The sequence below is a fragment of the Alterinioella sp. B-7 genome (assembly GCF_056857775.1).
Map to the genome: position 1 here is coordinate 1 of NZ_JBSXNT010000031.1, position 54592 is coordinate 54592.

Annotated in this window: 60 protein-coding genes and 2 tRNA genes; 28 read left to right on the top strand and 34 right to left on the bottom strand. The window is 63.3% G+C overall.

Annotation, left to right across the window (positions count from 1 at the left end):
• The 3 genes from AC13C7_RS08310 to AC13C7_RS08320 form a co-directional block, all read left to right on the top strand.
• Window positions 1–1136 (top strand): AAA family ATPase (locus AC13C7_RS08310; RefSeq protein WP_482867180.1); only part of this gene is annotated, 1136 nt, incomplete at its 5' end.
• A gap of 2 nt (window positions 1137–1138) precedes the next feature.
• Window positions 1139–1999, top strand: a complete 861-nt coding sequence (locus AC13C7_RS08315) for an HNH endonuclease (RefSeq protein WP_482867181.1) — start codon at window positions 1139–1141, stop codon at window positions 1997–1999.
• 161 nt (window positions 2000–2160) lie between these two features.
• Window positions 2161–2337, top strand: coding sequence for a hypothetical protein (locus AC13C7_RS08320; protein ID WP_482867182.1), 177 nt, complete (start codon window positions 2161–2163; stop codon window positions 2335–2337).
• A gap of 645 nt (window positions 2338–2982) precedes the next feature.
• Here the strand turns inward: AC13C7_RS08320 and AC13C7_RS08325 are convergent.
• From AC13C7_RS08325 to AC13C7_RS08365, 9 genes are all read right to left on the bottom strand, one after another.
• The gene (locus AC13C7_RS08325) at window positions 2983–3648 is read right to left on the bottom strand and encodes a recombinase family protein (protein ID WP_482867183.1); all 666 of its coding nucleotides are present in this window, start codon (window positions 3646–3648) and stop codon (window positions 2983–2985) included.
• Between the two features lie 222 nt (window positions 3649–3870).
• Window positions 3871–5493 carry a hypothetical protein gene (locus AC13C7_RS08330; RefSeq protein WP_482867184.1) on the bottom strand — a complete coding sequence of 541 codons (1623 nt, stop codon included), beginning with the start codon at window positions 5491–5493 and terminating at the stop codon, window positions 3871–3873.
• A 637-nt stretch (window positions 5494–6130) separates the two neighbouring features.
• Window positions 6131–9127 (bottom strand): primase-helicase family protein, encoded by a 2997-nt coding sequence (locus tag AC13C7_RS08335; protein ID WP_482867185.1) that lies wholly within the window; start codon window positions 9125–9127, stop codon window positions 6131–6133.
• 27 nt (window positions 9128–9154) lie between these two features.
• On the bottom strand, window positions 9155–9307 hold the full coding sequence (locus tag AC13C7_RS08340; protein WP_482867186.1) for a hypothetical protein: 153 nt from the start codon (window positions 9305–9307) through the stop codon (window positions 9155–9157).
• A gap of 289 nt (window positions 9308–9596) precedes the next feature.
• Window positions 9597–9953 (bottom strand): hypothetical protein, encoded by a 357-nt coding sequence (locus AC13C7_RS08345; RefSeq protein WP_482867187.1) that lies wholly within the window; start codon window positions 9951–9953, stop codon window positions 9597–9599.
• Window positions 9954–10014: 61 nt separating this feature from the next.
• Entirely contained in the window at window positions 10015–10179 is a 165-nt protein-coding gene (locus AC13C7_RS08350) for a hypothetical protein (RefSeq protein ID WP_482867188.1), read from the bottom strand.
• Window positions 10179–10406, bottom strand: a complete 228-nt coding sequence (locus AC13C7_RS08355) for a hypothetical protein (protein WP_482867189.1) — start codon at window positions 10404–10406, stop codon at window positions 10179–10181. Before AC13C7_RS08355 ends, AC13C7_RS08350 begins: the two co-directional genes overlap by 1 nt.
• 391 nt (window positions 10407–10797) lie before the next feature.
• Window positions 10798–11286 (bottom strand): hypothetical protein, encoded by a 489-nt coding sequence (locus tag AC13C7_RS08360; protein ID WP_482867190.1) that lies wholly within the window; start codon window positions 11284–11286, stop codon window positions 10798–10800.
• The gene (locus AC13C7_RS08365; RefSeq protein ID WP_482867191.1) at window positions 11286–11813 is read right to left on the bottom strand and encodes a helix-turn-helix domain-containing protein; all 528 of its coding nucleotides are present in this window, start codon (window positions 11811–11813) and stop codon (window positions 11286–11288) included. The genes AC13C7_RS08360 and AC13C7_RS08365 overlap by 1 nt, the downstream gene beginning before the upstream one ends.
• 260 nt (window positions 11814–12073) lie before the next feature.
• Here AC13C7_RS08365 and AC13C7_RS08370 point away from each other — a divergent pair, with 260 nt between their 5' ends.
• Window positions 12074–12232, top strand: coding sequence for a hypothetical protein (locus AC13C7_RS08370; protein ID WP_482867192.1), 159 nt, complete (start codon window positions 12074–12076; stop codon window positions 12230–12232).
• A gap of 223 nt (window positions 12233–12455) precedes the next feature.
• Here the strand turns inward: AC13C7_RS08370 and AC13C7_RS08375 are convergent.
• Window positions 12456–12539, bottom strand: a tRNA-Leu gene (locus AC13C7_RS08375).
• A gap of 164 nt (window positions 12540–12703) precedes the next feature.
• Between AC13C7_RS08375 and AC13C7_RS08380 the strand changes: the two genes are divergently transcribed.
• Window positions 12704–13186 (top strand): Hint domain-containing protein, encoded by a 483-nt coding sequence (locus AC13C7_RS08380; protein ID WP_482867193.1) that lies wholly within the window; start codon window positions 12704–12706, stop codon window positions 13184–13186.
• On the opposite strand, the gene AC13C7_RS08385 is transcribed toward AC13C7_RS08380, so the two are convergent.
• Entirely contained in the window at window positions 13155–14747 is a 1593-nt protein-coding gene (locus AC13C7_RS08385; RefSeq protein WP_482867194.1) for an NAD(P)H-hydrate dehydratase, read from the bottom strand. The genes AC13C7_RS08380 and AC13C7_RS08385 overlap by 32 nt on opposite strands.
• Window positions 14748–14915: 168 nt before the next feature.
• Between AC13C7_RS08385 and AC13C7_RS08390 the strand changes: the two genes are divergently transcribed.
• The 4 genes from AC13C7_RS08390 to AC13C7_RS08405 all read left to right on the top strand — a co-directional run bounded on the left by AC13C7_RS08390 (window position 14916) and on the right by AC13C7_RS08405 (window position 17855).
• Complete coding sequence (locus AC13C7_RS08390; RefSeq protein ID WP_172317586.1) at window positions 14916–15254, top strand: P-II family nitrogen regulator; 339 nt, start codon at window positions 14916–14918, stop codon at window positions 15252–15254.
• A gap of 37 nt (window positions 15255–15291) precedes the next feature.
• Window positions 15292–16698 carry a type I glutamate--ammonia ligase gene (gene glnA, locus AC13C7_RS08395; protein ID WP_172317585.1) on the top strand — a complete coding sequence of 469 codons (1407 nt, stop codon included), beginning with the start codon at window positions 15292–15294 and terminating at the stop codon, window positions 16696–16698.
• 241 nt (window positions 16699–16939) lie between these two features.
• Window positions 16940–17389 (top strand): YbjN domain-containing protein, encoded by a 450-nt coding sequence (locus AC13C7_RS08400; protein WP_172317584.1) that lies wholly within the window; start codon window positions 16940–16942, stop codon window positions 17387–17389.
• 46 nt (window positions 17390–17435) lie between these two features.
• A complete protein-coding gene (locus tag AC13C7_RS08405; RefSeq protein ID WP_446120748.1) occupies window positions 17436–17855 on the top strand; it encodes a hypothetical protein in 420 nt (139 codons plus the stop codon).
• Window positions 17856–17861: 6 nt separating this feature from the next.
• On the opposite strand, the gene AC13C7_RS08410 is transcribed toward AC13C7_RS08405, so the two are convergent.
• The 9 genes from AC13C7_RS08410 to AC13C7_RS08450 form a co-directional block, all read right to left on the bottom strand.
• Window positions 17862–18602 carry a hypothetical protein gene (locus tag AC13C7_RS08410; RefSeq protein WP_172317581.1) on the bottom strand — a complete coding sequence of 247 codons (741 nt, stop codon included), beginning with the start codon at window positions 18600–18602 and terminating at the stop codon, window positions 17862–17864.
• A 107-nt stretch (window positions 18603–18709) separates the two neighbouring features.
• Complete coding sequence (locus AC13C7_RS08415; RefSeq protein WP_172317580.1) at window positions 18710–18904, bottom strand: hypothetical protein; 195 nt, start codon at window positions 18902–18904, stop codon at window positions 18710–18712.
• A gap of 112 nt (window positions 18905–19016) precedes the next feature.
• Window positions 19017–19700: an SMC-Scp complex subunit ScpB gene (gene scpB, locus AC13C7_RS08420; protein WP_482867195.1), complete on the bottom strand. Its 684-nt coding sequence runs from the start codon at window positions 19698–19700 to the stop codon at window positions 19017–19019.
• Entirely contained in the window at window positions 19697–20491 is a 795-nt protein-coding gene (locus tag AC13C7_RS08425; protein ID WP_482867343.1) for a segregation and condensation protein A, read from the bottom strand. Before AC13C7_RS08425 ends, scpB begins: the two co-directional genes overlap by 4 nt.
• A complete protein-coding gene (locus AC13C7_RS08430; RefSeq protein WP_172317576.1) occupies window positions 20491–21489 on the bottom strand; it encodes a glycoside hydrolase family 3 protein in 999 nt (332 codons plus the stop codon). The genes AC13C7_RS08425 and AC13C7_RS08430 overlap by 1 nt, the downstream gene beginning before the upstream one ends.
• 1 nt (window position 21490) lies before the next feature.
• Entirely contained in the window at window positions 21491–22417 is a 927-nt protein-coding gene (locus AC13C7_RS08435) for an SPOR domain-containing protein (protein WP_446169543.1), read from the bottom strand.
• A gap of 128 nt (window positions 22418–22545) precedes the next feature.
• Window positions 22546–24276, bottom strand: coding sequence for an arginine--tRNA ligase (gene argS / locus AC13C7_RS08440; RefSeq protein ID WP_482867196.1), 1731 nt, complete (start codon window positions 24274–24276; stop codon window positions 22546–22548).
• A gap of 72 nt (window positions 24277–24348) precedes the next feature.
• Complete coding sequence (locus tag AC13C7_RS08445) at window positions 24349–24726, bottom strand: hypothetical protein (protein WP_482867197.1); 378 nt, start codon at window positions 24724–24726, stop codon at window positions 24349–24351.
• 118 nt (window positions 24727–24844) lie between these two features.
• Window positions 24845–26014 carry a deoxyguanosinetriphosphate triphosphohydrolase gene (locus AC13C7_RS08450; protein ID WP_482867198.1) on the bottom strand — a complete coding sequence of 390 codons (1170 nt, stop codon included), beginning with the start codon at window positions 26012–26014 and terminating at the stop codon, window positions 24845–24847.
• A 186-nt stretch (window positions 26015–26200) separates the two neighbouring features.
• On the opposite strand from AC13C7_RS08450, the gene AC13C7_RS08455 reads away from it, so the two are divergent.
• Window positions 26201–26530 carry a HesB/IscA family protein gene (locus AC13C7_RS08455; RefSeq protein WP_172317567.1) on the top strand — a complete coding sequence of 110 codons (330 nt, stop codon included), beginning with the start codon at window positions 26201–26203 and terminating at the stop codon, window positions 26528–26530.
• Between the two features lie 58 nt (window positions 26531–26588).
• A complete protein-coding gene (locus tag AC13C7_RS08460) occupies window positions 26589–26987 on the top strand; it encodes a SpoIIAA family protein (protein WP_172317565.1) in 399 nt (132 codons plus the stop codon).
• A 12-nt stretch (window positions 26988–26999) separates the two neighbouring features.
• Here the strand turns inward: AC13C7_RS08460 and AC13C7_RS08465 are convergent, their stop codons facing one another.
• Together AC13C7_RS08465 and AC13C7_RS08470 are read right to left on the bottom strand one after the other, a co-directional pair.
• The gene (locus AC13C7_RS08465; protein ID WP_482867199.1) at window positions 27000–28397 is read right to left on the bottom strand and encodes a hypothetical protein; all 1398 of its coding nucleotides are present in this window, start codon (window positions 28395–28397) and stop codon (window positions 27000–27002) included.
• Window positions 28394–28723, bottom strand: coding sequence for a hypothetical protein (locus tag AC13C7_RS08470; RefSeq protein ID WP_482867200.1), 330 nt, complete (start codon window positions 28721–28723; stop codon window positions 28394–28396). Before AC13C7_RS08470 ends, AC13C7_RS08465 begins: the two co-directional genes overlap by 4 nt.
• Between AC13C7_RS08470 and xth the strand changes: the two genes are divergently transcribed.
• Window positions 28701–29483 carry an exodeoxyribonuclease III gene (gene xth / locus AC13C7_RS08475; RefSeq protein WP_446120085.1) on the top strand — a complete coding sequence of 261 codons (783 nt, stop codon included), beginning with the start codon at window positions 28701–28703 and terminating at the stop codon, window positions 29481–29483. The genes AC13C7_RS08470 and xth overlap by 23 nt on opposite strands.
• 56 nt (window positions 29484–29539) lie before the next feature.
• On the opposite strand, the gene AC13C7_RS08480 is transcribed toward xth, so the two are convergent.
• From AC13C7_RS08480 to AC13C7_RS08495, 4 genes are all read right to left on the bottom strand, one after another.
• Window positions 29540–30457, bottom strand: coding sequence for an IS110 family RNA-guided transposase (locus AC13C7_RS08480; RefSeq protein WP_474888418.1), 918 nt, complete (start codon window positions 30455–30457; stop codon window positions 29540–29542).
• Window positions 30458–30710: 253 nt separating this feature from the next.
• Entirely contained in the window at window positions 30711–30920 is a 210-nt protein-coding gene (locus AC13C7_RS08485) for a hypothetical protein (RefSeq protein ID WP_482867201.1), read from the bottom strand.
• 70 nt (window positions 30921–30990) lie between these two features.
• Window positions 30991–31185 carry a hypothetical protein gene (locus AC13C7_RS08490; RefSeq protein ID WP_482867202.1) on the bottom strand — a complete coding sequence of 65 codons (195 nt, stop codon included), beginning with the start codon at window positions 31183–31185 and terminating at the stop codon, window positions 30991–30993.
• Window positions 31186–31435: 250 nt separating this feature from the next.
• Entirely contained in the window at window positions 31436–31822 is a 387-nt protein-coding gene (locus tag AC13C7_RS08495; RefSeq protein WP_474888561.1) for a DUF2147 domain-containing protein, read from the bottom strand.
• 138 nt (window positions 31823–31960) lie between these two features.
• Between AC13C7_RS08495 and hisA the strand changes: the two genes are divergently transcribed.
• Window positions 31961–32677: a 1-(5-phosphoribosyl)-5-[(5-phosphoribosylamino)methylideneamino]imidazole-4-carboxamide isomerase gene (gene hisA, locus AC13C7_RS08500; RefSeq protein ID WP_446118684.1), complete on the top strand. Its 717-nt coding sequence runs from the start codon at window positions 31961–31963 to the stop codon at window positions 32675–32677.
• Here hisA and AC13C7_RS08505 read toward each other — a convergent pair.
• The gene (locus AC13C7_RS08505; protein WP_482867203.1) at window positions 32674–33114 is read right to left on the bottom strand and encodes a DUF302 domain-containing protein; all 441 of its coding nucleotides are present in this window, start codon (window positions 33112–33114) and stop codon (window positions 32674–32676) included. The two genes, hisA and AC13C7_RS08505, sit on opposite strands and share 4 nt — an antisense overlap.
• A 133-nt stretch (window positions 33115–33247) precedes the next feature.
• Between AC13C7_RS08505 and hisF the strand changes: the two genes are divergently transcribed.
• Both hisF and AC13C7_RS08515 read left to right on the top strand, forming a co-directional pair.
• Entirely contained in the window at window positions 33248–34009 is a 762-nt protein-coding gene (gene hisF, locus AC13C7_RS08510; protein ID WP_446117759.1) for an imidazole glycerol phosphate synthase subunit HisF, read from the top strand.
• Window positions 34006–34314, top strand: coding sequence for a phosphoribosyl-ATP diphosphatase (locus AC13C7_RS08515; RefSeq protein ID WP_446117758.1), 309 nt, complete (start codon window positions 34006–34008; stop codon window positions 34312–34314). The genes hisF and AC13C7_RS08515 overlap by 4 nt, the downstream gene beginning before the upstream one ends.
• Here AC13C7_RS08515 and AC13C7_RS08520 read toward each other — a convergent pair.
• The 5 genes from AC13C7_RS08520 to rlmB form a co-directional block, all read right to left on the bottom strand.
• Window positions 34311–35582 (bottom strand): glycosyltransferase family 2 protein, encoded by a 1272-nt coding sequence (locus AC13C7_RS08520; protein WP_482867204.1) that lies wholly within the window; start codon window positions 35580–35582, stop codon window positions 34311–34313. The two genes, AC13C7_RS08515 and AC13C7_RS08520, sit on opposite strands and share 4 nt — an antisense overlap.
• Before the next feature lie 272 nt (window positions 35583–35854).
• Window positions 35855–36328, bottom strand: coding sequence for a CoA-binding protein (locus AC13C7_RS08525; protein WP_482867205.1), 474 nt, complete (start codon window positions 36326–36328; stop codon window positions 35855–35857).
• 178 nt (window positions 36329–36506) lie between these two features.
• Entirely contained in the window at window positions 36507–36959 is a 453-nt protein-coding gene (locus AC13C7_RS08530; RefSeq protein WP_474888556.1) for a YHS domain-containing (seleno)protein, read from the bottom strand.
• A 100-nt stretch (window positions 36960–37059) separates the two neighbouring features.
• Complete coding sequence (locus AC13C7_RS08535; protein WP_172321220.1) at window positions 37060–37377, bottom strand: hypothetical protein; 318 nt, start codon at window positions 37375–37377, stop codon at window positions 37060–37062.
• 9 nt (window positions 37378–37386) lie between these two features.
• Window positions 37387–38169 carry a 23S rRNA (guanosine(2251)-2'-O)-methyltransferase RlmB gene (gene rlmB, locus AC13C7_RS08540; protein ID WP_482867206.1) on the bottom strand — a complete coding sequence of 261 codons (783 nt, stop codon included), beginning with the start codon at window positions 38167–38169 and terminating at the stop codon, window positions 37387–37389.
• A 134-nt stretch (window positions 38170–38303) separates the two neighbouring features.
• Here rlmB and AC13C7_RS08545 point away from each other — a divergent pair.
• The 7 genes from AC13C7_RS08545 (at window position 38304) to hisD (ending at window position 45330) form a co-directional block, all read left to right on the top strand.
• A tRNA-Tyr gene (locus tag AC13C7_RS08545) sits at window positions 38304–38387 on the top strand.
• Window positions 38388–38699: 312 nt separating this feature from the next.
• Entirely contained in the window at window positions 38700–39755 is a 1056-nt protein-coding gene (locus AC13C7_RS08550) for an ABC transporter ATP-binding protein (RefSeq protein WP_172321218.1), read from the top strand.
• 78 nt (window positions 39756–39833) lie between these two features.
• Window positions 39834–41054, top strand: a complete 1221-nt coding sequence (locus AC13C7_RS08555; RefSeq protein WP_482867207.1) for an ABC transporter substrate-binding protein — start codon at window positions 39834–39836, stop codon at window positions 41052–41054.
• 87 nt (window positions 41055–41141) lie between these two features.
• Window positions 41142–42167 carry a carbohydrate ABC transporter permease gene (locus AC13C7_RS08560; RefSeq protein ID WP_482867208.1) on the top strand — a complete coding sequence of 342 codons (1026 nt, stop codon included), beginning with the start codon at window positions 41142–41144 and terminating at the stop codon, window positions 42165–42167.
• Complete coding sequence (locus tag AC13C7_RS08565) at window positions 42167–43327, top strand: carbohydrate ABC transporter permease (RefSeq protein ID WP_482867209.1); 1161 nt, start codon at window positions 42167–42169, stop codon at window positions 43325–43327. Before AC13C7_RS08560 ends, AC13C7_RS08565 begins: the two co-directional genes overlap by 1 nt.
• Before the next feature lie 122 nt (window positions 43328–43449).
• Complete coding sequence (locus AC13C7_RS08570; protein WP_172321214.1) at window positions 43450–43986, top strand: ester cyclase; 537 nt, start codon at window positions 43450–43452, stop codon at window positions 43984–43986.
• A gap of 12 nt (window positions 43987–43998) precedes the next feature.
• Window positions 43999–45330, top strand: a complete 1332-nt coding sequence (gene hisD / locus AC13C7_RS08575; RefSeq protein WP_482867210.1) for a histidinol dehydrogenase — start codon at window positions 43999–44001, stop codon at window positions 45328–45330.
• Window positions 45331–45448: 118 nt separating this feature from the next.
• Here hisD and AC13C7_RS08580 read toward each other — a convergent pair whose 3' ends face one another.
• Window positions 45449–46594, bottom strand: coding sequence for an acyl-CoA dehydrogenase family protein (locus AC13C7_RS08580; protein WP_482867211.1), 1146 nt, complete (start codon window positions 46592–46594; stop codon window positions 45449–45451).
• 124 nt (window positions 46595–46718) lie between these two features.
• Between AC13C7_RS08580 and hydA the strand changes: the two genes are divergently transcribed.
• The 3 genes from hydA to AC13C7_RS08595 are packed head-to-tail and all read left to right on the top strand — an operon-like array spanning window position 46719 to window position 49194.
• Complete coding sequence (gene hydA, locus AC13C7_RS08585) at window positions 46719–48137, top strand: dihydropyrimidinase (RefSeq protein WP_482867212.1); 1419 nt, start codon at window positions 46719–46721, stop codon at window positions 48135–48137.
• Window positions 48134–48523: a VOC family protein gene (locus AC13C7_RS08590; protein WP_482867213.1), complete on the top strand. Its 390-nt coding sequence runs from the start codon at window positions 48134–48136 to the stop codon at window positions 48521–48523. The genes hydA and AC13C7_RS08590 overlap by 4 nt, the downstream gene beginning before the upstream one ends.
• A complete protein-coding gene (locus AC13C7_RS08595; protein ID WP_482867214.1) occupies window positions 48520–49194 on the top strand; it encodes an aspartate/glutamate racemase family protein in 675 nt (224 codons plus the stop codon). The genes AC13C7_RS08590 and AC13C7_RS08595 overlap by 4 nt, the downstream gene beginning before the upstream one ends.
• Window positions 49195–49608: 414 nt before the next feature.
• On the opposite strand, the gene AC13C7_RS08600 is transcribed toward AC13C7_RS08595, so the two are convergent.
• On the bottom strand, window positions 49609–50085 hold the full coding sequence (locus tag AC13C7_RS08600) for a GbsR/MarR family transcriptional regulator (RefSeq protein ID WP_482867215.1): 477 nt from the start codon (window positions 50083–50085) through the stop codon (window positions 49609–49611).
• A gap of 94 nt (window positions 50086–50179) precedes the next feature.
• Between AC13C7_RS08600 and AC13C7_RS08605 the strand changes: the two genes are divergently transcribed.
• The 3 genes from AC13C7_RS08605 to AC13C7_RS08615 are packed head-to-tail and all read left to right on the top strand — an operon-like array spanning window position 50180 to window position 54485.
• Window positions 50180–50887 carry an ABC transporter ATP-binding protein gene (locus AC13C7_RS08605; protein WP_172321244.1) on the top strand — a complete coding sequence of 236 codons (708 nt, stop codon included), beginning with the start codon at window positions 50180–50182 and terminating at the stop codon, window positions 50885–50887.
• Complete coding sequence (locus AC13C7_RS08610; RefSeq protein WP_446117744.1) at window positions 50881–53247, top strand: ABC transporter permease; 2367 nt, start codon at window positions 50881–50883, stop codon at window positions 53245–53247. Before AC13C7_RS08605 ends, AC13C7_RS08610 begins: the two co-directional genes overlap by 7 nt.
• A 5-nt stretch (window positions 53248–53252) precedes the next feature.
• A complete protein-coding gene (locus tag AC13C7_RS08615; RefSeq protein WP_482867216.1) occupies window positions 53253–54485 on the top strand; it encodes an efflux RND transporter periplasmic adaptor subunit in 1233 nt (410 codons plus the stop codon).
• Window positions 54486–54592: the final 107 nt, after the last annotated feature.

Below are 54592 nucleotides of genomic sequence, written 5' to 3' on the forward strand. Positions count from 1 at the left end.
AGTCCGTCCAAAATCGACCAAACCGCCGCTCAGGCGGCACAAACGGCGCGAAAATCGCTGGCAACGGCGTCTGTCCGGCGCCAAACTGCCTTCAAGCCGAAGCCTCGGCGCAGCCGAAGGCGTTGATCAGACGTTCCTTTAATGTTCACGCCAACTCGAAGCCGAGCACGAATATTCATGCGATCATTGGTCGGAACGGAGTTGGAAAGACAACGCTACTGAATGAGATGATTTTCGCGATTGTCGCATCAGATGAAAGACAGGGACGATTTGAAGAGGAGAATTGGTTTGAGCACATACCGATAAGCGACGATTTCTTTAGCAGTTTAGTTTCGATTTCTTTCAGTGCATTTGATCCTTTTTCACCTCCCCCCGACCAATCCGACCCATCAAAGGGTACTTGTTACTACTATGTGGGATTAAAGGATTATGAGGATGATGACGGGGCACTATTAAAATCGCTTTCGGACCTACAAAATGAGTTTGTTGATAGTATTGACCTTTGCTTTAGCGAATCTTCGAAGAGGCAACGTTGGCTGACGGCGGTCACGACTCTCGAATCAGATGATAATTTTGCAGAAATGGAGTTGAGACAACTGGTCGACTTGCCAGAGGAGGAGGTCGAGCCTACCGCGCGCAGACTATTCAAGAAGATGAGCTCTGGGCATGCAGTCGTTCTCTTGACACTTACGAAGCTTGTATCTCGCGTTGAAGAAAAAACGCTAGTTCTATTTGACGAACCCGAAAGCCACCTTCATCCACCCCTTCTTTCAGCTTTGGTACGGAGCCTTAGCCAGCTTCTCTTTGACCGCAATGCGGTCGCAATCGTAGCGACGCATTCACCTGTTGTACTTCAAGAGGTTCCAAAGTCATGTGTTTGGAAAATTCATCGCACCGGTTTGGCCTCATCATCGCATCGCCCTGAAAACGAAACTTTCGGAGAAAACGTCGGATTGCTAACCCGAGAGGTATTCGGGCTCGAAGTTTCGAAATCTGGATTCAATGCTCTTTTGGAAAAGGACGCAAAGATCCATGAGAGCTATGAGGATGTGATAGCAAGCTTTGACGGTCAGGTTGGTTTTGAGGGGCGAGCCATTTTGAGATCATTGTTTAGCGAAAAGGACCGCGAAGTTTAGTAATGAAAAAGATAACTACTCCGGATTTCGATTTTGATAAGTCCTTGACTACTTGTTTTCGAGGTGTTCGCAGCGCAACCCAAAAAGCCCGATATCGGGAAAACTTACTTCCGTGTGACGCGGTTGAAGCAGAGTACCATTCGTTGGCTCAACTCGGCAACCTATTTACCATTCCGAGCATACATAATGATGAGGAGAGCGACCCTGTCGCACATGCTAATCTTCGGAAGTCGGAGTTGACCAAGCTTTACAGCCAGTATTTCGTTCCCACCCAAAAGCCCGCTCGAGCGCTTTATGAAAGGCTCAAAGTTACGGCAAACGGCAAGTGTCCGCTTTGCGGGGGCATAGGACATGTTAGGACTCTTGATCACTATTTACCAAAGGCAAACTTTCCGTTGTTCTCGGTGCTTCCGGGCAACTTGGTACCGTGTTGTCGCGACTGCAATTCGGAGAAGCTTAATGCTTTTTCAACAACCCGCGGCGAGCAACCGCTTCATCCGTACTTTGACGAAGACAAGTACTTTGATGAGCAGTGGGTCAATGCAGAGGTAGTAGAATCAAACCCTCCTTCACTTTGTTTCTTTGTGGAACCTCCAGAAGGCTGGTCTCCAGATGAACGTCAACGCGTTCACGCGCATTTTCAGGAGTACGACTTGGGAGAGAAGTTTGGGACTGAAGCAGCGGCTGACTTACCAGAGACTATCCAAACACGGCAAACTACCTTAAAAGATTGCTCACCCGCTGAATTTTCCGAGTATCTAGCTGAAAAGAGTGTTACACTTGACTTTCCAATAAATAATTGGCGACGTGTCATGTTTGCTGCCCTGTCAGAATCTGCGTGGTTTTGTATGACCAATTTTTGAAAGCTCACTTTTTATTGCTTACCCGATCTATTTACCCTCCAGAATGCGTAGCATGACATGCCGTTGCCCACTATGCTGGTGATCCGCGCCCCGGCAGATCGCCGCATTCCGCCGCAGACCTGAACTGCCTGCGCGAAAATTGGCTGAACCCGCCTAACCTCGTGGACAGGGTCCCCGAGGTGGTCGAAGGCTACCTTGACCGGTTGATCCCGAAAGACGACAAGGCCGCGAAGGAACTTAGGAAGCGCACCCTGACCAACCTTTACAACGCCCGTCCCGCATGGCTGGACCACGCCCACAAGAAGTTGGATGAAGCCGTGGCAGAAGCCTACGGGTGAGGCGACGAATGGCGGGACGGTAAACTAGTGGACGACGAAGTCCTTGCGCGCCTGTTTCGACTCAATCAGGAGCGCTCAATCCTACAAGAAGCCTAAAGGCGGCGGGGGATTAGGGCCGATGGCAGACGTGTCCTGACCCCCCGCCAGTTGGCGCGGGCATTGAGAAAAACCCGGCGCTGTCTCTGTGTTCGGAGATGCCCCAATCTTAGCATAAGCTATTGAAAATCGCCAAATGTTTGGCAAAACGGGTCAGGCTTGATGGCAACTATTTTTGACCCGAATTTTGAATTTTCTGAGGGCCGATTTTATTCCGAGAAGGCGGGGGTGGTGTTCACGGCGGGACTCCCGGTGAGGATCGAGAGGCCGCAACTTTTCGGGTCGGAATCGGCGAAAAGTGTTAAACTTGGTTGCATATGCGCGGGCGGCTACTGCGCCCGTTTCTTGGGGTATGGGGGTACCACACTATGGGCCCCTAAGGCATTGCAAACACAGGTTTTTATAGAGCCGCTAACGCGGCCTTCATCGGTCAACGTGTTAACAACTAACCATTTTTCCTAGATTAACAAATTTCCAGCCGTTTCCGGCCCATATCGTCCAATGTCGAGGGTGTCGGCATCCCGGCGGGGATCGTCACCATGGGATTTATCACGCCGCCGTGAGGCGGGTCAGGGCGTTCTTAACGCTCATGGCAGCCCACGTCTTCCCGCGCGGAGTCGGGACCTTGGCACCGTTCAGGGCATCGGCAATAGCCTGATACGATGATCCGGATTCTCGCATCGGCACGATGATGGAGGAGACACGCTGTGCAGCCGCGTCAGCGGCCTGTTTGGCAGCTTCATTGCGCTTCATCGTCTTGTCGCGGAGTCCACCAAGTTTCACGCCACGGGCCTTGGCGGCGGCAAGGGCCTGCTTGGTCCTGATGCTGATGAACTCGCGCTCCTGTTCCGCCAAGGCAGCGTAGATATGGAGCTGGAACTTGTCGGCGGTGGGCATGCTTGCGACCCTTATTTTCAAGTTTTTATCGTCCATCAGGGTAGCGATGAAGCTGACCTTTCGGGACAGGCGGTCCAGTTTCGCCACCAACAATTCCGCGCCCTCTGAGCGCGCCAATTCGATAGCTTTTTGAAGCTCGGGGCGGGCGTCATTCTTGCCGCTCAGCACGTCTGTGAAGGTGTCCAGCACCTCATATGGCACGTCCGAATAGTTGTCCAAGAACAGCGCGATATCGCGGTCCTGAGCTTCCAGACCAAGCCCAGATTTGCCCTGAGCTTGCGAACTGACCCGCCGATAGATCGCGTACTTCTTGGTCATCTTGGGGCCTCCTATAAATCGTCGTTCTTCGTTGTGCTTTTTATATGACATGCGTCAGCATGATTCTCGAATTTTTTCAATGGCATGCGGGAAACGGTTCGTTTCCCGCCCGCAATACCTAAGTCTTTTAGTTGGTTATCTTTTGTATGCCATTGTATACTTTTGGCGAGTTGCGGTCGCTGAGGCGTGTGGCGGCTGGGATGCATTTTCAGGAGCCGGCGATCAACTGTCGATTGCAGCCTTCACCTCATCCAGAGTGATAGGGCGGGAATAGTGCCACTCCAATAGCTTGAAGCCGTTCGCTTGCAGGATCGCGCGTTTGCGCTCATCGCGAGCCTTCGTCGCGGCAAACCCCTCTTCACCACCGAAAACCGCAACTGCGTGGTAATGCTGTTCCCCTTGGTACTCGATAGCCAATCCCAAAGAAGGCAAGTACACATCCACTGACTGTAAGCCCAGAAAGGCTGGCCGCCACTGATGTATTGCATCTGGGTATAGAGAGCTAATGAGGTCAAATAGCGCAGCCTCTGATGCCCAACCGCGTCCTATTTCCGGGATCGACCGTTCCCGTCGAAAAGCGTCCTCAGCAAGGACCATTTCCGGCCTAAGCCATCTCAATAGAAGATCGAGGGAGCCAGAAGCCAAATCCGGGTTCCAGACAAAAATTCGTCCACGGGGACGGACGGGGTGTCCATACGCTTCAAATTGGCGGAAATAGTGCGTGCGTGTCGCAGGCCAGTCTTTCAGAGGTGGCGTGCTTCGCTTCAGCGTATCCGGGTCATCTGCGTACGCGTTGTATCCACCTGTACCAAAGGGATAGACGTCAGGGATCGGGCCTGCCTCTGACAGCTCATAGTCGAGAATAGCAATGTAGGCGTCGAATTCCTCTTCAAGGCGCGTTCGAATTGCAGAACCTGCTATGTACTTCCGCGCGAGGTAGCGCACATCATCTCCGCGCAGGGTCTCCCCTAGCAAGAACTTCAGGTACATTACCTCGTCGAACAACAGTTCCCGGTCAGATTTCGGGAGAGAGTCGACGAGGGATAAGGCAATATCAAGGCGGTTTGCGTCGGTGTGAGCGAGGATTTCTTGATATCGCTCATCGGGGTCCCACGGCAAGCTCTCAGGGATAGGCGGCCAAATTTCAGGCAGCTCTATGGTTGGATCAAGTTGCCCACGACGCAGACTCCAGTGGTATAGGCGTGCATTGAAGTTGTCGTCTCGTATCCTACGCCAAGGAGACCTTGGGTCCTGCCACCCCGGTTCTGTCACAAGTGCTCCGTCCGCTCCGATGTATCCCGAGAAGCTGCCTGATTTTGAAACTTTCGGGCCGAGTCCCTCGGACCCGGTCGCTTCAATCAGGCGTTCGAAAAACTGTGTTCGACTACCTGATACCGCGACGGAAAGCAGAACGTCGCCATTTGGTGCCGCTTGTCGGGACATCGCATCTGCATAGTTCGCCAACACCGCAGACTTCTCCCGACGCAGTGATCCGCTTTCAAGAAAGTGAACACGGTGCGATAGATGGTTCGGAAACTGCGGATACTTCAGCGGGACTGGATCGGCAGGATTCTTGCGCCGCCGTTTTGGTGGAGGTTCGGGTCCAAATAGGTCCAACTCATCGCGGTGTAACGCCGCCAGCTCAGCGAAATGCTTGGCCTCATCGTTTCCATTTGCTCGTCGCGCGCAAAGAGTCTTGTAGTACTTCGCCCGAGTCTCAAGGTCTTTTCGGAAGAATTCGCGTTCCGTGCGGTTGCGCAGAGTAGCAGCGACGTTGCGCACTTCAATTCGGTATTGCTCGATGCCCTCCGGGCCAGAACGACATTTCGGGGCTTTTGGTAGCATTTTACACCTTAAACAATGCGTCGTTTGATCGAACTAAAGCGGATCACGTTGCCATCTGTCAAAGCGCGGACCAAGCTGAGCGGCGAGAGTGACCCGACATGACCCGACACTGACCCGACTATGTCGGGTCACGTCAAACCCCTTATTTTCTTGACCATTTCGGCCTTCTGACCCGACAACCCGACACCTTCTTTTATTTGGTAGAAAATAGAAAGAAATAGGTATCAGGACAGGGGCATCCCCCCGCTATCTGATCTGGGCCGGGTTTTGCCTGAGTAGTCGGGTCAGTCGGGTCAAAGTCGGGCCTTCACCCCCATCTTGAGCCGGGGGTATCCCGAACCTCCAAGCAACCTCCAAGGCCTTGGAGGCGTTTTTTCTCAACTATACTTGGTTCAAACGCATCTACCTCCAAACCTCCAAGCAAATCGCCCCCCGCTGGAAATCGGGCGGGGACACACACACCCCTTTCCCTTGGTGTGTGTGTCCCTTCATAAATATTTTTGACTAGATTCTCTTGGAGGTATGGAGGTAGGGCCGTTTGACCCTTATAAATAAGGCCAAAAGTGCCTCCAAGGGCGTTGGAGGCTTGGAGGCACTTTTGGAGGTTGGTTGGAGGTTGTGGAGGCAACCGCCGGAATCACCCGCCCATGAAGGCCTTATCCACCTCCCCACCCAAGACCTCGGGCGGGAATTGCCAGAACCGAACGTCCTTGTGCCCGCCACACCGCCCGCGCTTGGTTTCGATCTCCACGCCGAACAGTCGTTTGATCATCCCTTCCACGTCCGAGTCCTCGGCATTGTGCTTGTTCCCGGCGGCGGCGATGAACGTCCGGAAGGCCGATACGGGAACCCGCAGCCCACCAGCATCTGCGCTAAAGGTCTCCTCGAGTCCATCAACCCAGAGGGCCGCTTCACGGTCGCGCAAAACGGTCAGAAGGCGTCGGACGGCGGGCCGCATGGAATGCCACGCCATAACCCGGCGTTCGGGGGTCTCGGGTGCGGTTCGGACGTCTGCCCAGCTCATGCCCGCTGACGCGGGCTGCCACCGTTCCAGATACCCCAGCAGCATCGCCATTTCCTCGCCTTCTATGGCGGCGGTCAGCTCCTCGAAATACTCGGTTTCCCCCTTCCGGTCAGGATTGAACCTCAGGACGAAATAGCGCCGCTCCGACCCGTTGTTTTCGATCAGGACCGGGACCGCCTCATTCGAGTCAAAGTAGTACCGGGTATATGAAGGCACCGTGACGATGCTCAGCCCTTTCGCCTCAACCGGGATCGACACGGAGTCGATCTGCGCTTTCAAGGTGCTGGCAATCTTGGGGTCCGCACCGAACACCGCCTCGTTGACCTGCACCAGCACACACTTGCTGATATGTTCCCCGGCAAACTGCCCCAGAACATGCTTTTCATTCTCAAGCTGCTTGAAGTGCGGCAAGGTCAGCTTGGCCAGCAATGCCCCGAACCGGCCTTTACCGATACCGCCCTCTCCAACGCCAATGACCGCCGTGCCCGGTTTTTCGCCGGGACGCTGGACCATATGCGCCATCCATAGAGTCAGCCATTTCAGCTTGTCTGAATCCCCGTCGCAGACGGTTTCGAGCATGAATTCATGCAAGGTCGGGAAATCGCGGCGATCACCATGCACACCAGTGCGCCGCCCCAACTTACGCCCCTGATACATATTGAAATCGTTTTCACCCGGCATCGCGGGGGGTGGGGCAAACACAAGCCCGCTCTTCCTCTTTGCCGTCTCCAAGAACGTCTGCGCCGGGTTCACAAGCTTCTCGCCATCCCCAATCTGCCGATCAAGATGTAGATTCAGAAAATCTTCCTTCCGGTAGACGGCAATGGTGGAGTCGAAATCGGAGTTGAAGGCGTTCAAGTCCGGCTTCCGGACGATCCGAAATTGCCCACCCAGATCGCAGGGCGCAAACCGGTGGCCAAGGGTGGCCAGCGCCGTTTCCATGTCATCCCCAAGCGGCTCGGCGGGGTCCAGACTGACGTTTGCAGGCACCCCGTTCGCGAGGGCCTCGGTATGGTTGGCTTGCCGTTCCTCGGCCTTCTCGGCGGCGGATGCTTTTTTCTCGGCATCGCGCATTTCCCGCCCCCGGCGCTCCGCGTGCTTACGCCCATTGGCATCAAGATACGTCTTTATCAACTCAGCCCATTTGGCGGCGGCATCACTGCGTAGTCCTGCCTTGACAATCCCGGCGTAGATCGCGGCGAAGTGGTCTTCGCCCGCGTTAGCGGGCAGGGCCTTGAATGCTCGTTTCACGGCGGTCGGTGTCTTGTGCCAGCCGATCCTGATCTCTTCCTCGACGTAGTCGCCCCGGTTCACCGTGACCACCTCACCATCCATCTCGGACGGATAGAAGATCGGGTCACACAGCAGCGCCGAAAAGGAGTGCCCATCGGGCAGGTCGGTTTGCTCTTCGATCAGGCGCAGGAAGTCGCAGGTGTAGAGGTGGTCACAGTGGGCGTGGTGGCAATAGATGATCCCACTTGAGTCTGACCCCTCCCCTTCAGCCGCCCATGCCGCATCATCGCCGGATGTATGGGCGGCGGCATTGGGGCAGAGGATATCAACCCCGCGCCCCGCGTCACCGCGAACATCCCAGCCAACCATTTCCAGAAAATCGGGCAGGAAAAAGTTCTGCCCATGATCTTGCGCCCATGCCAAAAGGTCGAATCCATCAGACAGAAACGCCGGTTCCCCGGCGTCTGATACACCGCCCCGCTTCACGCCGGACGGTCCCTGCCGGGTATACTTGCTGACATCCCCGGCGGGCATGTCGTCCAGCGTCACCCCCCGGCCTGCGAGGATGTAGTGCTCATATTCCGCCCCTTCCGGGCGAGCAGGCATATACATCAGTTGAGACGGCAACCGCCCCTTCGCGTCGATCTCGCCGGGGATCAGGTGCTCACATAGACCGATGTATCGTGATTGCCATTCGGCGTACCGGGCTTCCCATGCCTCAGGATTGTCTTCACGCCTGCCCAGTTCAAACGGTTCCTCAAGCGGCAGAATGACCCGGAACCGCGCTTTTCCCGGCCCGCCTTTGATCGTATGCGAAAAGGTCGAATACACCACTGCAAACAGACCCATCCCCCGGAGGCGCGCCACTACAGGCGCAACAGCGCACCCCCCATCAACATCAATGGCGACGGCATAGACGGTGCGGAGCTTGGCCTTGAGCTTATACATGTAGCGCCAGCCATCTTGTGTCCGCTTCCCGGTCAGGTCAGACGCCGCGAAGAACATCGCGCTCCCGCCCTTGTCCGCCCGTTCGGGGTGGTTGCCCATCAGCTTCACCACATCGTCCCACGTGCCCTCAAACCTTATCCAGCGATCCCCCATGACGCGCGGGGCGTGGGTGGTCGTGCCGACAACCGCCGTGGTGTTCAACAGCGCCTCACATTCGGGCGCGGCCAGATCACCAATTACCGTCGCGGCCCCGACATTTTTTATCTTGGGCCGGGTGAGCTTAACCACGTTACCGTCGCAGGTGCGGTCGTACATCCACAGGGGCGGCTCGGGGTGGTTCGGGTGATCCTCGGGGGCGTCCAACAACATCCGTTCAAACTGGTCGTCGTCCAGCCCCGCCTTGATCCATGCATCCGTCATCACAGCCATCTCAATTCTTCTCCATTATCGTTATTCTCAGGCCGCTTTATTCATGGCGACCGCCTGCATTTTTGTCGTCAGATCGAAGATCATTCGTTCCGTCGCCTCGGTGATGGGCTGCAAGGTTACCTGCAATAGCTCGTCAGCCATTGTGATAAGTGCGGCCTCTCGTTTCTCGTCCTCGCCCATATTGTCGCTCCTGATTACTAATCGTCATTATTGACGTGCACAGCTCTAGCCCGCTTTCATTTGATTCCGCAAGTGATTCTTTTTGCACACTAAATTCAGCTTGAAGCGAAAAAACCTAATGCAACAGTCAGCAAAAACAGCATCTTGTGTCGGAATCTGTGATCGGCACTATTCCAATTATGCTTCAAGCTGAATTTACGGTCCGGTGACAGTCTGTTTCCTAGAATCGCCGGGAACGATTGATAATTACGCTTGAAGCCAAATTGATAATTAACGTGAATTGAAAAATTTAGCTTGAAGCGGAATTATGCAGTTGCGCATAACTGACCACGGTCTTCAGCCGGTCCCATTTGATTCTGAGTCGAATCTTGGATTCATCCCCGGCGGGGGACCGTGACCCTGTCCACCATCCCCCGTGTCGTGGGCGAGGATCAGGGGCGAACCCGGCCCCGGTGAGGGCGGATTCTGCATCCTCGCCAAGGATACGACGCAGGCGCTCCATGTCGCTCTTGGTGATGTAGTACCCGCCGAGACCCCAACGGTGGTGATCGTGGGACCACATAGTGGCGTGCAGCATCCGTTCTGCTTCCCCGGCGAGGGTGCCGGGCGGGTTCGTGAGGGCAAACTTTGCCATGTCTTTTTCCATTCTTGAGGGGGTGATAGACCCGGCGCGGGTGGAGAAGACCCCGCGCCGGGGGGTGGCGGTGTTACCCGCCCTCGGGGAACTCAACCGCGAGCTGTGCGGATACTGAGCGCTCCACCTCGGCTCGGTTCTTGTAAAAGATATCTTTGCCCAACCGGCGGCGGGCACTGGCCCAGAGCTGCACCCGTCGGTAGTAACGCGCCCGCGCCTTGTGGAAACTGTGATCCATCACGCGGCCTCCTCAAACATGCGGCTGAGGCCCTTGCCCCGCCCCTTCCGGTCAATAAAAGCAAGCGATTTCAACATCTTGGCGACGCTACCCACGGAATCCGCCGCCGTTTCTCGGTAATAATCGACGTAGTCGCGTACGGGCAGGTAGCCCTGACCGATGGCTTCAAACTCTGCGCTGATGACTTTCACAAGATCATCCCTGCATCGGTAGGGGATGGGGTCCATGGGGACGCTATCGGCAACTATATAGCATCGGGCCTCCCCACCATCGGGCGTAGGCTGTAGAAGATCGGTCTCCACGTCCCGGCCTTTTGAAAAAAAGAACCCATCTGCGAATACATAAAGTGGTGCGTGGTTCATCGCCGCGCCCCCCTCTGGGAAGCGTCCTCAGCGATACCACGCAGGCGATTCCGCTTGCGTTGTGAGGGGGATAGGGGGGCGGGCCGGGATTCCGGCGCAGGAGACTCGCTGAGACGTGCCAGCAACTGGGCGTATGCGGCGTGGGTCAGGACATGGCCCGTGGGGATGAAGCGCCACCCTACGCCCACCTCTAGGAACAGGCCTTCAACCACTCCTCCGTGGTCCCGCCGGATGATTTTTTCGACATCACTCAGAGTCACACCAGCCCCCATTTTCGGGCCAGCCGCAGCCGGGTCTGGTGGTCACCCACGTCCTTGAGCATCCTCAGCTTTTCGTCGCGATCTTCTGCGGCGGCGGGGGGCGTTGCCAGCCCAAGTTCCCGCGCGCGGGACAGACGGGCGGCGGAGTCGGCCCCCCGATGCTCAGGGCGCACCTTGTCCCGACCCCGATAGAGGTCCGAAAGCGCGGCACTACGCGCCTCTTCGTTTCCCTCTTCAATAGCGCGCCGGGTCGCCACATCCGACATGGCGGGAAGGGCCAACAGCTCGCGCTGATAGGCTTCTTCGTCTAGCTCCGCCCCCAGCGTTGCGTTACGCACCTCGCGAAGATTTAGGACGTCTTCCGGCTCAAGCGTTACGCCCTGCCCACGGGCATCGGCGATAGCCCGCTGCGCCAGTTCCGACCAGCGCGCGGATAGCGGCTCGGAAGCCTGTACGATGTTGGTGAAGGTAGTGTGATCCGCCATTAGCAGGCCTCCTGAAGATTGGTGTGGTGATCGAGGGCCGCGCAGTTGCACGAGACCGCGAAGGCGGGGGCGAGAGTGTCCACGTCCGGTGGGGTGCCGCCTTTCAGTACCCACGCCAGAATGGGCGGGCAGAGCGCGAGTAGTTCGCGTAGTGGCGGCAGGTTCCGCACAATGGTGGGGGTGCATAGGCGGCTATTTCCGACCGACACGACGAAGGAATTCTGAGCGGCGCGCAAGCGGTTGCGCATGGCTTCGGTCGGAAGCCAATCTGAGAATCCCTGCGCGGTTGTCAGGGCCTCAGCTTCAACGTGAAGCCCGCAAGATAGATCGTGGGCAGACCCTGCCAACTTCGCCGCGCCGGACTCCAGTTCCTTTGCCCTGAGTGTCTGAACGGCGGTGGCAAGATGGTAATAGCGCCGCCCGCTTTCGCGGGGTGGGGTGATGTAGGGAACGCCCTTCAAGCGGCGGCTAACGGTCGCTTCCGACACGCCAGCGGCGGCGCAATAGTCTTGAATCGTGATGTACACGCCTGTTTTTCCTCAATTTACAGGAAATTCTGTTGCATTGCGACTTTATACTTGCATTATATGTCAGAATATTGCAGCGAGTCAAGATTGCGAACGGGTCACGGTGATTCGATACCAAGGTGGCCACGCGGGGAAGCCCCGCTAACGCGGGCCACGGTGGACACGACAAGCCCGCTAACGCGGAGGCACGGTAGAACGACACGGCACCCCGTTAACGCGGGGATGATCACCACGGCACGGATAAGCGGGCACGCGCAGGCATGGCGGGCAGGATCGCCATGGGCACGGCGCGGCTAGGCGGAACCATCACGAGCGCGGCGGGCGGGCAGGATATCACCACGGCCCCGGCGCAGGACGCAGGCAGTGAGCGCGGCGCGCTACCATGGTGGGGGGGGCAGAATAGTGGCACGGTAGCGTGAGGGCAGGACGCCCCTGCCCCGCGTTAGCGGGGATGAAGGGCAATGCACGTTGCTCGCCCGGATTGGCGGGTCGTGAAGTTGCGGGCAGGCCTTTCTGCAGCCGGGAATCAAGGACGGCAGCACTGCTACAGTAGCGAAGCTTCGCGTAGCAGAATCGTAGCAGTAGCAGCTAGGCCGAAGAAGCTGTCCTCAAAGCGATACGATTTTCGTAGTGATTTCAAATTGGTGCGGGTGAGAGGACTCGAACCTCCACGCCAAAGGCGCCAGAACCTAAATCTGGTGCGTCTACCAGTTCCGCCACACCCGCATTGCGCCGCTCTCTAGCAAAGCCCGGGCGCTTAGGCGAGACCCAAATGCCACCCTGTCAGACCCTCCGGGCAGTTTTCGCTTGGGCAAATTTCGGCCTTGGGTTAACCTGATCCCAATAAAACACGGGTCCATAATGGGCCAGGCACGAGCAGGACAGGCATCATGGCACAGTCTCACGGGCCCGCATCCGGCGGCACCGCATCCGTATTCGCAGGCGCGGGCCTGCCGATGGGCACCACGATCTACACGCTGGCGGGCGCGCTGCCGGTCGAGGCGCTCTATCCCGGCGACCGCGTGATCACCCGCGATGCGGGCGCGCAGACGCTGCTGGATATTCGCCGCCGCCCGGTTCCGGCGGGCACGGCCATGGTCCGCATCACCGGCGACGCGCTTGGCGGCAAGCCGACGCAGCCGACCATCCTGCCCGGTCATCAACGCGTGCTGATCCGCGACTGGCGGGCGCAGGCGCTCTATGGCACGCCGACCGCGCGGGTGCCGCTGTCGCGCCTTGTGGATGGGGACTTCGTCGCCTGGACGGATGAGCGGCCAGAGGCGCTGCTCACCCTGCATTTCGCCCATCCCCACATCATCTATGCCAATGGGCTGGAGCTGTTCAGCGCCGATCCGGTGCCAGCAGACGCCTGAAGACGGCGGGAAGCTGCTCCGGCAGATCCTCGGCAATCAGGCCGGGGCCGACCTCCAGCGCCGCCTCAAGATGCAGCGCAGCGCCGGTCATCGCGGCCTGCATCGGGGCCAGCTTTCGCGCCAACAGGCCGGTGATGATCCCCGCCAGCACGTCCCCCGCCCCCGCCGTCGCCAGCCAGGGCGCGGCACGGTCATATGTGGCGGCGTTGAGCGCGGTGCGCCCCTCGGGTGAGGCGATCACGGTGTCCGGCCCTTTCAGCAGCACGATACAGCCCGCCCGCGCCGCCGCCTCGCGCACCGCGTCCACCTTGGAGAAGGCCGGGCCTGCCTTTGGCTTGTCGCGCAGCCTGTCCGAGAGATCGGGGAAGAGCCGGGCAAATTCACCTTCATGCGGGGTCAGGATCACATCCGGGTGCAGCATGTCGAAAAGCGCGTCCGGATCCTCGGCAAAGGCTGTCAGCGCATCGGCATCCAGAACCATGGGACGGGGTTTGACCCCGCCGCACGCCACCTGCACCAGCGCCTTGGCCCGCTCAAGCCCCAGGCCGGGCCCCAGGCATAGCGCGTTGATCCGGTCGTCTTCCAGAAGCGCCGCCAACCCTTCCGCATCCTCGCATTTGCGCAGCATGATCGCGGTCAATTGCGTGGCGCATTCCATCATCGCCGATCCCGGTGCGGCCACCGTCACCAGACCCGCACCCACCCGGAGCGCGCCGCGCGCCGCCAGCCGCGCCGCCCCCGACCTGCCCATCGGACCCGACAGCACGACCGCGTGGCCGTGGCTGTATTTCTGCCCCTGCGCGCCCTTGTCGATCTGCGGCGAAACCCGGCAGGGCGAGACCAGCGGCCCCAGTTTCAGCCCCGCCGGCCCCGGCCTGTTGCGCGGCCCCTGCCCCGAAAAGCGCGGCTCCAGCCCGATATCCTTGAGGCGCAGTTTTCCACAGGCAATCGGCCCCGAGGCCAGGTAATGGCCGATCCGCGCGCGATGGAACGTGACCGTCAGATCGGCATTGGGCACGCCCGCCGCGCTGTCGATCAGAAGCCGCCCGCTATCCATGCACAGCCCCGTCGGCGCGTCGATGGCAAGGGCGCGGCAGGTCCGCCGCCGCCTGCCCCAACCGCGCACCATCGGATCGACCACCTCATCCGCCACGGGCCGGGTCAGACCGGCCCCGAAGACCGCATCGACGCAGAGATCGGCCTCGGCCCCGATGATGGCGTCGGCGTCCCAGGCCGCGACCGCGCCCATGTCGCACCAGCGGTCATGGTTCGCCTTCGCATCCGGCGGCAGCTTGTCGGCATCGCCGAATAGAAACACCTCCACCTGCCACCCGGCCCCGCGCAGCAGGCGCGCCACGACGAACCCGTCGCCGCCATTGTTCCCCGGCCCGCAGAGCACCAGCGCCCGCTGCGGGGCCGCCGCGAAATCGGGCCATTCCTCATACGCGGCCTCGACCACGCCGCGCCCTGCACGCTCCATCAACTCCAGCCCGGTGACCGGGCCGCCCTCTATCGCGGCGTGCTCGACCCTGCGCATCTGCGCCGCCGTCAAAAGCTCCATTCCGCACCTCGCTTTACAAACTGCCCGCTTTCTGTGCGCTTTGCACAATTTTTGTGCGCCAGCTCCGGTTTCCTCCGATCCGCCGCGCAACTCTCACGCTAGCCGATTGCCCCTTGCAAGGGAACGTGGTGTCAGAGGCCCAAGAGACGGGCGCGGAGGAGACATGTCATGAAAAAGATCGAAGCCATCATCAAACCCTTCAAGCTCGACGAGGTGAAGGAAGCGTTGCAGGAGATCGGCATCCAGGGCCTCAGCGTCACCGAGGTCAAGGGCTTCGGCCGCCAGAAGGGCCATACCGAGCTGTATCGCGGGGCCGAATATGTCGTCGATTTCCTGCCCAAGGTGAAGATCGAGGTGGTGCTGTCCGACGACATGGTCGATGGCGCCATCGAGGCCATCGTCGAGGCCGCCCGCACCGACAAGATCGGCGACGGCAAGATCTTCGTCTCGCCCGTCGAACAGGCGATCCGCATCCGCACCGGTGAATCCGGCGAAGACGCGCTTTGAACACATCCAGAAGACCACGCATCAAGGATACCAGATAATGAGCAACGACACCGTTCTGAAACTGATCAAGGAAGAGGATATCGACTATGTCGACATCCGGTTCACCGACCCGCGCGGGCGGTTGCAGCATGTGACCATCGTGTCCGACCTGGTCGATGAGGATTTCCTGGAAGAAGGCTTCATGTTCGACGGCTCGTCGATCGCCGGCTGGAAGGGGATCGAGGCCTCGGACATGAAGCTGATGCCCGACACCGACAGCGCCTATATCGACCCGTTCTATGCCGAAAAGACGCTCTGCCTGCATTGCAACGTGGTGGAGCCCGATACCGGCGAGGCCTATAACCGCGACCCGCGCGGCACCGCCGTCCTGGCCGAGGCCTATCTGAAATCCTCCGGCATCGGCGATGTCGCCTATTTCGGCCCCGAGGCCGAATTCTTCCTGTTCGATGATGTCCGTTTCTCGGTCGAGATGAACAAGGTCAGCTTCGAGGTCGACGCCCAGGACGCGGCGTGGAATTCCGACAGCGAATACGAGATGGGCAACATGGGCCACCGCCCCGGCATCAAGGGCGGCTATTTCCCGGTGAACCCGACCGACGCGGCGCAGGATCTGCGTTCCGAAATGCTGTCGACCATGAAGCGGATCGGCATGAAGGTGGACAAGCACCACCATGAGGTCGCGTCATGCCAGCACGAGCTTGGGTTGATCTTCGACAGCCTGACCAAGCAGGCCGACGAGATCCAGAAATACAAATACGTCATCCACAACGTCGCCCACGCCTATGGCAAGACCGCGACCTTCATGCCCAAGCCGATTTCCGGCGACAACGGCACCGGCATGCATGTCAACATGTCGATCTGGAAGGACGGCAAACCCTTGTTTGCAGGCGACAAATACGCCGACCTCAGCGATGAGGCGCTGTGGTTCATCGGCGGCATCCTCAAGCATGCCAAGACGCTGAACGCCTTCACCAATCCCTCGACCAACAGCTACAAGCGCCTGATCCCCGGTTTCGAGGCCCCCGTGCTGCGCGCCTATTCCGCGCGCAACCGCTCGGGCTGCGTCCGGATCCCGTGGACCGAAAGCCCCAAGGCCAAGCGCGTCGAGGCCCGCTTCCCCGACCCGGCGGCCAACCCCTACCTGTGCTTTGCGGCACTGCTGATGGCGGGGCTCGACGGCATTTCGAACAAGATCAACCCCGGCGAGCCGTCGGACAAGGACCTCTACGACCTGCCGCCCGAGGAACTGGCCGGCATCCCCACCGTCTGCGCCAGCCTTCGCGAGGCGCTGGAAAGCCTGGAGGCCGATCACGACTTCCTGCTCAAGGGCGACGTCTTCACCAAGGACCAGCTCGAAGGCTACATGGAGCTGAAATGGGAAGAGGTCTACGCCTATGAGCACACGCCCCACCCGGTGGAATACAAGATGTATTACAGCTGCTGAGACCGACTGATCCACACGACATGCAAGGGCATCCCTTCGGTTCGGAGGGGTGCCCTTTGCTTTTTCCCTGCACCCGTTGCGCACGCGCGACGCAGGTTTCTGTGGACCCGAATATCCAGGTGATCGTCGCGGCGGGCTCCGGCCCACCCCCGACCCGGCAGCGTCTTTCTTTTGACAGCGCGGGGCCCCCGGCCCTACCCTTGGGGGGTATCGAACCACCCATTTGAAGGATCACTTTGCCATGAAGCTTGCCCTTGTCACCGCCGCCCTGCTTGCGTTTTCCGCGCCCGCGCAGGCCCAGATGATGCTGACCACGCCCGAGGAGATCGCCGCCGTCGCGCGCGGCTTCGGGGCGGCCAGCGTGCAGACCTCCTCGACCGGGAGTCCGATCCTGAACGGCACCATCGAGGGAACCAATTACGGTATCTTGATGTATGGCTGCGACGGCACGCGGAATTGTGAATCGGTCCAGTTCTTCGCCACCTTCACCGGGCGCGGCCGCGACCTGGAGCACCTGAACACCTGGAACGAGGATCAGCGTTTCGGCACCGCCTATATCAACCAGGAGGGACGTATCTTCCTGCATTGGAGCGCCAACCTGGATTACGGTATCTCGCGCCAGAACCTCATTGACAGTTTCGATATCTGGCGATTGACGCTGGCCGAATTCGTCACCCACCTGGACGGCTGAGCGCGCGCTGAGCCGACGTCATCAGACACCATAAGAGGAAACCGGTATGAAATATCTTATTGCGACCCTCGCCACCCTGCTGGCCCCCTCCCTGGCATGGGCCGAGACGCCGCAGGCGCTGCTGGATCAGGCGCTGCTGCTTGGGCCCGCGCAACTGGGCGCGCCCGAGGGGCAGCCGGTGATCTTCGGACAGGCAGGCGATGCGGCCTATGTCGCCAACCTCGGCGGGCCGGATTGCCGCACGGACGCCGATGGCTGCGACACGATCCGGTTTTCCAGCTTTGCCCCCGCCGCGGATCAGGCGGCGCTCGATGCCTGGAACGCCGCCGGGAACGGCAGCCAGGTGGCGCTGGACGGCGAATGGGTCTCGCTCTCCGCCGAGATGCCGGTGACAGGCAATGCGCAGGCCGTGTTCGCCAACTGGAACGCGCTGCTGACGCAGTTCGTGCAGACCTTCGAGCCGTAAGGGCCGCTATTCGGTCTCGGCGCCCTCTTCCGTCTCGGGGGTCTCTTCCTCGGGGGCGGGGGCCGGGACGATGGCATCATCGGGCGCGCAGGCATTGCCGCGCAGGTCGTTGATCGCGGCCAGCGCCGCCTCGGCGGTGTCGGGGGCCAGGGTGATCTGCATCGGCGCGATCAGCGGATAGATCAGCGCGCCCCGGTCGCCGCGCATCTGCATCACATGGGTGCGCGCCATGACGGTGCCGAACTGGCCCGAGGCGGCATCGGCGGAAAAGATGCGATGCGCCTGGGTGCGCAGGGTCCGCGCGCCATCCATGGCATTGGGGTTCTCGGTATCGCCCTGTTCGGTGGCGGCCTGGCGCAGCCCGGTGAAGATATCGCCCGCCGCCTGGATCTGTTCCCAGGCCCCCTGGCTCGGCATCAGCATGACGCGGCGGTTGCCGGTCGAGGTATCCTCGGCGGGCAGCACGCCCGTAATCGGATCGAGGTCGCGCAGATCCATGCGCAGGACCTGCACGCCGACCGGATTGCCCGCGCTGCGGCCCGCCGTGGTCAGCAGGGTCTGGACCAGGCGGCAGCCCTGAAGCTCCAGCTCGATCACGGTGAACTCGCCGGGCACATCGCCCTCGACGATACCGGGCGAGGCCGCGCGGATCGCGATCTCTTCGGGGGTGACCTCCTGCTGCGCGGCCAGGGGGGCGCTGGTGCAGATCAGGGCAATGGCGGGCAAAATCCGGGCAAATCGAGACATGAAAACCGCTCCTTCCTAAAAATATGCCGTCAGCGTCGCATGGGGCGTCAGGAGGGACCAAAGTGATTGGCCCCCTTTACCGCGCGCCTGCGCTGCCGGTCTTTCGTTCAGAACCGCGTGATGCGGCGCGCCATACGGGTGATCTGGCGGGTGCGCTGCGCGTTCTGGCGGTCGGGCTGGTGATCGTCCTGCGGCATCGTGCGGTCGCCCCTGTTGCGAAAGGCGTTGATCCCGGCATCCATGCCGCGATTGACGGCCTGGCGCATGATGCGGTTGAGGATCATGTTGATGATACGGTCCATGTCTCTGCCTCCGGTCCTTTTTTCTGCTTAAGGCGATTCTCGCACATATCTGCGGCGGAATTGGGGCACTTGGCGGCACTGTGCCATATTTCGGGGGATTCCAGAAGGCGGATCACGCGCCGAACATGTCTTCCTGGCCCTTTTCGGGCTCCGGCCCGTTCTCCGCCTCGTCGCCGTCGTCGTCGTCACCGCCTTCGCCCGGTCCCGGAAAGGCCCCCGGCGGGGGGCGGTTTTCCAGAAGGCCCGCATCGCGCAATTCCTTCAGCCCCGGCAGGTCGCGCGTGGTTTCCAGGCCGAAATGGTCGAGGAACGCCTCGGTCACCACATAGGTCACGGGCCGGCCCGGTGTCATCTTGCGGCGGCCGAAGCGGATCCACTCCATCTCCATCAACTGGTCGATGGTGCCCCGGCTGACGCTGACACCGCGCACCTCCTCGATCTCGGCGCGGGTGGCGGGCTGGTGATAGGCGATGATCGCCAATGTCTCGATGGCGGCGCGGCTGAGCTTGCGTTGCTCGGAGGTCTCGCGGCTCATCAAAAAGCCGAGGTCGGGGGCGGTGCGGATGGCCCAGGCATCGCCCACGCGCACGACCTGCACGCCGCGCCCCTCATAGCGTTTGCGCAGGAGCACCATCGCCTCGGCGGCGTCGCAGCCATGCGGCATCCTCCCCTGCATCTCGCGCGTCGTCAGCGGATCGGCGGAAGCAAAGAGCATCGCCTCGACCATCCGCTCCTGCTCGGCCAGCGGCGGCGCGTGGAAGAGGCTTTCCTCGGGCGTGTCGGGCGTGTCGCTCATTCCGGTGCTCTCGGTTTCAGGTGGATGGGCGAAAAGGTCTCGCGCTGGCGCAGATCGGCGCGGCCCGCCTTGACCAGTTCAAGCGCCGCGGCAAAGGTCGAGGCGGTGGCCGAACGGCGTTTCTTGGGGTCATTGCGCCAGCCCTCGGGGATGAAGCCGATAATGTCCATCCAGTCGCCGCCATATCCGATCATGCCGCGCATCCGGTCCAGCGCCTCCTCCATGGTAAAGATGCGGTCGCGATCCATGGTGAAGGGGCGGAACTCGTCGCGGGTGCGGATGCGGGCATAGCCCTGCATGAGGTCCAGAAGCGAGGCGGTATAGGTCACGTTGCGCGCGGTTTCCACCACCTCGGGCAGGCCGCGCGCAAAGCGATCCTTGCCAAGGCGGTCGCGCGCCATCAGTTGCGCGGCGCGTTCGCGCATCGCTTGCAGCCGTTCCAGCTGAAAGGCCAGATGCGCGGCCAGTTCCTCGCCCGTCGGCCCCTCCTCGCTCGGGTCGGGCGGCAGCAGCAGGCGGGATTTCAGAAAGGCGAGCCAGGCCGCCATGACCAGGTAATCGGCGGCCAGTTCGATGCGCAGGGACCGCGCCTTTTCGACGAAGGCCAGGTATTGCTCGGCCAGTTTCAGCACCGAGATCGTGCGCAGGTCGACCTTTTGCGTGCGGCTGAGCGTCAGCAGCACGTCCAGAGGCCCCTCGAACCCGTCCACATCGACGATAAGCGCCTCGGCCGCGCGCCGTTCGGCGACGGTTTCCCACATGTCATCGTCCTGGATCGGCGTTTCGGCCATCATCTGTCCCGCGAAATCAGCGCGTCAAATTCGGCTTCAACCTCGCGTATGTCAAGGCGAACCGGGTCGGGGCGCGCGCGCATCACGGCGGCCAGACGGTCGGTCGCGTCCCGGTCCAGCGTCCCGGCGGCCTCGACCACCTTGCGCATTTCCTCCATCTCGCCATTGCAATGCAGCACGATATCACAGCCTGCCGCACGCGCGCGGCCTGCACGCTCCTCCACCGGGCCGGGCAGCGCGTTCATCGACAGATCGTCGGTCATCAGAAGGCCCTGGAACCCGATCCCGTCTCGGATCACCCGGATCATGCGCGGGCTCAGCGTGGCGGGCAGGTCGGGGTCGATGGCCTCATAGACCAGATGCGCGGTCATGCCCCAGGGCAGATCGGCCAGCGCCTGGAACGGGGCGAAATCGGTGTCGCGCAGGGTCTCCAGATCGGTGGTGACGCGGGGCAGGTCGTGGTGGCTGTCGAGCCGTGCCCGGCCATGGCCGGGGATGTGTTTCAGGACCGGAAAGACGCCCGCATCGCGCAGGCCGTCGGCGACGGCGCGGGCGTGCAGCGCCACCTGCCCCGCCTCGTCGCCATAAAGACGGTTGCGCAGAACCGGATGCGTATGGGCCTGGGCAATATCGGCCAGCGGTCCGCAATTGGCATCAATCCCGCAATCCAGAAGCTCGCGGCCAATGATATAGCTGCGCAGATACAGCGCGCGCGAGGCATCCGCGCCGAGCGCCTCGACCATATCCAAGGGCGGCGTCCATTCGCGCCAATAGGGCGCGCGCATCCGCTGCACCCGTCCGCCTTCCTGGTCGATGAAGACGGGCGCATCGGGCGCGGTCGCGCGCAGGTCGCTGACCAGGCGGGCCAGTTGCAGCGGTTTTTCGACATTGCGCGCGAAGAGGATGAAGCCCACGGGCTGCACATCCCGGAAAAACGCGTCTTCCTCACGCGTCAATTCGGTCCCGGCGCAGCCCAGGATGGTGGCCGAGAACCCCATATCAGCGCAGGGTGACGGGGATGCAGGGCGCGCCTTGCGCGTTGAGCGCGGTGCAGAAGCGGCGCGCATCGCTGAGGTCGGTAAAGCCATGCGCGCGCAGGCGGAAGAACGCGCGCCCGCCCGAGACCGCCTGCTGGATCACGCGGTTCTTGTCGCGGAAGTAATCGGCATGGGCGCGGGCCAGGCGGTCCCACTCGGCGCGCGCGGTCGCCGCATCGTCAAAGGCGCCAAGCTGCACCAGCCGCGTGCCCGTGGCCAGTTCATCGGCGGCCAGTTCGGTGACCTCGGGCGTGTGCACGGGCGTCGCCGGGGACGAGGCCGAGGCCGAGACGCGCAGTTCCTCGGGCCGCGTGGAGGGGCGCAGCGACAGGCTGACGCCGGGAATGGTGGCGGGAATGACCTCGATCACGGGCCGCGCGGGCGCGATCCTGGCGACCTCCTCGTCGCCCTCCTCGGCGTCGGGCAGCGCGTCCAGCGGCAGGGCCTCCTCGACCAGGCGGTCGATCAGGGCCATGGTTTCCTCGCTGCTGACATCGGGCGCGGGGTCGGCGTTTTCCGGCAGGCTGGCCGAGGATAGGTCGATCTCCTCCAGGTCCAGCGGCGCGGGCGCCAGCACGATCCGGTCAGCGGCGGGTTCCGCGACCTCGCCCTCGGTGATGCGGTTGACGGTCAGGCCCTGGTGATCAATGATCGAGCCGCCGGGGTTTTCGGGGGCCACCCGCAACGGCCCTTCCAGCGCGCGGATCACCGGCACGCCGGAGACGTCGCGCACCGTCAATTGCCAGGCCCAAAGCCCCATCCCGACCACAAGGCCCACCGACATCAGCGCGCCGGCCCAGTTGACGATCGTTTTCACCGCCGACGGGCCCGCCGCTGCGGGGGCCATGCGAAGGTCGGACTCGTCCTCGTAATATTCGATATCTGCCATGCCTGCCCTCATTGCCCCGGCATGGGCAGTGCGCGAAGGGGGCGCGGCATACCGGGATTTTCTGGTCCTGCTCGTGACGCGCGGCCTGGCTGTTTGTTGCGGGCCGACCCGGTTTTCCGGGCCTGACCTCAGCGCATTTCTTCGACCGGTGTCACGCCCAGAATAGCAAGACCGTTGGAAATAACAACCTGAACGGCACCGATGAGGGCAAGTTTCGCAGCCGTGGCGGCGGGATCACCCTCCTGCAGGAAGCGCAAGGACGTCTCCGCGTTGCCCTTGTTCCACAGCGCGTGGAATTCGGAGGCCAGGTCGTAGAGGTAGAAGGCCACCCGGTGCGGTTCATGCGCGCGCGCCGCGATCTCGATGAGGCGCGGCCATTCCGCCAGCTTCGCGGCCAGCGCCAGCTCGGCCTCATGGGTCAGCTGCGACAGGTCCGCCGCCTCGGATGTCAGACCCGCCTCCGCCGCCTTGCGCTGCACCGAACAGATCCGCGCATGGGCGTATTGCACGTAGAAAACGGGATTGTCCTTGGATTGTTCGCGCACCTTGTCAAGGTCGAAATCCAGCGGCGCGTCGTTCTTGCGCGTGAGCATCACGAAGCGGGTCACATCCGCGCCCACCATCTCGACCACATCGGCCAGCGTGACGAAAGTGCCCGCGCGTTTCGACATCTTGAAGGGCTCGCCATTCTGCCACAGCTTCACCAGCTGCGTCAGCTTGATGTCCAGCGGCACACGGCCATCCGACAGTGCCGACACCGCCGCCTTCATCCGCTTGACATAGCCGCCATGATCGGCCCCGAACACATCAATAAGGGCGTCGAACCCCCTGGAAACCTTGTCATAATGATAGGCGATGTCGGGCGCGAAATAGGTCCATGCCCCGTCCGATTTCTGGATCGGGCGGTCCACGTCGTCGCCATGCGCGGTCGAGCGGAAGAGCATCTGTTCGCGCGGCTCCCAATCCTCGGGCTGCTTGCCCTTGGGCGGCTCCAGCGTGCCGCGATAGATCAGGCCCTTGGCGTCCAGATCGGCGATCGCGGCCTCGATCCGGCCGGTGCCGTAGAGCGATTTCTCCGAATAGAAATGGTCCATCTTCACGCCAAGCGACGCAAGGTCGGCGCGGATCAGGTCCATCATCGCCTCGGTGGCGAAGTTGCGCACATCTTCCAGCCAGACCTGCTCGCCCTTGCCGACATAGGCATCGCCCACCTTGTCCTTCAGCGCCTCACCGACCGCGATCAGGTAATCGCCGGGATAGGTGCCATCCTCGAAGGCGACCTCCTGGCCGTGTGCCTCAAGGTAACGAAGATAGACCGAGCGCGCGAGGACATCGACCTGCGCGCCGCCATCGTTGATGTAATATTCGCGCGTGACCTCATGACCCGAGAAGGCCAGCAGGCTCGCCAGCGCATCGCCGAAGACGGCACCGCGGGTGTGGCCGACATGAAGCGGGCCGGTGGGATTGGCCGAGACATATTCGACATTGACCTTCTGCCCCTGCCCCATGTCGGAGCGGCCATAGCCCTCGCCCGCCTGCAATATCCCCCCGATCACGCCCTGCCAGGTCGAGGCCGACAGCCGCAGGTTCAGGAAGCCAGGCCCCGCCACCTCGGCGCTGGCGATGCGCGGATCCTCCGCCAGCTTCCCGGCCAACGCGCCTGCAATGTCGCGCGGTTTCATCCCGGCAGGTTTGGCCAGCACCATCGCGGCATTGGTGGCCATGTCGCCATGCGCCGCATCGCGCGGCGGCTCCACCGCGACATTGGACATGTCGAGCCCCTCGGGCAACGCGCCCTCAGCGGTCATTGTGTCGAGGCTGGCGATCACCAGCGCACGGATATCGGCGAAAAGGGTCATTGCGTCGGTCCTGATTGGCTTGGGCGCGGGTTTATCACGGGGGAACCCGAGGTCAATCACCCGCGGGCGGGCCTATCGGGGGACCGGGCCGCAATAGGCGTAGTAATCGGCGTAGTTGTCGCCGACGATGATCAGCCCGTCATGCGGCGGCCTGCCGATGGGGCCGTTCTGCCAGACCGGCATCAGCATCAGCCGCCGCTCCCAGGTCTCGCCCTCGCCGGCACAGGTTGCGTCATAGAGCACCGCCTCGCCCATGCCGCGCACCGGCATCGGCGCGGACAGGTCGCATCGGCTTTCCCAATAGGCGATGCTGTAATCCGACAGGGTGATCGTGCTTTCGCCCACGCGGCCCGTGCAGGCGTCAAGCTCATAGCGCCCGTCGAGGGCCGGATCGGCCATCAGCGGCGCGGCGCTGAGCAGGAGGGCAAGGGGGGCGAAGAGACGGGGCATGGCAATGTCCTTCCGGTCAAAATCACATGTCCTGATCCTGCGGCAGGCGGGCGGCCCGCGTCAATCTTCGGGGTCCGTCAGGAACAGGGCACCGCACATCTCGGATGGGCCCAACAGATCACGGAACGGGCCGCGCTGGCATCGGTGTGGTCCCCGCAACCAGCGCCTCGTGCCGTTCGAAGGCGTAGCGGTCGGTCATGCCCGCGATGTAATCGGCAACCAGGCGGGCCCGCGCGGTGGCGTCATCCGCCGCGGCGACATCGGCGCTCCACTCACGCGGCAGGTGGTCGGGCCGGTCCATGTAGAGCTGGAACAGATCCTGCACCACCCGCGTCACCCGCGCGCGCATCTCGACCACGGTCGGCGCGCGATACATATGGGCAAAGAGGAAGGCGCGGATCTCCTTCAACTGCGCGAAAAGCGGATCGGAGAACCGCACCATCGGCCGCCCCGCCCGGCGCAGCGCATCGACATCGGCGGGCGCGGTGTCAGCCAGCCGGGTCCGCGCCTCGGCGATGACATCGGCGACCATGACACCGAAAACCCGGCGCAGCGCTTCGGCCCGGCGGCGCTTTCTGTCCAACCGGGGATAGAGCGCGTCCACCTGTGCATAGGCCGGCCCGACAATGGGCAGCTCCGCGGCCTCCTCATCGGTGAAGAGGCCCGCGCGCAACCCGTCGGCGAGATCATGGTTGTTATAGGCGATATCGTCCGAGACGGCGGCGACCTGCGCCTCTCCCGACGCATGGGTGTCCAGTTCCAGATCGTGACGCGCGTTGTAATCGGCCAGCGCGAAGGGCAGCGGCGCGGCAACAGGTCCGTTATGCTTGGCAATCCCCTCCAGCGTATCCCAGGTCAGGTTCAGCCCGTCAAACTCGGCATAGCTGCGCTCCAGCGCGGTGACGATCTTGAGCGCCTGCGCATTGTGATCGAAGCCGCCATAGGGGGCCATCAGCGCGTTCAGCGCATCCTCTCCGGTATGGCCAAAGGGGGTGTGCCCGAAATCATGCGCAAGGGCCACGGCCTCGGTCAGATCCTCGTTCAGGCCAAGCGCGCGGGCGATGGTGCGCGCGACCTGCGCCACTTCGATGGAATGGGTCAGGCGGGTGCGGAAATAATCGCCCTCATGTTCCACAAACACTTGCGTCTTGTGCTTGAGGCGGCGAAACGCCCCGGCATGGATGATCCGGTCGCGGTCGCGCTGGAAGGGCGAACGAAAGGCGCTCTCCTCCTCGGCGAAATATCTGCCCCGGCTGGCCGCCGGTTCGCAGGCATAGGGTGCCGCCATCGGTCCCCGTCCCCTCTCTGCTGGTCCGGTGGCTCTGCCAACCACCTGTTTCCCAACGCCATATCAGGCCCCGCGTCCCGGCGCGAGGGGGCATGTTTAATCCCGCCCCGCCCTTGTGAGCCGCGCCCGCGGGGTCTATTTTAGAAGACAAAGCCTGTTTCTAGGAAAGATGGCGAGAGGATCACGATGCTGACCGTTCCCCCCAAAGTCACCGACCGCGCCTTTGCGCGCCTGTCCGAGATCAACGAGGACGCCAAGGAGGCCAAGGCCCTGCGCGTCGCCGTCGAGGGCGGCGGCTGTTCCGGGTTTCAATACGAGATCACGCTGGACGCGCCCACCGAGGATGACCTGGTGCTGGAAGGCGCGGGCCAGAAGGTCGTGGTGGACAGCGTGTCGCTGCCCTTCCTCGCCAATGCGGTGATCGACTTTTCCGAGGAACTGATCGGCGCGCGGTTTGTCATCGAGAACCCGAACGCGGCCTCCTCCTGCGGCTGCGGCACGTCCTTTTCGATGTGATCCCGGCGCGTGCGGGTCAGACCATGTCCAACCTGATCAAGACGGGGAGTGCCTGCCAATGACCGAGCCCACATTCACCGCCAAGCTGGAGGCGCCGAACCTGCTTGTGATGGAGGTCTCCGGCAAGATGGATTCCATCGCCATGGAGGTGGCGCTGAACACGCTGGTGCCCGTGGTGCGCGACATGGACCATGGGGCCATGTTGATGCGGGCGCGCAATGTCTCCTGGCCGACGCTTGGCGCGATTGGCGTCGAGCTGCGCCATTGGGGGCAGTTGATGGCGATGATCCGCAAGGTCGACCGGGTCGCGGTGCTGACCGATCAGGGGTGGCTGGCCAATGCGGCGGCGGTCGAAAGCCTGCTTGTCCCCAATCTCGAAATTCATTCCTTCCCGCCCGACCAGGAGGCCGAGGCCCGCGCCTGGCTGGCCGAACTGGATGGCGTGGCGGCCAGTTGAGGGCCGAGGCGGTCAGGGTGTGACCGGCGCGGCAAAGACCGGCGGCGGCGGGGCCCCGCCTTGACCCTGCAAGGCCCTGATATCGCCGGGTTCCAGCAGCGCATCGACCATCTCGGCGGCCTCGGTGGCCGCGGCCAATCCTGCCTGGCTGTCATCCGACAGGGCCTCCAGCGCCCGTTCGACCGCGGCAATCTGCCCATCCGGCAGGGGCGCGGCGGCGGGCGGAGGGGCTGCGGTCGGGGCGGCGATGATGGCGGTGCTTGAGGTGGCCGTGCTTGTGGTGGCCGTGCTTGTGCTGGGGGCAACAGTGCGCCGGTTGCCCGACTGGGTAACCGCGCCGGAGCCGACCTGCGCGCCGCCCAGAAACGCGTCCAAACCAGAATTGGCGCCGCTGGACCCGATCCCCAAAGTCACCCCGCCCGCCGGCGCATCGGCGATGGGCAGGTCAAGCTCCGGCTCCGGCTCGGGCGCGTTGTTCGCGGCCATGTCGGTGACCGGGTTCATGTCGGGCCCTTCCAGCCCCAGATGCGCCGCGCGCGCCTCCAGCCGCAGCCTTGCGCGCTCGATCAGCATGGTGCGCAGGGGGCCGGGTTCGGTGATCCGTGCCAGCGCCAGCAAGGGCGCGACGGGCTGCGCGGAAAAGCCTTCGCGCGCGGCCAGATCGGCCAGGTCGCCGAACCGGGCCGTGCCGAAAAGATCGGCCAGCAGCAGCGCATCGTTGATCAGCACGCGGCGCAGGGTGGCGGTATTGCCGCCTTCAAGGTCCAGCGTCTCGACCCGTTCGGAAAGCGCCGCAAAATTCGCCGCTTCGGCGTCATGGTCGGCGTCCCCCACCGGCGGGATCAGGTCCAACCCCGCCACCGTCGCGGCATCGGGGCTGGCCGACGAGGCCCAGACCCGGTCGGCCTCGTCCAGCGCGAGGTAATAGAGCGCGTCGCAACAGCCCACATCCTGCGCCAGATCGGTCCAGAAGGCGCGTTCCGCCAGCCGCGCGACGTCATCGTGCAGCCATTCGGGAATGCGCCGGGCCACCTCCAGCAATTGCGCCGTGGGCACCGCCAGCGCGGCTTCGGCCTCGGCCTCGCTCACCTCGCCCGCGTCGAGGGCGGCCTGCCATTCGGCCAGCCGCGCGTCGGCCTCGTCGAAGAACAGCCGCATCCGCGACCAGCGCTGAAAGACGGTCGCGCTCCAGCGGTCCAGGTAGCGGTTGGAAAAGCCGATGCCACTGGAATCGAACGCATCTTGCAACTCGGCGCGGGCACGCGCCATGGCGAAATCCTCGTTCAGCGCGGCCTCCGCATCCGACAGCATAGCGCGGTATTCGGGGATCCGCTCAACCGTCTGGGCCCGCAGCTGCAGGGGCAGCGCGAGCATGAGAAGGCCGATCAAGGCTATGATGCGTCGTTTCATCTGGGGGCATCCCCCTTTGTTGTCATCGTCAGAACAGGCCCGCCAAAAGGCTCTGCAAGGCCGGGCCAACCGGGCCCGTCGGTGCCGGTGCCGCCGTCACGCGCAACGGCAGCAGAAGGAAGAGAAAAAACAGTGCCGTCAACAGATTGCGCATCGGATTTGCCCTCCTTCAAAGCGTCTGCAACAAAAGTGTCATATCTACACTTTAATGACAAGCCCCAATAAGCCCCCTTGGCAATTTCCCGCCGGACAGGCAAAAATGCCAAGTAAATCTGTATTTTGAACACGAACAGGGCGGGCAGAATGAAGATCGCGACCTTCAACATCAATGGAATCAAGGCGCGGTTTGCCGCGCTCTGCGACTGGCTCGACGAATCGCACCCCGATATCGCGCTGTTGCAGGAGATCAAATCGGTGGATGCGAATTTCCCGCGCGAGATGTTCGAGGATCGCGGCTACAATGTCGAGACGCATGGCCAGAAGAGCTTCAATGGCGTCGCGATCTTGTCGAAATTCCCTCTGGAGGATGTGGTGCGGGGCCTGCCCGGCGACGAGGCGGACGAACAGGCGCGCTGGATCGAGGCCACCGTTGTGGGCGACGCGCAGGCGGTGCGGCTCTGCGGTCTCTACCTGCCCAATGGCAACCCCGTGCCGGGGCCGAAATACGACTACAAGCTGGCCTGGATGGCCCGCATGGAGGCCCGCGCGCGGGAGCTTTTGCAAAGCGAAATGCCGGTGGTGATGGCGGGCGATTACAACATCATCCCGCAAGATGAGGATGCCGCGCGGCCGCAAGCCTGGAAAGACGACGCGCTGGCCCTGCCCGCCAGCCGCGCCGCGTTCCGCCGGATCCTGAACCTCGGCTTCACCGAGGCGTTCCGGGCGCGGGTGCGGGGGCCCGAGCATTATTCCTTCTGGGATTACCAGGCCGGGGCCTGGCAGCGCAATGACGGGATCCGGATTGATCATCTTCTGTTGAGCCCGCAGGCCGCCGACCTGATGCGGGATGTGCGGATCGACGCCGAGATCCGGGGGCGCGAGAAGCCGTCGGATCATGTTCCGGTCTGGGTGGAGTTGGCGGCGTAGCTGGGGCGTTGCCCCCGGTCGCCCTGCGGGCGCCCTCCCCCAGGCAAGTGTGTTGTTCAGGTTGGCTGGTATGGCCTGTTTTCGCGGATCATGGCATTTAGAATGATGAGCAGTTTGCGCGTGACAGCGATGATGGCCTGTTTTGGAGCTTTGCCGTTTGCTCTGAGCCGGTCTGAGAAAGCGCGCAGGGATGGGTCGTGTCGCGCAGCGCTGAGGCCAGCCATGTACAGCACATCGCGCAGGCTCTTGCGTCCGCCGCCGATCCGGCGTTTGCCGGTGCGCACACCGCTATCTCGAGCCATGGGAGCCACGCCTGCGAGCGCCGCGACCTGGCGCGGGGTGAGCGTGCCCAGTTCCGGCATCTCGGCCAGCAGAGCGGTGGCTGAGACCGGCCCCACACCTGGAGCCGTGCGCAAAAGAGCTGCTTTGCTGCGCAGATCTTCTGATCCCGCGATACAGCGCGAGATGGCCGCTTCAATGCTGTCGATCTCGCGCTGCAAAAGACGCATAACACGCATAACAGAGGCGCGCGTCCCTTTGTCGAAAGTCTGGCTCAGGCGGATCTTCTCGCGCTTGGCGTCCTCAACCATTTGGCGGCGGCGCAGTTGCAAGGCTTTGAGCTGGCTCACCTCTTTGGTCTCGGGAGGGCATTCCGGCAGGTCAAGCCGCGCCGCCATCTCACGGATCGCACCGGCATCCACACGATCGGTCTTGGCCAGCCGCCCGAGCGATGTCGCAAAGGCACGCGCCCGACGTGGATTGACCCGGATCGCCGGAACACCAGCACTCCCAAGCGCGGTGCGAAGCGGGGTTTCATACCCGCCAGATGCTTCGAACGCGACGCGCCCGCCCGCTTTGCCCACGCGCAGCGCGAAGGCTTTCAGATCGTCGTTACCGACCCGCTCATGCCCGTCAGGACCAACGACATCAACCCAAGCCTTCGCAACGTCGACACCAAATACATTTTCCATCATGATACCCCTGTTCCAGTCGCACGGGATCGGCTGCTACCGTCCCAATCAAGTGTGCAGGACAAACCAATGCGGGCGGGGCTCAAGCCCGGAGACGATGTCTTTGAAAGCTCAAAGCATCTGGATATTTACGAGCTCCCGCCCGCAACCATCATCGCATAATCCAAACGGACTGGATATTTTCGGAACAAAGAAGAAGAACAGGAAAGGCCCGCCGTGGTGGCGGGCCTTTGGAGAAGGGGTGAGGCGGTGGGGATTACCAGCACTCGTAGACGGTGACCCAGTTGCCCCAGTAATCGTAGACGGTGACCCATTCGCAGTAATAGGCGGTCTCGATCGTGGTCTGGGCGGCGACGGCCAGGTCCGGCAGGGCGATCCGGGCGTCATCCAGGGCACCCCCGGTGGAGGCATGGGCGGCAGCGGCGGTCAGGGCGAAGGCGGCGGCGGTGAGAACGGTCTTGAACATGGGATTGGTCCTATTTGTTTTGCAGTGATGAAAATGGTTGGGTTGGAATTGGCAGGGGTCGGGGCGCGGTTCAGAAGCACTCGTAAACGGTGACCCAGTTGCCCCAGCCGTCCCAGACGGTGACCCACTCGCAGTAGTAGGCGGTTTCGGTCGCGGTCATGATGGCGACGTCCGGCAGGGCACCCCCGGTGGAGGCATGGGCCGCGGCGGCGGTCAGGGCGAAGGCGGCGGCGGCGGCGGCGGCGGTGAAGGCGGTCTTGAGCATGTTTTTGGTCCTTTTGCAGTGTTTGTTATCGGATAATCTGTGTTTGTTATCTGATAACAACGGTTCTACACAGCATACTTAGTGTAGTCAACACACTTTTATTTCCTCCCCGTAAGAATTCTCGCAAACCCTTGTTCTGACATGATTCATTTTTCAGATGTCGCGAGCGCCGCTGGCAAAATGCCACGAAAAAGGGCCCATGCGCATGGCACGGGCCCCCGATCAGGCTGTTATCAGCGTGGCAGGCGGCTTATTGCCGGGTCCAGGTGCCCCCGTCGCGGCAGATGCCCAGAACGCAGCCCGAAACCGACAGCGTGTCGCCATTGAGTTGCAGGCGCGAGTTGTAGGTGCGGTCGCGGTCGGGCGAATAGACCCGGCCCCGATACTCACCCCCGCCCTGCGGCTCGGTCTCCGAGATGATCTGGCGGCCCACATTGGGCGATTGCATCTCGTTGCCGCTGGAATCGTAGGCCGTGGTCAGCGTGCCGCAAAGCTGCGCGCCGCAAGGGGCCACGACGACGAGGCCGGTATTGCCGTTGTCATCGGGCGCGGTGCGCCATGTCCCCTCAAGCGGATCCGCCGCGGCCATGCCCGCCAGTCCGATCAACAGGGCAGCGCCCAGAAGTGCCTTCTTCATGTGAAATCCTCCCATTTCATTGCTTCGAATGTGCAAGGGCGCAGGCGCTCTGGCAAGGCTGACGTGAGGTTCCCTTGGCAAGCGGCGAATGTTTCGGCAAAAGGGCGCCAGTTTTCCCCGCCCCGAAAGGCCGCGCCGATGATCCTCTACCCCGCCATCGACCTCAAGGACGGCCAGGCCGTGCGCCTGCTGCGCGGGGACATGGAGAAATCGACCGTATTCTCCGACAGCCCCGCCACCCAGGCGCGCGCATTCCAGGAGGCTGGCTGCCAGTGGCTGCACCTCGTGGACCTCAACGGGGCCTTCGCAGGGGAGCCCGTCAACGGTGCGGCGGTCGAGGCGATCCTGGCGGAAACCTCCGTGCCTGCGCAATTGGGCGGCGGCATCCGCGACATGGCGACCATCGAGATGTGGATCGGGAAAGGCATCGCCCGCGTCATCCTGGGCACGGTCGCGGTGGAGAACCCTGACCTGGTGCGGGACGCCGCCCGCGCCTTCCCCGGCAAGGTCGCCGTGGGGCTCGATGCGCGCGAGGGCCGCGTCGCCACGCGCGGATGGGCGGAAGAGACCGACATCATGGTCACCGACCTTGCGCGCAGCTTCGAGGATGCAGGCGTCGCGGCCATCATCTACACCGACATCAATCGCGACGGGGCCATGCAGGGGCCGAATATCGAGGCCACCGCCGACCTCGCCCGCGCCGTGCACATCCCGGTGATCGCGTCGGGCGGCGTCTCCTCGCTGGCCGATCTGGAGGCTTTGCGCGACACTGGCGTCATCGCGGGCGCGATCTCGGGCCGGGCGCTCTATGACGGGGCGCTGGATCTTGCGGCGGCGCTGAAGGCGCTGGCTTAACCGGCAGCAGCCTCGGCGAAGGTTTCAAGCGCCTCTTCCATCCGCTCCAGATACTCCGCGTCGTCGTCGATATCGAGATCGTCGAGCATCTCCCCCGGCTCCTGCCAGAAGATCACGGTCTCGTCGCCGTCACGGTAGACCAGGATCCGCAAGGGCAGGAACAGTCCGGCGCGGATATCCTCCTGCATCGCTTGCGTGCCAAGCTGCGGGTTGCCGAAGATCAGCAGTTCGGCATCGTCCAGTTCCATCCCCACGCCTTCGGCGGCGCCGGAATGATCGACGCGGGCGACGACCATCGCGCCTGCCGCGCGCACCGCCTGTTCGAGGCGATCCATCACCGTGGCGACATCGTCATTGCTGCTGCGGTGTTCGAAATCTGCATAAGCCGGAAGCGCCAGCATGGCGGTCAGGGCGGCGGCGGTCAGGGTGCGGATCATGGCGAAACCTTCCTTTCATGGACAGTCCCCGACCAACCCCGTCCGCTCGCCTCCGGTTCCCTCCGCGCCATTTGCATTCCCCCGGCACTCTGCCTAAGAGATGGGCAAGGCCCCCAGATACGAAGCCCCCGCCATGCTGAAAACCCGCATCATCCCCTGCCTCGACGTGGCCGACGGGCGCGTCGTCAAGGGCGTCAATTTCGTCGACCTGATCGACGCGGGCGACCCGGTGGATGCGGCCCGCGCCTATGACGCGGCGGGCGCGGATGAGCTCTGCTTTCTCGACATCCACGCCACGCATGAAAACCGGGGCACCATGTATGACCTGGCCACGCGCACGGCGGAGCAATGCTTCATGCCGCTGACCATCGGCGGCGGGGTTCGCACGGTGGACGACGTGCGCAACCTGCTTCTGGCCGGGGCCGACAAGGTCAGCTTCAACTCCGCCGCCGTGGCCGACCCCGACGTGATCGCGCGCGCCGCCGACCGCTTTGGCAGCCAGTGCATCGTGGTGGCCATCGACGCCAAGACCGTCGCCCCCGGCAAATGGGAGATCTTCACCCATGGCGGGCGCAAGCCGACGGGGCTCGACGCGGTCGAATTTGCCCGCACGGTCACCGAAAAGGGCGCGGGCGAGATCCTCTTGACCTCGATGGATCGCGACGGCACGCGGGCGGGCTTCAACCTTCCCCTGACCCGCGCCATTTCCGACGCGGTGCCGGTGCCGGTGATCGCAAGCGGTGGGGTGGGCAATCTCGACCACCTCGTCGAAGGCGTCACCATCGGCGGGGCCAGCGCCGTCCTGGCCGCCTCGATCTTCCATTTTGGCGATTACACCATCGCCGAGGCCAAGGCCCATATGGCCGCGGCCGGCATTCCGATGAGGATGACATGAGCACACTCGACCGCCTCGCCGCCACGATTGACGCCCGCAAGGGGGCCGATCCCGAGACCTCCTGGACCGCGAAGCTGCTGGCGAAAGGCCCTGAGAAATGCGCCGAGAAATTCGGCGAGGAGGCGGTGGAGGCGATCATCGAGGCGGTCAAGGGCAACCGCGACGCGCTGGTGTCCGAGGCGGCGGATGTGCTCTATCACCTGGCCGTCATGCTGGCCGCGCGCGATGTGTCGCTGGCCGAGGTGCTGGCGGAACTCGACCGGCGCGAAGGGCAGTCGGGCATCGAGGAAAAGGCAGGCCGTTAAGGCCTCTCCTCCGGCCAGGCCCGCACGCCGCCGACGGCAAACCCCTTGAGCCGGTGCGGCGGATCCCCGGCGAACTGATCCGGCGGCAAGTGAAAGCCAAGGATCGAGGGCCGGTCCGGTCGCGCACGCCCGGTGACCGTCAACCGCCCGACCACGAAGCGCGCGAGGTGAAAGCGCGCGGTCAGGTCATGCGGCACGGGGCTGTCGTTGAAACTCACGCTGAGGGGCGGAAAGCCGGTCTCCCTGATCGCGACGGTTTCGATCTCGAACCGCACGGCCCCCTCCCCTACAACCGGCAGCAAGAGATGCGGCTCGGGACTGGGGCCGCACCAGCGCAAGCCATCCGGGGGGGCGGATGCGGGAAACCAGTCCATCGCGCGGTCGCCGCTGTCCTGGGACCACTCGACACCCTGCCCCAGGGGTATCAGGTCCGGCAGATCCAGGCCGCGGCGGCTATCCGTTTGTTGCAGGAACGCCGCATCCGCGAGGCGCTCGGCGGCACGCTCCTGGCTTGGCATGAAATGCCCGTTGCGCCTGGCGATCCCGATCAGCCTCTCGGTTTCCGCATCGGCGCTGCCCGCGAGAAGCGCGTCCAATGTGGCCTGCTGCAGGTCGGATCGCGGGCGCAGGTAATCAAGATAGCGCCGTCCGGCGGCCCATTTATGAACCGTCACGGCCCGCGTCGAGCCGAAGACATACCCGCGCTCGGCCAGTTGCAAGACGAAATCGCGATCTACAGGATGAAGCGCTTCGTGCCGCCCACGCCACCGTATCCGCCCGCCCTTGTCGATCCGATGCGAGAAGGCCGATGGCGGGGTGTAGTGGCGGTGCGCGAACGGAATCGCATCCTCGAACAGACCGAAGACGCTGGCCGGGAACTCGGCCCAATCGCCGCGCATGATCAGCCCCGAGGCGACGGCATCCAACTCGGGCCGGTCTCGATAGGCGGCCAGCAGCCGGGACAGGTGATCCGGCGCCCAGATATCATCATGCCCGCAATAGGCCGCAATCGGGGCCCGCGCCGCATCCAACCCCGCATTGTTGGGGCCGAACTGGCTGCCATACCGGGTATCGAGGTTGAAAAATCGCAGCCGGTCGTCGGCGATCCGATCAAGATGCGCGGCGGTGTCGTCGGTCAGCGCGTCACCGATCACCAGCAGCTCGAAATTGCCATGGGTCTGCGCCAGGACCGAGCGGACCGAAGGAAGGATATGCCGCCCCCGGTTCCAGGTCGCCATGATGACCGTGATATCGGGCGGGGGTGTCATGGGCAGACCGAATTGCGCGGGCCGCAAGACCGCCGGACCAGGGTCGCGGCAATGCGGCGGGGGGCGATCAGGATCGGGGTCGGGGTCGGCAAGGGCAGTCCTGACTCATCACAAAGGCAGCCGCGACAATCGCGGCGACGGCCACCGTAAGAGACAGGCGCCGAAGTTGGCAATCCCGCCGCGACGAGGGGGGCCAAGGCCGCGCGCGCGCGCGCGACCCGCGTCTGCACGGGGGGTGCATCGGGGGGTGTACGGGGGGCACCCCCCCGTTTTCACAGTTTCGACGAGATGATCCCGGTCGCGAATCCGCCCATGCGCAGCTCTCCGAAGAGGCGCTGATACTCGATCTTGGGGCAGCGGTTCTGGATCACCTGCACCCCCGCCGCCTCGGCTTTTTCGGCGGCCTCTGCGTGCGTGACGCCGACCTGCATCCAGATCGTCTTGAGCCCCGGAAGATGCGCCAGCGCCTCTTCGACGATCCCCGGCACTGCCTCGGCGCTGCGGAAGATGTCGACCACATCGACCGGCTCATCCAGATCGGACAGCGACGCCACCGCGGCCGCGCCGAACATCTCGCGCCCGACCTGGCCCGGATTGACCGGCAGGATGCGATAGCCCCTGAGCGACAGGTATCGCGCCACGTAATGCGACGGGCGCACCGGATTCGGCGACACGCCGACACAGGCAAAGCTGCGGCTTTCCGCGAAGATCTTCCTCAACAGCTCATCGGATGGATTTTCCGTCATGCCCCTGATCCATTTACATAAAAAAGCGCCCGCTGATGTCTAGCATAGCGGGCGCAAGTACGGAACGAGGGACAGTGATGGGCGTAACCAGTGTTCCGAACTGGCCGCCATACGTGATAATTAGGCAACGTGCGGCAGGTTTCAACGGGGCGACACAATTTTGTGATTGCCAGGCCCGTCAGGCCAGGATTCCGGGCCAGTGCTGATTGGCCTGCGCGATGTTGCCGGGAATATCCCGCTGCCACATCTCGCGCACCTGCAACGAGTAGTTCAGGTAGAGGCGCCCATCCACGATCGTCCAGGCCTCGGGCACACTCGAAGCGATATAGCCGCGCGACATGGCGAAGGCGCAGTAGCCGCCATATTGCGGGGCGTAGCCCTCGGGATCGGCCAGGAACGTGGCACGGGTCTCGGCGGAGGTGAAATGCCAGGTCGCCCCGTTCCAGGTGGCGGCGTGATCGGCGGATCCGATGCGATGCGTGGCCTCGGTGAAATAGACCACCGGATCCGCCCCGCGAATCGCAATCCCGGCCTCGGAAAAGACCGGCGCGGTCGAGGCCAGGGCGGGCAATGCCAGAGCCGTGGCAGGGGCGGCGGCCAACAGGCCAAGGGTGTGACGGCGGGTCAGCATGGGCGGAGCTCCTTTCGCGGCTGCTCTGCCACCATCTTGCCATCACGCCCGCATAATGAAAGCCCGCCTGACGCAGCTGTGATGCGCCGTCAGCCCCGGATCAGTCGAAAATATCCTCGACGAAATCGAACGCCTCTTCCAGCGCGCGGGACCAGAGCGGCTTGCGCCGTTTGCGGCGGCGGCGCGGGCGGTCGTCCCAATCGTCGTCATCGTCATCGTCATGGCGATACCGCGCAACCGGCTGCGGGCTGCGCTTGACGGGCTTTGCTGTCGCCTTGCGCTCTTGCACCGGCATCGCCTTCATCTCGTGCAGCGGCGCGCCGCAGCGCCCGCAGGCCAGCTCATGGCCGTGGCGCGCGGTCGGTTTCAGAAGTGTCCGGCTGCCGCAATAGCAGCAGGTGGCGATCTTGGTGGTCATGGGTGTCCCTTACTGTCTCGTCACAGCATATAGGGAGACGGCGGCGGCATTCGAGACGTTGAGCGAGCCAAATTCGCCCGCATAGGGAATACGCACAAGGTGATGGCAGAGCTCGCGGCTGCGCTGGCGCAGGCCGGGGCCTTCAGCGCCGAGGACCAGCGCGACCGGCTGGCCGGTGAGGTCGGCGGCCAGCGCGTCGATGGTCTCCTCGCCCTCGCCATCCAGCCCCAGGATCGTATACCCCATGTCGCGCAGCGCCAGCATGGCATCGCCGAGGTTCTTGACGCGCAGGTAGGGCTGACGCTCCAACGCGCCCGAGGCGGTCTTGGCCAGCGCGCCGGTCTCGGGCGCGGAATGGCGGTGTGGGGCGATGACGGCGCGCGCGCCGAAGACCTCGGCGGAGCGCAGGATCGCACCCACGTTATGCGGGTCGGTGACGCGGTCGAGCAGCAAGAGGCGCGGCGCACCCTGCCCCGGCTCGCAGAGATCCTTGAGCGCGCCCCAATCCAGCGGCTTGACCTCCAGCGCGGCCCCCTGATGCACCGATCCGGGGTCGAGCGGGACGGGAAACTTGCGCGCATCGGCGATCTCGGGCTCCAGCCCCGCCCCGGCGATGGCACCCGACAGCCGGTCGGCGGCGTTCCGTGTCACCACCAGCCGCAGCTTGACGCGGGCCGGGTTGAGCAGCGCATCGCGCACCGCGTGCAACCCGAACAGCCAGATCGTCTCGGCCGCCGACGCCTTCTTGGCGCGCTCCTTCTCGATCACCCATGTCGGTTTCTTCTGCGCCATCGCCCGGGCCCTTTCACATCTATCGCGCTGGCCTAGCGCGGCGGTGCCCGTCAGGTAAAGCCGAAATCGGCGGTGCATTTCCTGCGATTTTCATATTGACCCTGCCCGCGCTCGATTATATCCCCGCGTCTCGTGGGCGACAGGCCGCAAGGTGTGGCAGGGGACTGTAACTCCCTCGCGGAGACGCACGCCTGGTTCGATTCCAGGGTCGCCCACCACTACACCCCCCTCTGCGATGATCCAGAAACAATCGTGTCCCGTGATTCTTCGCGCGGACCGGCAGCGGGGTCGCGGGGCCTTCCCCCGGGTCAAGGCGAGCGCCGGAAACACCCCCTGCCGGGACAGTCCGGCCTACCGAAGATCATCCCGAAAAACGCCGCGTTATCAGATACTCGCCATGCGGAGTGCAGTTTCTTCACCTCGCGGCGTGCTGACTTTTTGCATACGTCTGCAAAAATCTCTTGCCAGAGGGCCACCCTCCCGCCTACCCTTGTTGCAGACGTATGCAAAACGCCTCACGGGGGACATTCATGGCCGAAATCCAACTGCGCAACATTTCCAAGCGGTGGGGATCCTTCGTTGGCGTCGACAATTTCGACCTGACCATCGCGGATCAGGAGTTCCTGGTGCTGCTCGGCCCCTCGGGCTGCGGCAAGACCACGACGATGCGCATGATCGCGGGGCTGGAGGAGGCCACCGAGGGCGACATCCTGATCGGCGGCAACCGGGTCAACGATCTCGACCCCAAGGATCGCGACGTCGCCATGGTGTTCCAGAGCTACGGCCTCTACCCGAACATGAATGTCTACGACAACATCAAGTTCCCGCTGAAGGTGCGCAAGGCCGACCCCGCCACCCATGACGACCGTGTCATGAAGGCCGCCGAGATGGTGGAGCTCACCGATTTCCTGCACCGCAAGCCCGCCGAATTGTCGGGCGGCCAGCGTCAGCGCGTGGCGCTTGCGCGCGCCATCGTGCGCAAACCCTCCGTCTTCCTGATGGACGAGCCGCTGTCGAATCTCGACGCCAAGCTGCGCGTCTCGACGCGGGCGCAGATCAAGAACCTCAGCCATGAATTGAAGGTCACCACTGTCTACGTGACCCATGACCAGATCGAGGCGATGACGCTGGCCGACCGGGTCGTGGTGATGAAGGCGGGCGTGGTGCAGCAGGTCGGCACGCCCACCGAGATCTACGACAATCCCGCCAACACCTTTGTCGCCAGCTTCATCGGCAGCCCCGCCATGAACCTGATGGACGGCGATATGCAGGACGGCGTGTTCACCGGCAAGAATGTGCGCATCGAAGGGTTGACCGGACCCGATGGCCCCATCACGCTCGGCTTCCGGGCCGAGGATGCCAGCGTCGCGTCGGGCCGCGAGGGCGAGGTTTCCGCGCCGCTCTACACCATCGAGCTTCTGGGCGATGCGACCATGCTGGCGGCGCGCGCGGGCGGGCAGATGGTCTCGGTCAAGGCGCATAAGGAATATCGCGCCGAGATCGGCGATCCTGTCTCGTTCTCGATCCCGGCCAGCATCTGCCATCTGTTCGACCGCGAGACCGGGGCCAGGCTGCAAGCAGGCTGACCCCTTGACCCAAGTTTCACGAAAGGGCGTGGCAGACAGACAAAGCCGCGTCCGACCATCCAACGGGAGAAGACCGATATGAAACTGAAGACCTTTCTCATGGCCGGTGCCATGTCCGCCGTGGCCAGCGTTGCCATGGCCGAATGCGCCTTTGAAAACGAGGTCGAGCTGCGCTCGCTCTCGGCCGGGTTCGAAGCCTGGAATGCCGTCACGGATGCCTGGGCCGAATGCGGCAACGTGCAGGCCGAGCTGAACCAGGAATTCCGCACGCTTCAGCCGCAGGCCTTCGCCGCCGACCCCTCGCTCTACCAGATCGGCGGCGTCTCGAACGGCACCATCACGCCGCTTCTGAACGAAGGCACCATCCGTCCGCTGGATGACCTTGTCGAGATGTATGGCCAGAACCTGCGCCCGAACCAGCTGATCCGCATCAACGGCGAGATCATGGCCATCGCGATGATGGTGAACACGCAGCACCTGATGTATCGCTCGGACATCTTCGAGGAACTTGGCATCGAGGTGCCGACCACCTGGGACGAAGTGCTTGAGGCGGCCGCGGTGATCCAGGAGGCGGGCGTTGTCGACTACCCGCTTGGCGCCACGATGAAGACCGGCTGGAACCTGGGCGAGGACTTCATCAACATGTTCCTCGGCTATGGCGGTGAGTTCTGGAATGCCGACGGCACCCCGAACGTCAATTCCGAGGCCGGCATGAACGCGCTGGAAACCATGATGGCGATGACCGAATTCATGGATCCCGAATACCTCGTCTCCGACTCCACCTATGTGCAGCAGCAGTTCCAGCAGGGCCGCATCGCGATGGCGAACCTCTGGGCCTCGCGCGGATCGGCGATGGACCTTGAGGGCGAAAGCCAGGTCGTGGGCCTGGTCGATGCCGCCGCAGCGCCGATGGCGATCGAAGGGGCCGCGCCCGCAACCACCCTGTGGTGGGACGGTGTCGTGATCGCGTCCAACATCTCGGACGAGGAAGCCGAAGCCGCCTTCCGCGTGGTGATGGAAGGGCTGGACCGCGAGATGGTCGAGGCAAACAACGACGCCGCGATCTGGCTGATCGAAGGCTATGAGCCGGGCCGCCTGGCCCTGGGGGCGATTGCCACCGCAAGCGCAACCCCGCCGCCCCCGGCCTACCCCTCCACCAGCCAGATGGGCCTGATGCACACCGCGCTTGGCAACGAACTGGCCGCCTTCTTCACCGGCGACGCCAGTGCCGAGGAAGCGCTGGAAGCGGTCGAGGCGGCCTATACCACCGCCGCACAGGAAGCGGGCGTGCTGGAGTAATCCGGGCCTTCTTGAACAGAAAGGGACAGGGCGTCCGCGCCCTGCCCCACCCATCCCCCACACCACGACCTGCCCGGGAGAGTCCCCATGAAATTCAAGACATTCGCCGCCTTCGTCGGCCCCTCTGTCTTCCTCATGCTGCTCTTCATCGCGGCCCCCCTCGTCACTGTTTTCGTGGGCGCGTTCCAACTGACGCAGCCTGTGGTCGAAATGGTCGAGGAGGAGACCTGCACACCGGGCTTCATCACCCAGACCTGCACCACCACCACCGTCACCCGCCCCGTGCTGGACGAGTTCGGAGAGGTCGTGACCACGACCGAATGGGTCGGCTGGACCAACTTCACCCGCGTGCTGGACCCCGAAGCCGCGGGCGCCGCGATCCGGGCGATGGATTGGGGCCAGTTGATGCAGGTGGATTTCTACGCCGCGCTGCGCTTCACGCTGATGTTCACGCTGGTGACGCTGCCGCTTGTGCTTGGCACCGGGCTGGCGATCGCGCTGGCGGTCAACAATGCCGCGCGGTCGATCCGCGGCCCCGTCATCTTCATCTCGCTGCTGCCCTTCATCGTGACACCCGTGATCGGCGCGCTGTCGATCCGCTGGCTCTTCATCGGCGACGGTATCCTGACCTCGGCGCTGGAGGTCTGGCTTGACCGCGACATCGCCATGTTCGCGCAGGCCTGGACGATCGAATTGATGATGCTGTTCTACCGCGTCTGGCACGTCGCGCCCTTCGCCTTCGTGATCTTCTACGCGGGCCTTCAGACCGTGAACCAGGACACGCTGGAAAGCGCTATCATCGACGGCGCCTCGCGGTGGGAGCGGCTGCGCTATGTGATTATCCCGCATCTGATGCCGCTGATCATCTTCATCGCGCTGATCCATCTGATGGACACCTATCGCGTCTTCGAGGAGATCGTCGGCTTCACCAGCCAGGCACATGTGATCAGCCTGCAATGGCTTACCTATGATTTCCTGCAACCCGACGATGCCGGCAACCGCGCCTTCGGACGCGCCTCTGCCTCGGCCATGCTGACCATGGTGGGCATCGTCTTCCTTCTCATCCCGCTGCTGCGCCGCACCTGGCGCGACCACAAGGGAGGCTCCCACTGATGAGCGATACACCCCGCGCCATGCGCCAATCGCTGTCCCTGCGCCTGGGATCTGCCGGTTTCCTCGCCCTTTGGTGCCTTCTGGCCGCCTTCCCGATCTTCTGGATCGGCGTGATGAGCTTCAAGTCACCGGTCGATGCCTTTGACGCCAATCCGCTCAACGTCATCTTTGGCCCGGTCACCCGCGATGGCGGCGACGGTCTGTCGATCATCGACATCGTGTTGGGGCTGGTCTACCTGTTCTTCGCCGTAAAGCTGGCGATGGGCTGGCTGCCGAAGATGGTCGCGCAACATTCGCCGGGGGGGCAGGTCTGGGCCGGGTGGATCATTGGCGCGCTGGCCTATGCCATCAGTTTCGTGGTCGGCCTTTTCGTGATCCTGCCGCTGATCCTGAACGGGCTGAACGCCATCCTGGGGCCGCTTGGCAACCCGCTTATTGGCCTGACCACGATCCATTACTGGTCGGTCTGGGTCGACAACGCCTTCTACGAGAACTTCATCAACTCGCTGATCGTGACCGTCGGTGTCGTCACCGTCTCGCTGACCGTGGGCACGCTGGCGGGCTATGGTCTGGCGCGCTCGGGCTCGAACCTCGCCTTCTGGATCCTGATCATCGCGCTGATCTTCCGTGCCCTGCCGCATTCGGTGCTGGTCGCGGGCTACCTGCCGGTCTTCGTGAACTCGGCCGAGATCCTGCGCCCCATCCTCGGGGAAAACGCGCCCACGCTCTACGGTCAGCCGCTGGCCGTGATCGCGGTGTTGGTCTCGATCAACCAGCCCTTCACGATCTGGATGCTGCGGTCCTTCTTCCAGAACATCCCGAATGAGCTGGACGAGGCCGCGCGCGTCGATGGCTGCACCCATTTTCAGGCCTTCCGCTGGGTCATCATGCCGGTCATGTGGCCGGGCGTGATCACCACGGGCCTGTTCAGCTTCCTGCTGGCCTATAACGACTTCCTCGTGACCTCGCTGCTCCTGGACCAGTCCAACCAGACCATGGTTCCGGCCATCGCGGGCTATTTCAACCGCGAGACCACCACCACCGACCAGGTCGAGGCCGTCGCCGCCGCCGTGTCGATCACCGCGCCGCTGTTCCTGCTGGTCATGATCTTCCAGCGCCAGATCGTCAGCGGGCTGACCGCGGGGGCGGTGAAGGGATGAGCGCACATGCAAGGCGCGGGGGCCTGGCACGCCACCCCGCGCTGAACAGGATGCCAAGGGATGACCTCTGAGCGGTCTGAGCGCTCGAACACCCCCTAAGGACATTCTGAAAGGAAAGACAGATGAAAGGCTCACGCCCCGAACAGGCCGTGCTCAGCCGGGACACGGATATGAGCAAGACCAATGAAACCCGCGCCGTGATCGAAGGCATGGTGGACGGCCTCAACGATCACCGGATCGCCGATATCGGCGAGTTCTTTTCCGAAAGCTTCCGCTGGATGGGCAACCGGGGCTGCGGCACCAAGACCGGGTTGAGGGAGTTTCAGGACAATTGGCAAAAGCCCTTCCAGGCCGCGTTCTCGGACAAGGTCTGCGTCGATGAGGCGCGGCTCTACATGGGCGAATGGGCGGCGGCCTTCGGACGGCAGGAGGCAACGCATTCCGGGCCCTTCATGGGCCTGGCGGCCACGGGCCAGCGCGTCGAGATCCGCTACATGGATTTCTGGAAGGTCGAGAACGGCAAGATCACCGACAACTGGGTTATGGTCGATTTCCCGCATGTCCTGGCGCAACTGGGCGTCGATGTCTTTGACGGCGAGGGTTGGGAAGCCTTCGACCGGGGCGAGAAAACACCGCCGCAGCCGACTGCGGCAGAATGAAGGAAGTGATCAATGACGATTGAATATCTCAAACGCGGCAAGTCTGACGCCGACCGGGCCGAGGATGATGCGAAGACGGCGGCGATTGTCTCGGGCACGCTCAAGGATATCGAGGCGCGCGGCGATGCGGCGGTGCGCGAGCTTGCCAACAAGTTCGACAAATATGACCGCGAGACCTACCGGTTGAGCGAAGAGGACATCGCCGCGATCATCGCCAAGGTCAGCGACCGCGAGATGGCCGATATCCGCTTCGCGCAGGAGCAAGTGCGCAATTTCGCGCAGGCGCAGCGCGACTCGATGCTGGATATCGAGGTCGAGACCCTGCCCGGCGTCATCCTCGGCCACAAGAACATCCCCGTGCAATCGGTGGGCTGCTACGTGCCGGGCGGCAAGTTCCCGATGGTGGCCTCCGCGCATATGTCGGTGGCCACGGCGTCCGTCGCGGGCGTGCCGCGCATCGTCGCCTGCACGCCGCCCTTTGGTGGCGAGCCCAACCCCGCCGTGATCGCCGCCATGCATCTGGGCGGCGCGCATGAGATCTACGTGCTCGGCGGCATCCAGGCCGTGGGTGCCATGGCGATCGGCACCGAGAGCATCGACCCGGTGCATCTCCTGGTCGGCCCCGGCAATGCCTTCGTGGCCGAGGCCAAGCGCCAGCTGTTCGGCCGCGTCGGCATCGACCTCTTCGCGGGCCCGACCGAGACCATGGTCATCGCCGACGAGACCGCCGCCGACCCTGAGCTCTGCGCCACCGACCTTCTGGGCCAGGCCGAGCATGGCTATAACTCTCCTTGCGTCCTCCTCACCAATTCGCGCAGCCTGGCGACAGGCACGCTGAAAGAAATCGACCGCATCCTGGAGATCCTGCCGACCGCCGGCACCGCCCGCGTCAGCTGGGAGGAATATGGCGAGGTCATCCTCTGCGATACCTATGAAGAAATGCTGAACGTGGCCGACGATATCGCGTCGGAACATGTGCAGGTGATGACCGACCGCGACGACTGGTTCCTGGAGCACATGACCTGTTACGGCGCGCTGTTCCTGGGCGCGCGCACCAACGTCGCCAATGGCGACAAGGTGATCGGCACCAACCACACCCTGCCCACGAAGAAGGCGGGCCGCTACACCGGCGGGCTCTGGGTCGGCAAGTTCCTGAAAACGCACAGCTACCAGAAGATCACCACGGACGAGGCCGCGACCATGATCGGCGAATACGGGAGCCGCCTTTGCATGCTGGAGGGCTTCGTCGGCCATGCCGAGCAATGCAACATCCGCGTGCGCCGCTATGGCGGGGTGAACGTCCCCTACGGCGAGGGCGCGCCGCATCGCGAGGCGGCGGAGTAAGGCCCGCCCATTTGCCCGAGGCACGACGGGCTGACTTTCTTCGAAGAAAGTCGGGTGATCCTTCGAAGGATCACCCCTCCGCCGGACCGGCCCCGCGACGGGGCCGCGCCCGCAAGGGTCAAAGCCGCTTGGCCACTTCCTCCAGCATCACCTCGGTCGCGCCGCCACCGATGGATTGCACCCGCGCGTCGCGGGCCATGCGTTCGATGGTCGTGCCGCGCATGTAGCCGGTGCCGCCATGGAACTGCACGCAATCATACATGACCTCGTTGACCAGTTCCCCGCAGAGCGCCTTGAGCATCGAGACCTCCTTGACCACCTCCTCGCCCGCCGCATCGCGGGCCGCCGTGGCATAGACGAAGGCCCGCGCGGCGGCGACGCGGGCCGAGAGCATCGCCAGCCGCTGCCGGATCGCCTGTTTCGACCACAGGGGCCCGCCGAAGGCCGCCCGCGTCTTCACGTAATCCAGCGTCAGGTCCAGCGCCGCCTGCGCCTCGCCCATGGTCATCGCCGCCAGCACGATGCGTTCATTCTGGAAATTCCGCATGATCGCGTAGAACCCCTGCCCTTCCTCGCCCAGGAGGTTTTCGGCAGGCACCCGGCAGTCCTGGAACGACAGCTCGGCCGTGTCCGAGGATCGCCAGCCGGTCTTGTCCAGCACGCGGGCGACGGACAGGCCAGGCGTGTCCTTCTCGATCAGGATCATGCTGACCGACCGGCTGGCCGGGCCGCCGGTCTCGGTCTTGACCGCGACGCAATAAAGATCGGCGTGAACCCCGTTGGTGATGAACATCTTGGACCCGTTCAGCACGAAATCCCCGCCCTCGCGCCGCGCCGTGGTGCGGATGCCCTTCACGTCCGAGCCCGCATCCGGTTCCGTCACCGCCACCGCGACGATCTTGCGGCCCGCGACAACATCGGCCATATGCGCCGCGCGCTGCTCCGGGCTGCCCGCGTTGAACAGATGCACCGAGGCCATGTCGGTATGCACCAGCGCCGTGATCGCGAAACCCGCATAGGTCGAGCGACCCAGTTCCTCGGCAAGAACCACCGTCGCGCGGGTGTCCATCGCGCTGCCGCCATATTCCTCCGGATAGCGGATGCCCAGAAAGCCAAGCTCTCCCATCTCGCGCAGGATCTCACGCGGGACGCAGCCGTCCTGTTCCCATTGATCGGCGGCGGGGTGGACTTTCTCGGCGACGAAGCGGCGGATCTGGTCGCGCAGCATCTCGTGCTCTTCGTCCAGGAACAGGGGATTGACCATGGCGCGAACCTCCTTCTCATCTGGCTGCCAGTGTTCTTCGCCATCGCGCGGATGTCGAGCGGTCAAATGCCCCCCTTGACCTTGTCCGGCTGGCATTGCTCACTCGCCCGCGAACGGAGGGGCGATGACGACAGAGATGGATAGGGTGATCCGCGGCGGGCGGATCGTGACACCGGACGGGATCATCGACGGCGATCTCGGAATCAGGGATGGGCAGATCGCCGCCATGGGGGGTCGGATCGAGGGCGCTGAGGTGATCGACGCGGGCGGGCACTGGGTGATGCCCGGCGGCGTCGATGTTCATGCCCATATCGAACAGATGTCGGGCATGGGCGTGATGAACGCCGACACGTTCGAGACCGCCACAAGATCCGCGGCCATGGGCGGCACGACCTCCGTGATCTCCTTCGCCGCGCAGGCCAGGGGCGAGCCACTGGCGCAGACCGTGGCGGCCTACCAGGCACGCGCCCGCAGGGGGGCGATGATCGACTACGCCTTTCATATCACGGTGACCGATCCCGCCGTCGCAGGATTTCGCGACGATCTGGCGATGCTGATCAACGCGGGGCATCGCTCGCTCAAACTGTTCACGACCTATAACATCAAGCTGGAGGATGATCAGATCCTCGCCGTCATGGCCGAGGCCCGCGCGCAAGGGGCGCTGGTCTGCGTCCATGCCGAAACCGATGCCATCCTGTCCCACGCCAGGGAAAGCCTGATCGCGGCGGGACGGACCCGGCCACGCGATCACGCCGCCTCGCATCCCCGCCTGGCCGAGATCGATGCGGTCGAACGCATGTGCCGCTTCGCCGCCTACCTGGATCAGCCGGTGATGCTGTTCCATATCTCCACCGCTGAGGGGGCCGCCGCCATGCGCAAGGCGCGCGCCGAGGGTGCCCCGGTCTGGGCCGAGACCTGCCCGCATTACCTGCTGATGACCGAGGATGTGCTGGACCGTCCGGGGCTGGAAGGGGCGAAATGGATGTGTTCGCCGCCGCAACGCCAGAAGGCCGATCAGCGTGCCTTGTGGCAGGCGCTGGCGCAAGGCGATCTGCAACTCGTCTCCTCCGATCACGCGCCCTACCGCTATGATGAGACCGGCAAGCTCTCGGCAGGGCCAGACGCGGGCTTTCATCAGATCGCCAACGGGTTGCCGGGGCTGGAAACGCGCCTGCCGCTGATGTTCGACGCGATGATGAGCGAGGGCGGCCTGGGGCCGGAGATGTTCGCGCGGCTGACCGCCACGGCCCCGGCGCAGACCTATGGGCTGACCGGCAAGGGCGCGATTTCGGCGGGGATGGATGCCGATATCGTGATCTGGGACGCGGGGAAGAGCGTGACCTACGGCGCGGACGACCTGCATGACAATGTCGGCTATAACCCGTGGGAGGGCCGGACCGTCACAGGCTGGCCAGTTCAGGTGATGCTGCGCGGCAAGACCCTTTGCAAGGGCGGCGCGTTCCACGGCACCCCCGGCGCGGGCCGCTGGATCGACCGGCCCCATCTGGCCACCCGGCCCACGCAATTCGAGGAGGAGACATGACCCGACCCGACGCGCCCAATGAACTGGCGATCACCTTCCTCTACTACCGCGACCTGCCCGCCGCGATGGCGTTCTACGAGGACGTGCTCGGCCTGCGCCTGAGCATCGACCAGGGGTTTTGCAAGATCTACCGCATCTGCCCCGGCGCCCATGTCGGGCTGGTGGATGAGACGAGGGGCATGAACAAATGGACCGCTGAGAAGCCGGTGCAACTCTGCATCCGGGTGGCGGATGTCGATGCCTGGTATGGCTATGCCAGGGCCGAGGCGCTCGACGGGCTGTCGGACCTGTTCGAGAACGACCAGATCGGCATCCGCGCCTTCGTCTTCAACGACCCCGAGGGCTACCAGATCGAGATACAATCGACGACACGGGCGGGCGCATGACCGGATCGCTGATCGTCATCAACCCGAATTCCTCGCAGACCGTGACCGCAGCCATCGACTCGGCGGTCGATCCCCTGCGCCGTTTCGGCGTGCCGATCCGCTGCCTGACCCTGGCCGAAGGCCCACCCGGCATCGAAAGCCAGCTCCAGGCCGACCTGACCATTGCGCCGATGCTGGCCCTTGCCGCCGCCCAGACCGACGCGGCGGGCTTTGTCATCGCCTGTTTCGGCGATCCCGGCCTCCATGCGCTGCGCGACCAGACCGCCCTGCCCGTCCTCGGCATTCAGGAATCCGCGGTGATGACCGCGCTGACCCTCGGCCAGCGTTTCGGCGTGATCGCGATCCTGCCCGGCTCGATCCCGCGCCACCTGCGCGCCTTCGGATCGATGGGGGTGCTGGACCGGCTGGCTGGCGACCGCGCGCTCGGCCTCGGGGTGGGCGACCTCGCCGATCCGGGCAAGAGCCTGGCCGCGATGATCGCCACCGGCAAGCGCCTGCGCGACGAGGATGGCGCGGATGTCCTGATCATGGGCTGCGCCGGAATGGCCCAGTACCGCGCCACGCTGGAGGCGGAGACCGGCCTGGCGGTGGTCGAGCCTTGCCAGGCGGCAGCGGCAACGGCCCTTGGCCGGATCGCGTTGCGGCAGAGCCACCGGCGGGTTGAGACCTGAGCAGCGGCTGGTCGGGACTGTGTGACGCGAAACGGCGGCCAGCACGCTGCAACCGGCCAACACGGGCTGAACCCGAGGTCATTTCTCTCGGGATTTTCCATCCAATCTCCACCGTCCACTGATGTAGATACTCAAGATTTGAACTTGAGTATGGCAACGACCCATCGCTCTTTTTGAACGAATGCCTGACCTGCAGGCTTAGGTCTCACCTGGGCAAAGTCGATGACAGCAATCGGCCCAAACCTGCCTTACACCGACCGGTCAAGATGCTGCGGCCGCAGCCCACATTGCGGACATTCGTGCGTGCCGCAGCATTCTCGGAGTATCGACGACCGCTATGCGGGACAAAGCTGACCTACGCTGTACCCTCATCAATGACCGCTTTCTTGCGGAACCTTCCAGCCGTGGCCGCGACTACTCGTTGTTTCTGAGCGCCTCGGCGGTCGTTTTCAGTCCGTCATCCATCGCGCGGTAGAAAGCTGCGTAGCTGGCGACGCGCTCTCGCGCACCGGTCTCGGACAAGGGTATTTCGTTTAGGGAGTCTTCGATATCAGCAGCGGCGAGGCGCGCGCGTGCGGCTGAGGCCTCCACCATGTTTACAAACGCATTATCGACAACCTGAAAGTAGTCTTGCCGGTCGCCCGGTTTGGCGACACGTTTGATCAGTTGCTGGCTTTCGAGCATGCGAACGCTGGAACTGATACTGCCTCGACTGACTTGCAGGGCCGTCGCAAGCTGCCCGAACGACACCCGCTCGCCATCGTAAAGCAGCATTGCCAGAACGCGGCCCGCAATACGTGGCAGCCCTTCGGATTTCGCGATCATCCCGATTTTCTCGATAAAGTCTGCGCGGGCAGTTTCTACAGATTTCACAGGTTTGGCCTTCGTCACGTCGCGTCTCCAGGGATGGCGAGTTTATAAAAGGCTAGCGCCCCACCCCTTAGCTGTCTAGTATGTTCAGAAATAACTGAACGGTTTGCTGATAATGGCGCAGAATGCTTTTTCGACCAGGGGCATCACCAAAGTTTACGGCGAGGGACGCTCCGCCGTGCATGCATTGCGCGGCGTCGATCTGGATATTCCGGAGGGAGAGATCGTTGTGCTGCTTGGGCCGTCCGGCAGCGGCAAATCTACCTTGCTCAATATCATTGGCGGGTTGGACCGTGCGACGGCAGGCGATGCCTTCTTTCAGGACCAGAACCTGTCAGAGATGACGGACAGGCAATTGACCCTCTACCGCCGCGATCACGTGGGGTTCGTCTTTCAGTTCTACAACTTGATGCCCAGCCTCACTGCCCGCGAAAACGTGGAGCTTGTGACCGAAATTGCGCGCGACCCGATGGAGCCCGACGCGGCACTGGCCATGGTCGGCCTGCGCGAACGGGTCGATCACTTTCCCGCGCAACTTTCTGGCGGCGAACAGCAGCGCGTGGCGATTGCGCGTGCGGTGGCCAAGAACCCCACGGTGCTGTTCTGTGATGAGCCGACGGGGGCTTTGGACAGCACCACCGGGCGGGCCGTTCTGAACGTGCTCAAGGACGTGAACGAAAAGCTGGGGGCAACGGTGTTGATCGTGACCCACGCGGCGTCTCAGGCGGCGATGGCGGATCGTGTGATCCACTTTGCCGACGGGGGCATCCGCGAAGTGGTGGTCAACGACACCAAGCTCACCCCTGAAGGGATCGAATGGTGAGCCCGCTCGATCATAAACTTCTGCGCGATCTGTGGCGCATGAAGGGGCAGGCTCTCGCCATCGGCATGGTGATCGCCGTGGGCGTCGGCATGTTGGTGATGATGACGGGATTGGTCACATCGCTCAATGAAACCCGCGCCGCCTATTATGAACGCTACCGTCTGGCCGAGGTATTCGCCCCGGTCACCCGAGCGCCCGACCGCATGGTGACGCGACTGGCCGCGATAGATGGCGTCAGTGCGGTAGAGCCGCGTGTCGTGGGTGCGGCACTGATCGACGTGGCGGATTTTGATCTGCCGGTGCAGGCGCAGGCAGTGTCCCTGCCCGATCTGCGCAATCCCCGGCTGAACGATGTGTTCCTGACCGACGGGCGCATGATCGACAGCGATCACACCGACGAGATACTGTTGCTGGAGGCCTTTGCCCAGGCCCATGACCTTCGCCCCGGTGACCGGATTGACGCCACAATGAACGGCGCGCGACGCAGCTTTCAGGTCGTGGGTCTCGCTCAAGCGCCAGAGTTTCTCTACACTACCGCGCCGGGTGAACTGATCCCCGATGATGCCCGCTTCGGCGTAATCTGGATGAGCCGCTCGGCGCTTGCGGCGGCCTACGACATGGAGGGTGCCTTTAACGAAGCGCTCCTGTCCCTGTCACGCGGCGCAAATGAGGCGGCGGTCATGGATGCCGTCGATCGCATCCTCGACCCTTATGGTGGGACCGGGGCCTATCCGTTGGCAGATCAAGCCTCGAACCAGCTTGTCAGCGAGGAAATCAGTGGGCTGGAGGCGGCGGCGGCGGGCGTGCCGCCCATCTTCCTCGCCGTTGCGGCCTTTCTCCTCTACATCGTGATCAATCGCATGGTGCAGTCCGAACGCGAGGAAATCGGGCTGATGAAGGCGTTCGGCTACACCAATGGCGAGGTCGGCGCGCATTACTTCAAGCTCGTCCTTGCCATCGCCATTGGCGGCGCGCTTGCGGGGTGCCTCCTGGGGATCGCGGGCGGGCGGGCGCTCATCCAGGTCTATGTCGCCTATTTCAAATTTCCCTTTCTCGTCTTCCAGCTTGATCCGGCGTCCTTTGTCACTGGCGTGGGCGTCAGTATCCTCTCGGCTTCTGCCGGGGGTCTGCTGGTTCTGCGCAGTGTCTTCGCCTTGACGCCCGCCTCCGCCATGCGCGCACCGGCCCCTGCCGATTACAGCCGCACCGGGGCCATCGGGCACACTCTGAACCGCTTTCTTGATCAACCCTCCCGCATGGTGCTGCGCCGGATCACCCGCCAGCCTGCACGCATGGCAGGTGCGATGATCGGGATCGCCTGTGGCATGGCGCTGAGCGTGTCGATGATCACGATCTATGCGGGCTTTGACCGCACGATCGACCTGACCTTCAACGTCATCGACCGAAGCGACATTGCCGTCAGCTTCACACATGCTGCGTCGGAGGAGACGATATTCAATCTGCGTCGGATGGAGGGTGTGACATATGTCGAACCCGTGCGCCATGTGCCTGTGGTGTTGCGCAACGGCCTTGCGACCCATCGCGGCGTTGTCGCTGGATTGTCCCCGGACGCTCGCCTCAGCCGGGCGCTGGACAGCGATCTGGTGGACATTCCCTTGCAAAACGGCGGTATCGTGCTGTCCACCGCGTTGGCGGTCAAACTGAACATCCGGCCCGGTGATGTTCTGACCGCCGAGGTGCGCGAAGGCCGCCAGCCCGTGCTGCAAATCCCGGTCACTGCCATCGCCGAAAGCCTGTTGGGTTCCCCGGCCTACATGGACCTTGCCACGCTCAATCGCGCCCTGCGCGAACCAAACCGCGTCTCCGGGGCCTACCTGTCGATAGACGAGGCATACGCGACGGAGATTTACGCAGCCTTGCAAGACATGCCCACCGTTGCAGGCGTCAGCCTCAAGAGCCAGGCAGAAGTCGCGTTCCAGACCCTGATGAACACAGGCGCAGGCGCGATCCGCTACGTGATGGGGGCGATCGCCTTCGTGATCACCTTCGGCATCGTCTACAATGCCGCCCGCATTGCCTATGCCGAGCGCTCCCGCGATCTGGCGAGCCTGCGAGTCATCGGCTTCACCAGGGGCGAGGCCGCGTTCGTGTTGCTGGGCGAGTTGGCCATCGTCACGCTGGTGGCTCTGCCGGTTGGCGGTGTGCTGGGCTATTATCTGTCCTTCGGCATTGCCGCCGGATTCTCCAGTGAGCTTTATCAGATTCCCGCGGTCTTTGACCCCGCGAGCTACGGCTTTGCCGCAATGGTCGTGCTTGGGGCGGCTGTCGCCTCGGGCTGGCTGGTGAAACGAGATGTCGACCGAGCAGAACTCGTCTCGGCCCTGAAAACGAGGGAGTAGCCGTCATGGCCAAAGCAAGAAAACGATCCCGCATGATCCTGACCACGGCAACTGTGCTATTGATCGTTGGCGCGTTGACTGTCGCTTTCTGGCCCCGTCCGACGATGGTGGATATGGGTGAAGTCACACGGGGCACCATGCAGCTGACCATCGACGAAGAAGGCCGCACCCGGGTGCGCGATGCCTATGTCGTCTCCACTCCGGTCGCGGGCCAGTTGCAGCGGGTCAGCGTCCAGCCCGGTGATCCGGTTGTGCGCGGTGAGACCGTCGTCGCACACATGCGCCCGACGAACCCCGCAGCCCTCGATGTGCGCACGCGCGAACGGGCACAGGCCATTGTGACAGCCGCCGAAGCCGCACTTCGTGTGGCGCGCGCCGAACTGAATGCGGCGCTCGCCAATCGCGACCTGGCCGGGACCGAGTTGGAACGAACGGAACAACTGGTCGAACGTGGCATTCTGAGCCAAGCCGCACTGGACCGCGCCAGCCAGGCTGCCCGCGTGGCACAGGCGAATGTCGATACGGCCGAGGCCGCGATTTCGGTGCGCGAAGCAGAGATCACCAATGCCCAGGCCCAACTGATCGGCTTCGACGACCCCCGGCTGGCCGCCGCGATCGGAACAGCCGACGATGATATTCCGCTCTATGCACCGGCAGACGGCCACATCCTGCGCGTGATGCAGGAAAGCGAAACCTCGCTCCCCGCAGGCGCGCCCATCATGGAAATCGGAAACATCGAAAACGATCTGGAGGTCGTGGTCGAACTTCTCTCGACGGATGCCGTGCAGGTCGCAGTTGGCGATCCAGTGATCATCGCGGATTGGGGCGGCCCGACTGAATTGACCGGCGAAGTGATCCGTGTCGATCCGTTCGGCATCACGCAATTCTCGGCCCTTGGCGTCGAAGAACAACGTGTGAATACCGTCATCGCTTTTGCCAGCCCATCGGAAGACTATGCGGGCCTGGGGCACGGGTTCCGCGTGGAATCGCAGATTATTGTCTGGGAGAGCGAAGACACCCTTATCGTCCCGGCCAGCGCCCTGTTTCGCAGCCGGAACGCCTGGACTGTCTTTGTCGTGGTTGATGGCGTGGCCCGACTCCGCACCATTGAGATAGGTCCCAACAACGGTGTTGAAGCCCAGGTCACCAGTGGATTGGCCGAAAACGACAGAGTGATCCTCTATCCGTCTTCCGGCCTCTCCGAAGGCATGAGCGTCGCGGAAAGGGTCGTGAACTGAGTCGCGGGATTTGACTGCCTGACCGTGTTCTATCGCCGGTTTGTATGACTTGTGGAAAGGCGATGCGTTGTCAGGAGCATCTGAAGCTGACAATCGGAGTTGCAGTT

What these genes read in the sequence shown, in the direction of transcription:
- AC13C7_RS08315 (WP_482867181.1), top strand. Translation starts at nt 1,139, where the DNA reads ATGAAAAAGATAACTACTCCGGATTTCGATTTTGATAAGTCCTTGACT.
- AC13C7_RS08325 (WP_482867183.1), bottom strand. Translation starts at nt 3,648, where the DNA reads ATGACCAAGAAGTACGCGATCTATCGGCGGGTCAGTTCGCAAGCTCAG.
- AC13C7_RS08330 (WP_482867184.1), bottom strand. Translation starts at nt 5,493, where the DNA reads ATGCTACCAAAAGCCCCGAAATGTCGTTCTGGCCCGGAGGGCATCGAG.
- AC13C7_RS08335 (WP_482867185.1), bottom strand. Translation starts at nt 9,127, where the DNA reads ATGGCTGTGATGACGGATGCATGGATCAAGGCGGGGCTGGACGACGAC.
- AC13C7_RS08340 (WP_482867186.1), bottom strand. Translation starts at nt 9,307, where the DNA reads ATGGGCGAGGACGAGAAACGAGAGGCCGCACTTATCACAATGGCTGAC.
- AC13C7_RS08345 (WP_482867187.1), bottom strand. Translation starts at nt 9,953, where the DNA reads ATGGAAAAAGACATGGCAAAGTTTGCCCTCACGAACCCGCCCGGCACC.
- AC13C7_RS08350 (WP_482867188.1), bottom strand. Translation starts at nt 10,179, where the DNA reads ATGGATCACAGTTTCCACAAGGCGCGGGCGCGTTACTACCGACGGGTG.
- AC13C7_RS08355 (WP_482867189.1), bottom strand. Translation starts at nt 10,406, where the DNA reads ATGGACCCCATCCCCTACCGATGCAGGGATGATCTTGTGAAAGTCATC.
- AC13C7_RS08360 (WP_482867190.1), bottom strand. Translation starts at nt 11,286, where the DNA reads ATGGCGGATCACACTACCTTCACCAACATCGTACAGGCTTCCGAGCCG.
- AC13C7_RS08370 (WP_482867192.1), top strand. Translation starts at nt 12,074, where the DNA reads ATGGCGGGCAGGATCGCCATGGGCACGGCGCGGCTAGGCGGAACCATC.
- AC13C7_RS08380 (WP_482867193.1), top strand. Translation starts at nt 12,704, where the DNA reads ATGGCACAGTCTCACGGGCCCGCATCCGGCGGCACCGCATCCGTATTC.
- AC13C7_RS08385 (WP_482867194.1), bottom strand. Translation starts at nt 14,747, where the DNA reads ATGGAGCTTTTGACGGCGGCGCAGATGCGCAGGGTCGAGCACGCCGCG.
- AC13C7_RS08390 (WP_172317586.1), top strand. Translation starts at nt 14,916, where the DNA reads ATGAAAAAGATCGAAGCCATCATCAAACCCTTCAAGCTCGACGAGGTG.
- glnA (WP_172317585.1), top strand. Translation starts at nt 15,292, where the DNA reads ATGAGCAACGACACCGTTCTGAAACTGATCAAGGAAGAGGATATCGAC.
- AC13C7_RS08400 (WP_172317584.1), top strand. Translation starts at nt 16,940, where the DNA reads ATGAAGCTTGCCCTTGTCACCGCCGCCCTGCTTGCGTTTTCCGCGCCC.
- AC13C7_RS08405 (WP_446120748.1), top strand. Translation starts at nt 17,436, where the DNA reads ATGAAATATCTTATTGCGACCCTCGCCACCCTGCTGGCCCCCTCCCTG.
- AC13C7_RS08410 (WP_172317581.1), bottom strand. Translation starts at nt 18,602, where the DNA reads ATGTCTCGATTTGCCCGGATTTTGCCCGCCATTGCCCTGATCTGCACC.
- AC13C7_RS08415 (WP_172317580.1), bottom strand. Translation starts at nt 18,904, where the DNA reads ATGGACCGTATCATCAACATGATCCTCAACCGCATCATGCGCCAGGCC.
- scpB (WP_482867195.1), bottom strand. Translation starts at nt 19,700, where the DNA reads ATGAGCGACACGCCCGACACGCCCGAGGAAAGCCTCTTCCACGCGCCG.
- AC13C7_RS08425 (WP_482867343.1), bottom strand. Translation starts at nt 20,491, where the DNA reads ATGGCCGAAACGCCGATCCAGGACGATGACATGTGGGAAACCGTCGCC.
- AC13C7_RS08430 (WP_172317576.1), bottom strand. Translation starts at nt 21,489, where the DNA reads ATGGGGTTCTCGGCCACCATCCTGGGCTGCGCCGGGACCGAATTGACG.
- AC13C7_RS08435 (WP_446169543.1), bottom strand. Translation starts at nt 22,417, where the DNA reads ATGGCAGATATCGAATATTACGAGGACGAGTCCGACCTTCGCATGGCC.
- argS (WP_482867196.1), bottom strand. Translation starts at nt 24,276, where the DNA reads ATGACCCTTTTCGCCGATATCCGTGCGCTGGTGATCGCCAGCCTCGAC.
- AC13C7_RS08445 (WP_482867197.1), bottom strand. Translation starts at nt 24,726, where the DNA reads ATGCCCCGTCTCTTCGCCCCCCTTGCCCTCCTGCTCAGCGCCGCGCCG.
- AC13C7_RS08450 (WP_482867198.1), bottom strand. Translation starts at nt 26,014, where the DNA reads ATGGCGGCACCCTATGCCTGCGAACCGGCGGCCAGCCGGGGCAGATAT.
- AC13C7_RS08455 (WP_172317567.1), top strand. Translation starts at nt 26,201, where the DNA reads ATGCTGACCGTTCCCCCCAAAGTCACCGACCGCGCCTTTGCGCGCCTG.
- AC13C7_RS08460 (WP_172317565.1), top strand. Translation starts at nt 26,589, where the DNA reads ATGACCGAGCCCACATTCACCGCCAAGCTGGAGGCGCCGAACCTGCTT.
- AC13C7_RS08465 (WP_482867199.1), bottom strand. Translation starts at nt 28,397, where the DNA reads ATGAAACGACGCATCATAGCCTTGATCGGCCTTCTCATGCTCGCGCTG.
- xth (WP_446120085.1), top strand. Translation starts at nt 28,701, where the DNA reads ATGAAGATCGCGACCTTCAACATCAATGGAATCAAGGCGCGGTTTGCC.
- AC13C7_RS08470 (WP_482867200.1), bottom strand. Translation starts at nt 28,723, where the DNA reads ATGTTGAAGGTCGCGATCTTCATTCTGCCCGCCCTGTTCGTGTTCAAA.
- AC13C7_RS08480 (WP_474888418.1), bottom strand. Translation starts at nt 30,457, where the DNA reads ATGATGGAAAATGTATTTGGTGTCGACGTTGCGAAGGCTTGGGTTGAT.
- AC13C7_RS08485 (WP_482867201.1), bottom strand. Translation starts at nt 30,920, where the DNA reads ATGTTCAAGACCGTTCTCACCGCCGCCGCCTTCGCCCTGACCGCCGCT.
- AC13C7_RS08490 (WP_482867202.1), bottom strand. Translation starts at nt 31,185, where the DNA reads ATGCTCAAGACCGCCTTCACCGCCGCCGCCGCCGCCGCCGCCTTCGCC.
- AC13C7_RS08495 (WP_474888561.1), bottom strand. Translation starts at nt 31,822, where the DNA reads ATGAAGAAGGCACTTCTGGGCGCTGCCCTGTTGATCGGACTGGCGGGC.
- hisA (WP_446118684.1), top strand. Translation starts at nt 31,961, where the DNA reads ATGATCCTCTACCCCGCCATCGACCTCAAGGACGGCCAGGCCGTGCGC.
- AC13C7_RS08505 (WP_482867203.1), bottom strand. Translation starts at nt 33,114, where the DNA reads ATGATCCGCACCCTGACCGCCGCCGCCCTGACCGCCATGCTGGCGCTT.
- hisF (WP_446117759.1), top strand. Translation starts at nt 33,248, where the DNA reads ATGCTGAAAACCCGCATCATCCCCTGCCTCGACGTGGCCGACGGGCGC.
- AC13C7_RS08515 (WP_446117758.1), top strand. Translation starts at nt 34,006, where the DNA reads ATGAGCACACTCGACCGCCTCGCCGCCACGATTGACGCCCGCAAGGGG.
- AC13C7_RS08520 (WP_482867204.1), bottom strand. Translation starts at nt 35,582, where the DNA reads ATGACACCCCCGCCCGATATCACGGTCATCATGGCGACCTGGAACCGG.
- AC13C7_RS08525 (WP_482867205.1), bottom strand. Translation starts at nt 36,328, where the DNA reads ATGACGGAAAATCCATCCGATGAGCTGTTGAGGAAGATCTTCGCGGAA.
- AC13C7_RS08530 (WP_474888556.1), bottom strand. Translation starts at nt 36,959, where the DNA reads ATGCTGACCCGCCGTCACACCCTTGGCCTGTTGGCCGCCGCCCCTGCC.
- AC13C7_RS08535 (WP_172321220.1), bottom strand. Translation starts at nt 37,377, where the DNA reads ATGACCACCAAGATCGCCACCTGCTGCTATTGCGGCAGCCGGACACTT.
- rlmB (WP_482867206.1), bottom strand. Translation starts at nt 38,169, where the DNA reads ATGGCGCAGAAGAAACCGACATGGGTGATCGAGAAGGAGCGCGCCAAG.
- AC13C7_RS08550 (WP_172321218.1), top strand. Translation starts at nt 38,700, where the DNA reads ATGGCCGAAATCCAACTGCGCAACATTTCCAAGCGGTGGGGATCCTTC.
- AC13C7_RS08555 (WP_482867207.1), top strand. Translation starts at nt 39,834, where the DNA reads ATGAAACTGAAGACCTTTCTCATGGCCGGTGCCATGTCCGCCGTGGCC.
- AC13C7_RS08560 (WP_482867208.1), top strand. Translation starts at nt 41,142, where the DNA reads ATGAAATTCAAGACATTCGCCGCCTTCGTCGGCCCCTCTGTCTTCCTC.
- AC13C7_RS08565 (WP_482867209.1), top strand. Translation starts at nt 42,167, where the DNA reads ATGAGCGATACACCCCGCGCCATGCGCCAATCGCTGTCCCTGCGCCTG.
- AC13C7_RS08570 (WP_172321214.1), top strand. Translation starts at nt 43,450, where the DNA reads ATGAAAGGCTCACGCCCCGAACAGGCCGTGCTCAGCCGGGACACGGAT.
- hisD (WP_482867210.1), top strand. Translation starts at nt 43,999, where the DNA reads ATGACGATTGAATATCTCAAACGCGGCAAGTCTGACGCCGACCGGGCC.
- AC13C7_RS08580 (WP_482867211.1), bottom strand. Translation starts at nt 46,594, where the DNA reads ATGGTCAATCCCCTGTTCCTGGACGAAGAGCACGAGATGCTGCGCGAC.
- hydA (WP_482867212.1), top strand. Translation starts at nt 46,719, where the DNA reads ATGACGACAGAGATGGATAGGGTGATCCGCGGCGGGCGGATCGTGACA.
- AC13C7_RS08590 (WP_482867213.1), top strand. Translation starts at nt 48,134, where the DNA reads ATGACCCGACCCGACGCGCCCAATGAACTGGCGATCACCTTCCTCTAC.
- AC13C7_RS08595 (WP_482867214.1), top strand. Translation starts at nt 48,520, where the DNA reads ATGACCGGATCGCTGATCGTCATCAACCCGAATTCCTCGCAGACCGTG.
- AC13C7_RS08605 (WP_172321244.1), top strand. Translation starts at nt 50,180, where the DNA reads ATGGCGCAGAATGCTTTTTCGACCAGGGGCATCACCAAAGTTTACGGC.
- AC13C7_RS08610 (WP_446117744.1), top strand. Translation starts at nt 50,881, where the DNA reads ATGGTGAGCCCGCTCGATCATAAACTTCTGCGCGATCTGTGGCGCATG.
- AC13C7_RS08615 (WP_482867216.1), top strand. Translation starts at nt 53,253, where the DNA reads ATGGCCAAAGCAAGAAAACGATCCCGCATGATCCTGACCACGGCAACT.